Genomic DNA, 56,196 nt, shown 5'->3' with positions numbered 1-56,196 from the left:
GCGACAGGTTCGAACGACTGACTCAGGACCAGCGTCTCCATGACACGGAGCCTCGTGGGTTGTGCCGGAAGCGGGAGTCGAACCCGCAACCTCCAGGCTCTGGACCTGGTGCCTCTGCCAATTGGGCTACTCCGGCGTGGGTAGTGGGTAAACGAGCAAGCCGCCAGGGAATCGAACCCTGCATGCCTGGATTTGGAGTTCAAGCTGCTCCCAAAGCGCGGCCTATGATGAACTGCTCCCCAGGAGGGATTCGAACCCTCGACCCCGCGGTTAACAGCCGCGTGCTCTGCCAGTTGAGCTACCGGGGAATGAGATACCTCCGGAGGGAGTCGAACCCTCGCCACCCGCTTAAGAGGCGGGTGCTCTACCGATGAGCTACGGAGGCGTGGTGTCTGGGTGGCAGGATTTGAACCTGCGGCCTCACGGATCCGAACCGTGCGCTCTGGCCAGACTGAGCTACACCCAGATAATGAAGTTGGCTGTGATTCGGGGCACTGGGAGTCGAACCCAGCGGGGCCGGAATGACAAAAGGCCAGGTCCCCTGATGGGAGCCCGGCCTCCGCGTTGCTTGGCACGCCGGTGACGGCGCGCGAGCTTCAGCAGGGTCCGGGCGGATGGCCACCAATCTGGTCACATCCCGCGAGGTACTTCGAGTCGAAGCTTTCGAGGGAGCAGGAGGCGGCGTCGAGCTGGGGCCAGAGATTGTTGCGCTTCATCGGGTTCGTCCGCATCGTCATGGTCGCCGCTCCTTTCAGCGGGACTCTACGGCGGGTGATTTTCGTTCCTGACAAGTCTCAATTATTTGAGCCTCACGGCTGCGCTTCATGTGCGAGTGGTGGGTGGCGGCCCCTGATCGTGTCCCTCCCATCGACGCCCGCGACCCACGCCATCACTCAGGGCGCGGCCAGATAACGCTTCTTGAGGACGCTGTAGATCGCCGACTTCGCGACCTTCTCGCCGGTCATCGTGAGGAACTGCCTCATGAACTCGGTGAGGTGAGCCTGCCCCGATTCCGTGGCGCTCCCGCACTTTGTGTGCTCTCCCTCAGAAGAGCAGGCAGACGCAGCAGGGCGCCATTGGAGGCAATCGCCCCGGGGGCTCGGGTTTCGAGCCGGACTCTCTCTCCAGTCTTTGACGACGGACAGGCTCGCGCCCTCGGAGTCCTCGCACCTGAACAGCACATCTCGTGAACCCGCCCTGTTCCACGCGCCACCCAAAGTGCGGGAGCGCGACGAAATCGGGGCAAGCCCAGTGTGGGGCTACGCCTTCGAGGTCGGCAGACACCTTCAGGAGGGCCGAGAGCCGTCGACCGAGGAAGCCGAGCTGGTCACGACAGTCTGCGCTGCGGTCGTCACGTACCTCGTGAAGAAGCACGACGCTGGGGGCCGCCCGTGACGAAGTCGACTGATAGCGGCGTGCGGATGAAGCGAGCAGCCGGAGGCTGTGGCCCAGTGCGTGCTCTTGGCGCACCCCTGGGTGCGCGATGGCGACGATTCGGGGTGCTCACCAGCTTCGGGTCCAACTGTTCGACGGGCTCACCTACACCCATGACGCGCCGACCTCTGTGCCTACGCCACGAGCAGGCTACCGCGTTTCATTCCTGTGGGTCGGGCGCGCAGCCCGGTGGATAGCTGTTCGGAAATGTCGGGACTTTTGTGGCGTCAAAACCCCCGACATTTCCGAACAGCGAGCGACGGGAGTGACTCCGGCCCCCCGCCGCGAGGGGGCCCCTGGGGTGGCTGCGGGGTCCGTTCAGCATGAAGTCCGGCACGGAGGTGATTGCATGGCATCCGCGCGCGCGCCGTGCGCTGACGAGGTGCCCCGCGCGCATGCACTCCCACGCGAACCGCTCCATCTTGCTGTCGCTCCTCCTGCCCTGCCTGGCGCTCGCGCAGCCCATGGACGACACGCCGCGGAGGACACGCCCACTGCGGCGGCGCCGTCGCTCAGTTCATCTGCGCTGCGCGAAGAGGGCACGCCCAAGGGCGAGTTGCTCCTCTACCAAGCCGAGGACGGGCGCGCGCGCATCGAGTGCCGCTTGAAGGACGAGTCGGTCTGGCTCACGCAGGCGCTCATGGCCCAGCTCTTCGACATCGGCGTCGGGATTGTGAACCACCACCTGAAGGAGATTTTCGCCGAGGGGGAGCTGGCGCCGGAGGCAACTATTCGACGCCATTGAATAGTTCGAACCGAGGGGCAACGTACCGTCGCGCGCGAGATCGAGCACTATAACCTCGAGGTGAGCCTCGCCGTCGGCTTCCGCGTCCGGAGTCATCGCGGCACTCAATTCCGCAAGTGGGCCAACGCTCGTCTGTCGGAGTACCTGGTCAAGGGCTTATGGGCCTGCAAACGACGCGGCCGGGAGGCGTGGTCCGCAAGGCCGACGCCGCGATCTCGAAGAACTACCTGACCGAGCCCGAGCTGCAGGTCCTCCATCGCATCGTGAACCTCTACATCGAGTTCGCCGAGCTGCAGGCGCTCGAGCGGAAGCCGATGACGACGCGCGACTGGGTCGACAAGCTCGGCTGAAGTCGCGAAGGCGAAGGTCGAGCGCGAGTACGAGCGCTACCAGGCGCTCCAGGACGCGAAACCGCGCATGATCGACGCCGCCTTCGAGGCGACAGCGAAGCAGCTCAAGAAGTCTGCCCAGACGCGCGGGAAGAAGGGGCGCGGCAAGTTGCTGTACCCTCGCGCTCCTGCTTCGCGGACGGCGCGCCAGGGCGCCCTTTGTCCGCGGGCCGCGCCAAGCGTCCCATCTCGCGCTCTGGGCACGTCACGAGCCAACGTGGGCGCCCTGGGGTGGCGGCCGGCCACGGGCTTGGCAGGCCGCCTTGGGGCGCTCGGGAGGTTCATGGGCGCTTGCTGAAGGGCTCCCTGCCTGCGCGTGTCCTTGCGGCCGACGTGCGTGAAGGGCCCTGGTGCCCCCGGTGCCGTCTTCGGCCCATTGGAGTGGACCGGGCGCGACACGGTGGCGCGACGAAGTATCGCAGCAGCGGGAGAGGTGGAGGCGCTGCGCGGGCGCGTGCAGGCGTGTCACTGGGCCAGGACCGAACTCAGGTTCACCAGCGAATCACGGCGGGTGCCGTGCTTCACGAAGTCCTGAATGGCGCGGGCCAGTGTCGCGGAGAGCAACCCCAGCAAGGGAAGGTGTGCGCCTCCTTCGCAGGTGGCCTGGCCCTGGGCATCCTCGGCATCCGGGGTGAAGCGCTCATCCCAGCGAACCAGTCCGAAGGTGCCGTCCGCGCTCACTGCCCCGTGGACCAGCGGCTTTCCCGCCTGGCGCGCGTAGTCGATGAGCACCTGCCGACTGTTCTGGTTGTCCATGCCGTCCACCAGCAGGTCCGCGCCACCGCAGAGCGCCTCAGCGTTGTCTCGGGTGAGCCGCACGCCGTGGGACTCCGCCTTCACCCCGTGCAGGTTGAGGAGTTGGAGCTTGAGCGCCTCGGCCTTGTTCTTTCCGACGGAGGGCTTCACGTAGGCCTGGGCGAACAGGTTCTTGGACTCGACCCGGTCGAAGTCGACGAAGACCAGGGTGGCCTCCAGGTTGCGGCACAGCACCGCAGCGGTGGAGCCAATGGCGCCCACGCCACAGAAGAGGATGCGCATGGCGGAGCCTCACCGGGACCCGAAGGGGACCTTGGGGCGCAGGTAGATGCGCTCCTCACCGCGCGCGCCCCGGAACCGGTCCACGACGAAGTGGGCGAACGCATCGTCGCGAAGCTGGCTCAGGTGGAGGCCGGGCACTCCGCCGGAACGAACCAGCTCCGTCGCGATGCGGCGGATGTCGGTGTCGGGCACGGGGCCGTCCAGCTCCACCGGTACGTCCGCGGACATGCCGTCATAGGTGATGTTGAGCGTGGCCATCGTCGTGTGCGCCTCCTCGCGCGCCCGGCGGAGCGCGAGGGTGCGCCCGGTGGGGCTCACGCCGGGACGGCGATGGGGGCGGGCTCCTGACGATACCGGCCCGCGGCGTTGCCAGCCCGGGCCCGGCTCCCCCCCCTCCAGGAAGCCGGGCTGCCGGAGCGGACACCTACCGCGGCTCGCTGCTGCTGACGACGGCGGGCTTGGGCAGGAAGTCCTTGAGCTGCACGACGGGAAGCCCCGGGAGCGCGGTGATGAAGCCCGAGTACGCCATCAGGTTGGGCGAGCACCAGCCCGGGTTGGACACCGTGTTCTCGGTGGCGTTGGTGAACACCGCGTTGGCGACCGCCTCGGGCTTCGCCGTGGGGTTCACCTCGAGGAACAGCGCGGCCAGCCCCGTCACGTGCGGAGTGGCCATGGAGGTGCCGCTCAGCTCCCGGCTCTCCCGGTCGCCGTAGTGCCAGGAGGACTGGATTTTGTTCCCCGGCGCGAAGACGTCCACGCAGTCACCCCAGTTGGAGAAGGTGGCGCGCTTGTCCTTGTTGTCGGTGGCGGCCACGGTGATGGCCTCCGGCGCGCGGGCAGGGGAGTGCTTACAGGCGTCACTGTCTTCGTTGCCCGCGGCGACGACGTAGGTGACCCCCGCGGCGATGGAGCGGCGGACCGCGTCGTCGAGCGCCGGGTCCACGTCACTGCCCAGACTCATGTTCGCGACGGCGGGCGAGACGTGGTTCCGGGTCACCCAGTCGATGCCCTCGATGACGCCAGAGGTGGCGCCGGAGCCGTCACAGCCCAGCACGCGGACGGAATGGACAATCGCGTTGCGGGCCAGGCCGTAGGAGGCGCCCGCCGCGGTGCCCGCGACGTGGGTCCCGTGGCCGTTGCAGTCATTGCCCCGCATGCTGTCGCCAATGGCGTCGTAGCCGATGGAGGCCCGGCCACCGAACTCCCGGTGCGAGAAGCGCACACCGGTGTCCAGGATGTAGATGTGCACGCCCTGGCCCGTCGCGGTGAAGGTGTAGACCTTGTCCAGCGGGAGCTTGCGTTGGTCCATCCGGTCGATGCCCCACGTGGGGCCCTGCTGGCTCTCGGCGATTTTGACCACGCCATTCTCCTGCACGTAGTCCACTGCGGGGTCGTTCGCCATGGCCCGCGCCTGGGCTTCAGTCATCTTCGCCGCGAAACCACGCAACGCATTCTCATACATCGCGAATGCGGTGCCACCGTAAGCCGTGGTGAGGCCCGTCGTGGCCTGCTGGACCTCGACCTGTTCCAGGCTTTGGGCGGGTGACTTCAGGACGACAATGTATTCACCCGGAATCTTCTTTCGGACGGTGATGAACTTGCCGGGCTGCTTCTGGCCCAGCATGGGCCTGCTGGCCGTGCGGTCCTTGCAGGGCACCTGCCGCGATGCGCACGCCCCCATCAGCAACATCATGCCCACGGAGACGAACAGCTTCAGTGTGTGTCGATTCATGTTTTACCCTGAGGAATTGGTTGTGATGGGTAAAACTGGTGTACATCAAAAACGGCTTATTCTTGAATCAACCCGGAGGGATGAGACTGCGGTCCGTGATTGAACACGCCATGGCGCTCCAAGGCGCGATGTCTGGCCATGCCCTACCACGGACGAATGGTGGTTCCCCATCCGTACAAGGCGGCTTCCAGTGGACGTTTCCCAGGTCGCGACAGGATGTCGTTGATGCCCATCTCTCGTGCCGCGTTCACCAGGTGGGCATGCCACGCGACATGCGTGCCGGACAGTCGCGTCGCGGCGATGGCCAGCGCGCTCGCGCCCACGGAGTAGCCGCCAAGGGCGAGCGGACCACTGGCGGAGTCCTCCTGCCTCTTCACGCCGCGAGGCCACTCCCGGCAGGCGGCCAGCGGCAGGAGCGCGCCCGCGGGTCGAGCGCAGTAATCGCGCACCAGGGTGGTGGTGAAGGATTCCGCGGCGGGGTGCGCGGCCATGGCGAGGAAGGCGCCCGTCCACGCGAGCGTGGTGGCCCGTTGCGTACGCTCCACGGCGCGTCCCTTCGCGTCGACCCGGGTGGGGAAGCCCGAGGGCAGGGCGGACAGTTCCACTAGTCGCGCGATGAGCCGCTCTGCCGCGGCCTCGGAGGGGGCATGGCCTCGCAGCCGGGCATGGAGCAGCAGGGCCGCGGCGGCCGGGGCACTGTCACACGGCCAGATGGAGGTGCTGAAGCTGGGCAGCAGCAGTTGGTGTTCGAGCGCCGCCACGACCTGGTTGGCCAGGGCATCGAAGAGCGCCGTGGACGCGGCGTCCTGCATGCCCGCGCGTTCGATGCCCGCGAGCATCAGCAGCACATAGCCTCGGTAGAGGATGCTCCGTGGCAGGGCATGGCCCAGGACGAAGTCCGCCCCACCGCGCATGAAGGGGGCCCGGGCCCGTCCCAGCGCGTCTCCGAGGAGCGCATGGAGTCTTCGTCGCGTGTCCGGCAGGGGATGGCCGTCCAGCGCCGCCTGAACGAGGATGAAGGACAGGTGGCCATCGCAGAGGAGCTGTGACTCGATGAAGCGGCGCTTCGCATCGCCGAGCAACTTTGGTGCGCACCCCTTGCCGAGGATGCGCTGCTCCAGTGCGTCCAGCGCGGATGCGGAGCGCTGCCCGTTTCCCTTCGATGTGGAGGGAGGCCGCGGCGGTGCGGAGTCGTTGCCCACCGGACCCTCCGCGCTTGTGCTGGTGGCCAGGCCTGCACAGAGCGCCAGGAGGGGAAGGCCTGTCCGGCGGAAGCGGGCGAGGGTGTTTCGTGGCATGCGCGGGGAGCTGAGCACGCACGCGCCCGGCTGATGCCACCCGGTGGGCTCGCCGGTCGTCAGGGCCGGCTCAGCGGTTCCTTCTCGCGCGTGGGGCGTCGCGGGCTCCAGGGGCGGCACGGCCCGTTCACCAGTCCACGCTGAGGGGACGTCGTGGGTTGCCCTTGAAGTCAGGCCCTTCAAATTGGCAGTGGAGGTTGCGCGTGCATGGAGCTTCAGCCCGAGGTGGGCAGGTGGGACGTCACGCCTTCGGAGGCGGTGGAGTTGCAGCGCCGGCTGCGTGAGCAACTGGTGCTCCGGCCGCCCCCCGGGCTGAAGGTGGAGCGCATCGCGGGCGCGGACATCTCCACGGAGAAGGGGAATGACACGGGCTTTGGCGGGCTCGTCGTCCTGGACGTGGAGACCTTGGCGCCGGTGGCACAGGCTGGGGCAGCGGTGACGTTGCACTTTCCCTACGTGCCGGGCCTGCTGTCCTTCCGCGAGCTGCCCATCATCGCCGCTGCCTGGGAGCGGCTCACGGTGCGCCCCGATGTGGTCATCTTCGATGGACACGGCACCGCCCACCCCCGGCGCATGGGGATTGCGTGTCACGGGGGGCTGCTGTTCGAAGTGCCCTCCATCGGCTGCGCCAAGTCCCTGCTGGTGGGGACGCACGGGCCGCTGGGCGCGGCGAGAGGCTCCACCGCGCCCCTCATGCACAAAGGCGAGGTCGTGGGCATGGCGGTGCGCACGCGCAAGGGCGTGCAGCCCGTCTACGTGTCCCCGGGCCACCTGATGGACCTCCCCACGGCGGTGGAGTGGGTACTCAAGGTGAGCCCGAAGTACCGCGAGCCGGAGACCACACGGCATGCGCACCGGCTGGTCAACGCGCTCCGTCGCGCGGACGGAGAGGCCGCCGAGCTGGAGTAGGTCCCCGGCCTCTGAGTTTGACCGCCGTCCCAACCGCCTCTATGTCCGCGGGTGGCTCCAGTGCTGGGGCCTCACGGAACGGCGGTCCGGGCGTCTGTCTCCCTGGCCGCCCTTTCCCGCCAGCCCGTACTGGCGGTAGCACCCCAGGCTGCGAAGAGGGGCTGGGCCAGGGCGGGAGATGTCATTGGGAGCGCCAATGCGGAGGTTGTCGTCACCTTGGAGTGAGCTGGCGTCGCATTACGCCGTGGTGGTGGTGGGCTCGGGGTACGGCGGGGCCATCTCCGCCAGCCGGTTGGCGCGCGCGGGCCAGCAGGTCTGTGTCCTGGAGCGAGGCCGGGAGCTCCTGCCCGGTGACTACCCGCGCACGGACGCCGAGTTCATGTCGGAGTTCCAGGTTCACTTCGACCCCGAGGCCGCCGCCGACGTGGGCAGTCCGACGGCCCTGTTCGAGCTCCACCGGGGCGGGGACGTCTCCGTCGTCACGGGCTGCGGCCTGGGCGGGACGTCGCTCATCAACGCCAACGTGGCCATGCGGCCAGACCCTCGCGTGTTCCTGGACGCGCGTTGGCCGGACGCGTTCCGCGCCGACGTGGACGGCTTGCTGGAGGACGGCTTCGCCTGGGCCGAGCACATGCTGCGGCCGTTGCCCTATCCGGAGTCCGCGCCGCCGCTGGCCACGTTGTCGGCGCTGGCGAAATCGGCGGAGAAGCTGGGCGGCACCTTTCGCCGGCCGCCCCTGGCCGTCACCTTCGAGGAGGGCGTCAACGCCGCGGGGGTGCGTCAGGGCGCTTGCACGTTGTGCGGTGACTGCATGACGGGCTGCAACTTCGGCGCGAAGAACTCCGTGCTGATGAACTACCTGCCGGACGCGCACCGCCATGGGGCGAAGCTCTTCACCGAGGTGGGCGTTCGCTACCTGGCGCGCGAGGGTGCCCGGTGGCGCGTGTATTACCGGCCGATGAACGCCGGCCGCGAGCGCTTCGATGCGCCAGACCTGTGGTTGACCGCCGACCGCGTCATCCTCGCGGCGGGGACCATGGGCACCGCGGAGCTCCTGCTGCGCTCGAAGGCGCTGGGGCTGTCCCTCTCTGGACGTCTGGGCCAGCGCTTCAGCAACAACGGGGACGTGATGGCCTTTGGCTACAACACGGACGTCCCGGTCCACGGCGTGGGCCTGGGAGAGGCGCCCTCCGCGGGGCGCGAGCCCGTGGGCCCCACCATCAGCGGCATCATCGACGACCGGGCCACGCTGCGGCAGGAAGACGGGATGATCATCGAGAACGGCGCGATTCCCGCCGCGCTCGCGCGTCCCGTGACGGCGCTGCTCGCCGCGGCGTCAGCCATCGCCGGGCAGGACACGGACCGGGGCGTCATCGGCCGCGTCGGGGAGCTGGCGCGCATCGCGGACAGCGCCGTGCGAGGGCCGTACCACGGGGCCATGCGCAACACGCAGACGTTCCTCGTGATGTCCCATGATGACGGCGCGGGCGAGCTGCGCCTGTCGGGCGACCGGGTCCGCGTCCACTGGCCGGAAGCAGGGCGGCAGGCCGTCTTCACGCGGGTGGACGAACGCCTGCGCCGCGCCACGGAGGCGCTGGGCGGAACCTTCGTGCGCAACCCGCTCTGGAACAAGCTCACCGGCCACGAGCTGCTGTGCACCCATCCGCTGGGCGGGTGCGCCATGGGCGAGCGCGCGGAAGACGGCGTGGTGGACCACGAGGGCCGCGTCTTCGCGGGAGCCGAGGGCACGGAGGTCCACGAGGGCCTCTACGTCAGCGACGGCTCCGTGATTCCGAGGCCGCTGGGCATCAACCCGCTGCTCACCATCTCCGCAGTGGCCGAGCGCACCGTGGCGCTGATGGCCCGGCGGCACGGCTGGAGCGTGGACTACTCGCCGGTTCCGGAGGCCCCGGGGCCTCGGCCCGCGCAGCCCCTGGCCGTTCAGTTCACCGAGACGATGTACGGCTACATCTCCGCGGGCGCCGACGAGGACTTCCTGCGAGCTGGGGACCCCGCGCGCCGGGAGACGTCGCCCTTCCGCTTCATCGTCACGGTGGACTCACGGGACCTGGAGGAGACACTCTCGCATCCGCTGCATCCCATGCAGTTGTCGGGCTGTGTGGTGGCGCCCGTGCTGTCCTCCCGTCCGATGACGGTGGAGCAGGGCGTGCTGCACCTGATGACCCACGATGGCGCTCGTCCTGGCGGTCGGCGGATGCGCTATCAGCTCCCGCTGGTCTCCGAGTCCGGCGAGCGCTTCTTCGTTGACGGCTACAAGGACGTCCACGACGACGAGGGTCCGGACCTGTGGGTGGACACCACGCGGCTCCTGGTGTCCATCTACCGTGGCGAGGACGCCTCGGGGCCCTGCATCGCCCGGGGCTACCTGCGGCTCAACGCCAAGGACTTCGCCGTGCAGCTCTCCACCCTGCGGGTGCTCCATGCCCAGGGCACGGTGCAGCGGCTGGCCGCGCTCGCCCGCTTCGGACGGTTCTTCTTCGGGGAGCTCTTCGAGACATACGTGCGCGGCAAGGCCGCGTAGCGAGCAGGGAGGCGGCGGCACGGCCTTCGTGCCGCTTCGTCGTGCTCCTGCTGGATGGCGTGGGCACCGTGAGGCGCACACGCCATTTCATGAAGGAAGGACAGCCCATGCCCGATGACCGTGAGCAGGGAAAGGGCGCTCCGCAGGGCAGCGAGCGTCAGACCAGCCGCCGGGATACGCCCATCGAGGTCCGCAGGAGGTTGCGGCACGAGTCACGCACGAGCCAGACGTACTCGGCCTTCATCAAGCACCTGTGCGAGCGAGGCGGCATGTCGCCCGCCGTGGCCGAAAAGGCCGCGGTGTCCGTCCTCTGCGCCCTGGAGCAGCGAATCCTCAGTGAGGAGGCAAGCGACCTGGAGGACCAGCTTCCTCGCAAGCTGACCCTGCTGCTGCACCGCTGTGAGAAGCACGAGGAAGAGCTGCCTCCCAAGTTCCACCGCGAGCACCTCCTGCGTCGGGTCGGGGAGGACCTGAGCCTTCATCCAGATGCGGTGGAGCCGGTGGTACGCGCGGTGATGGATGCCGTCCGCCATCAGATATCCGAAGGGGAGTCCGAGGACGTCATGGGCCAGCTCCCGTCGGACATCCGCGACCTCTGGACGCGCACCGTCTGAAGGCTCACGCGAGGCCGCTGGGGGTATGGCGGATGCCGGAGGCGCTGCGCAGCGCCTCCGCCCACCAGGGCTCGGCCGCCACCAGGACGTCCCGGCCTCGCTGCCGCGCCACCATGCCCTCGGGCGCCACGACGGAGAAGCGCAGGGGCTTGCCGAGCGCGGAGGTGAGCGCGGCCATGGTGCTCTCATCCTCGGCGGAGAAGCCGAGCGGACCGTCGGGGTGGCTGTGCGCCACCTCTTCGAGGACGTCACGCAGCCGCCAGATGGCTTCCCAGCGGGCGCGTGAGTCAGGCAGTTGATTCGGGCTGTCGGACGCGTCGCACCACAGCACCTCGCCGCCGTGGCCGATGAGCAGGCAGACCTCTCGTGTGGACATGGCCGTCTCCTCAGGCATGTCGGGTTACCACCAGGACATCCGTTTCAATGGCCTCGCGGATGACGGACGGCAGGCTCTCCAGCGTGACATCCCCGTCCGCGCCGTCCAGGCAGATGCCCGCGTCCAGGACCTGGAGCGAGTCCGCCGCGACGATGGAGACGAAGCGCTCCCCCATGAAGGCATACGTCACCTCCAGCCGTTGACCCGCCAGCCGCCGCAGGTCCAGTGGACGCGCGCCCGCGTTCAACAGCGCCTGCTGTGCGCGCTGCATGCCATCCTCCCGCGCATTCCCGCGGACGCCCCGCGTCTCCAGACGGGCGATGCGCCGCTGGGCTCCCGCGAGCAGCTCCGCGGACCGGGTTCGTCGCTCGGCGTCCTCCCGCTCCTGCCGTGTCCGCGCCGCCTGGGCCTCACGTTCGTCGTGCAGACGGCGCAGGCATTCTTCCGCCGGAACGCGGCCGCCCTCCGCCACCGCGAGGATCCGTCCGCGGACCTCGGCGGGTGCGAAGCGGATGCCCACGTCGCGCGAGACACGCTCCAGCAGGGTGTAGCCAAACGCGGCCCGCAGGGGGGCACTCACGCCCCGAATGTGGGCGAGGGAGTGGTTCTGCTCCAGGGCGAGGCGTGCCGCGCCCTCCGCTTCGCTTTCGAAGTCCACGCCCTCGAAGAGCAGGGAGCCGTCAAACCATCGACGCGCGCTCATGGGCGCCAGGCGCGGCGGCTCCTCCTCCGGCATCAACTCCAGGGGCTCCGCCACGGCGCCCTCGCGCACCAGCCGGCGTCCCCAGGCATGGCCCCGCACGCGCGGCAGCGCCTCCAGGCACTCGGGCTCGGAGGGCTCACGCGGCGTGGCGTCTCGTCCCTTCACCTCGAAGCGCCACCACCCCGGGGTGACGGGGGTGGTGACACGGAGGCGTCGCGAGGCGGAGTCCACGGTGCCGCCGCCCAGATACGGCAGCACCACCGACTCCACCTTCCCGAGGAACTTCCGGTAGTCCACGACGCCTCCTCCTTCCTCACCGCGTTGGCCTCACGCCACCTTCAGCAGCGGCGTGCGCATCACCCGCTCCACCCAGCCGGACTGGGCGGTTCCATGCACTGTGGGCGCATCCAGCAGCGCCTTGAGCACCCGGGTGACCTGGTACGGGTCCTCGAACTGGTCCACGTTCACCTCGCTGAAGGGCACTCGCAGCTGCGCGGCGCAGGTTCGGACCGTCGAGCCCCGCGCATGTGCCACCGACACCATCAGGGCCATCGCCGACACCGGGATGCGGAGGTCACGGAATGCCCGGGCGAACTGGTCGCCTGCCTCTCCGGCCTCGTCTCCCACCACGATGACCACCAGCTTCGCGTCCTCCGGCACGCGAACGCCGTCACGGTGCAGCGCGTACAGCGCGGATGCGTGCGCCGTTCCACCCGACGCCCGCAGCCCCGCCAGCATGTGTTGGACGGCGATGCGGCTGGCGGCCTTCGGACGCAGCACCGTGCCCAGGGTGTCGAACGCGGCGATGTGCAGCTTGTCCATCGGGAAGCCCGCGAGGATGCGCGACAGCGCCTCCTTCGAGCTCTCGATGGCTCCCTCCATGGAGCCCGACTTGTCGATGAGGAACATCACCCGCACGTCGGTCTCCGCCGTCGCCTCCGCCACCGCCTGTCGTGCCGCGTTGTCGCTGGCCTCCTCCAGCTTGCGCCGCAGCACCTCGCCGCGGACGTTCTTCGCGATGTTCAGCGCCCGCTGGTCGGTGGCCGTGTGCACCGCCTTCTCCCAGCGCGCGCGGATGGCCGGGTCCTCCAGCAGGCCCAGCTCCTCGAGCGTGGGCGTCATCAGCCGCAAGTCCCTGTCCGACAGCGAGGGCAGCAGCGCCGCCATGATGGCCGGCGTGAGGCCCACGTCCTTCGGCAGCCGGCCCACGACCTCCTTGTAGGAGAGGCGCTCCAGGTCGATCCACTCGCAGATCTCCGCCTCCGACAGGCCGTCGAAGCGCTCGCGCTTGACCAGCGTCAGCCCGTTCAGGCCCACCTCGCGGTGGCCCTGCGCGGACTGCTTCTGCTTCCAGCCAAGCACCTCGAAGAAGCCCTGCGCGCGCGGCTTGTAACCCGCCTTGCGCGCCAGCTTCTTCAGCGTCTCCTTGTAGCCCGCCTTCACCAGCCCCTGGAGCATGGGCATGTTGGCCTCACGCGCCGCCAGCCACTTCGACGCCACGCGCTTCCAGCGGCCCAGCGGCGCCTTTCGGGACGCCGGGTCACCAAAGCCCGCCTCGCGGTTGAGTCGGGCAATCTCCGGATGCTCCAGCAGCTCCGCCACGCGCAGCACCGCCTTGGGCGTGAGCATGCGCGTCGACTTGCGCTCGTAGTGGAGCACCATCGCCTCGCCAATGGCGCGCCAGTCGTCGTCGTGGAAGGCCACGCCGCCCTGTTCGTCGCGCACGGGCTGGCCCGCGTGCTCCTGCACCAGCATGAGCGCGCACGTCGCGACCTTGAGGTCGCGCCAGTCCGTCTGGGTCAGCGCGTACGACGCGAAGTGCGCCATCAGCTCCGCGTTGAGCCGGTAGATGTCCAGGAGCTGCCGGTAGAGCTTCACCGCGGCGGGGACGAAGAGCCCCGGCTTCACCGGACGCCCCTTCTCACGCTGGAACGGCGTGGCGTGCGCCGCCGCGTACCAGGTGCCATTCACCTCCAGGCCAGGCCGGTTGTGCCACAGGTGGGCGGAGCCTCCGAGCACCAGGTCCAGGAGCCGCTCGGCGGGACCGCGCTGCGACTCGGGCAGCAGCGCATTCGGGTTCTGCGTCTGGGTCGTCATGGTGTCCCCTTGGGACGTGCCGCGGGTCAGGCGCGGGGCGGACCACTCGCGACGAGGCGAGCGGAGTGCACCGCGCGTGGACGCACGGGTGCCTTGCGCGTCAGCGAAGGCGGCCCGTGCGAAGTGAGGATGGGGGAGGAAAGGGTGCGCCCGAGTGACGAGGCCACTCTTGGATTAACGGTCCCAGTGCTCTACCGCTGAGCTACGGAGCCACGAATGGCTCCGGCGGGATTCGAACCCGCGACACCTGTATGGCGTGTTGGACCCCGTCGGCCGGGCGCGAAATTGATTACGAGAAGACAGACACGTCGCCGTGGACCGCAATCCGGGCCACGGCCTTGCCGCCCCGGTATGTGCTCCGGGCCGGCACCGAGACGAACTCCCAGGTCGGGAGCACCACCGCCGTCAGGGAGTGTCCGTAGACGCACCCGGTGTCGATACCCACCGCGTGCTCGGTGACGAGCGGCGCGTCGAAGACGGTGTGCCCGAAGATGACCCGCTCCGGGCCCTTCCAGTGGTGCGTCCAGAAGTTCCAGCCTTCAGGCGCCTTGGACGGCCAGTAGCTCTTGGTCGCCGGAGGCCGGATGCACTGGGCATGGAGCAGGTGGTACGGGTCCTGTTTCTCGACGGGCAGGTCCGGGAGCATTCCGGCATGCACCACGATGGCGTTGTGCTCCGGCAGCCGCAGGTAGTGAGGCAGCCGGGCCATCCAGTCGTAGTGCCCGGGTTCGAGCACCCGGCGCGTCTCAAGGTGGTCGGGGAGCAGCCGCTCGTCCGCCCGGTGGCGCTGCTGGAGGTGCTTCTCCTCGTGGTTGCCGAGGATGGCCTCGTGCCGCATGGCCAGCTCCACGCACTCGCGGCGCTTCGGGCCGCGGTCCACCAGGTCACCCGCGAAGATGATCCGGTCGCTGGAGGTCGCGCCCACCTTGTCGAGCAGCTCCACGGCTTCGTCGTAGCAGCCGTGAAGGTCTCCGATGACGATGGTGCGGCGGGACATGACGCGAATCCTCAAGAAGGGAAAGGGTGAGCGCCCGAGTGAAGAAGCCAGTTGGCTGATTCCAAGATCAGTGACGGACCATCCGTCGTCACATGCCTGTGGGGCATGTGTGTGGATTCGAACCACGGCTTGTAGGGCCGCTTCGGCTGGGCGCTCGAAAGCGATGGGGGCGAAGACGCGGGCCCTCGCTGTTCCTGACAGGGGGATTTTCCGGGTCCGATTTCCGAACGGCCGCTCTATAAATCCCGTCAGGAACGCCACGCGGCTTTCGTCCGACTTCGCGGGTGCCAATTGTCCGGTGATTCCGCCGGGTTGGCGCTCCCTGCTTGTCTCGGAGGCTGCCTGCGGATGCCAACGTGGTACCTTGCCGCGCCACATCCCCGTAACCCAACATCCCGGGGCGTCTTCCCCGGCGCAGCCCCCAGGTCCTCCCGGTGTACGAGCAGCTCACGGATGATGAATTGTTCGCGGAGGTGGCCCGCCGCCGCGCGACTGGCGAGCCTGTTGGCGGCCCGCTCGGAGCGTTGGTGCAGCGGTGGGCCCGGCCCTCGCGGTACGTCATCAGCAAGATTCAGGCGAGCTACGGCCGTGGTTCCCCAGCGGACGCGGACGAGCTCTTCCAGGACGCGGTCGGGAAGTTCATCGACCGGGGTCTGGACCAGTTCCGCGGCGTGTCGGAGCAGATGCCCGGCCGGAGCGCGTCTCCCAAGACGTTCTTCCTGCGCATCGTCAAGCACGTGGCCATCGACTTCTACCGGAAGCACCGCGAGGAGCTCGCGGCGCCTCCGTCGGACCCCGATGACGCCATGGAAGAGCCACCCTCCGAGGTGGCTCGCGCCGTCGAGCTCGGGAAGCGGCGTGAAGAGCGCGCCGAAGCCCAGGAGCTGTATTGGGCGGCATTTGCCCGCCTCCAGCAGGAGCACCCGAAGGAAGCTTCGGCTTGGGACCTGTACCACCACGAAGACGTCGAGGATCACGAAGAATGTGCCCGGCGCCTGAGCATCACCGTGGTGAACAGCTACAAGCGCGTCAGCCGGGCGCAGGCCTACCTCAAGCTCTACCTGCTGGACCTTCATCGCGAGTCGCATGGGGAGGAAGCGTGAGCCGCCTCCTTCCCCGCCACACCCGGGGTACCCAGGAGGAATGAACCCATGATTGTTGGAGATACGCTGTCCCGCTATTCCGCCCGCCGCTCGCAGCTCCTGTCGGGCACGGCTTCTCCCGGTGAAGTGCTCGAGGCGGCGGGTGACCTGCTGCGCCGGCGCTCCCGGTTGGAGACCGAAGGTGTGGACGCCGCCCTGCGGGGCCTGGGTCGACCTCAGGTGGAAGCCTGGTTGAAGTCGCAGAAACCGCAGTCGCTGCAGCCGGTGCTGCTGAGGGCCGCGGAAGAAGCCGTCGAGGTGGCGCTCGACGGCGGTGAAGAGGCGGACATGTGGCGAGCCTCCGCGCTGGAGGGACTCTCCGCCCGGGACAGGGTCGCCTCCGCCGCACACGGCCTGGCCGTCTGGGAGGGCCTTCACGGGGCCCTCGACGGCGAGTCCGCGCAGCTTCGAGACCGCTTTCTCGCCGCGCTCCAGGGCCTGGACTCAGCACTCCGTCCCCGAGCACGTTGGTTCATCCCACTCAATCCGCAGCGTCGGCAGGAGCGCGACCTCCTCGAGCCCGCCGAGCAGGACGCCGCCTGGTGGTTCTCCGCGCGCGCTGGCTGCGACGACCTGGTCGCCACCTGGACGGCCAATCCCCAGACGCTGACGGCCCACCTTCAGGAATGCGACGCGTGCCGCGCGGACATGGCGGATGCCGCCCCTGTGGACATGCCCCCCCGCCGGCACCTCACCGCGGACGACCTCTGGCGCCTCGACATGGGGCAGCTGTCCGAGGACGAGCGGACCCGGCTGGATGCGCACACGGCGCGCTGTGGTGAGTGTGCCCAGGCCGTGTTGGCGCTGGACGAGGGCGAGGCGGCCATCGAAGAGGCGCTGGACCTGGAGGAGGACGGGGCGGTGGCCCGCTCCGCGCGCACCTCGCGCGCGCCTGTCTCCCACCGCGCTCATGCCGCCCGCCTGCCGGAGCAGCGCGAGGTGCTGGATGAGCGCCGCGACTTTCGCGTGGTGCTGGTGCGTGAGCGTCAGCGCGTGCGCCTGCTGGTGCAGCCCCTGTCCGGGCGGACGGTGACGGCGGCGGTGTTCCTGAGTCCCGGCCGTCCCGCGCTCAAGCCGGCCCATGGGCCGGAGGGCATTGCCTTTGATTTGACGTCCGCGTCGTCCACCGGCGCGCGCTCTGCCCACCTGTCCGTGCAGGCGGGGAGCGAAACCCTGGAGCGCGACTTCTCCTTCTGACGGGAGGTCCTTTGTCCCACGCCGGGGCCCGTGGTCTAGGGCCCTCCGCGCTCAGGGCGACATGGGAACCGCGGTCCGCTCCGTGTCGAGCGCCTGACGGCTGCGCACGGGGGGCTGCGGGATGGGAAGGCTCCCCGCCGGCAACGTGGGGCTGAAGCCATTCGCCAGAAGGGACATCACGAGCTGCGCGCTGGGTGGACGGGTGCCCAGCGCCGCGCCGCAGACGTCCAGTTGGTCCAGTACCCGGGGTCCTTCGGTGCGCTGGTAGCGGTTGCACGTGGTGTCCACCTGAGGGTCCAGGTGCCTCGCCAGCTCGCGCGTGTTGCGGCCCCAGCGCATGGTGAGCCTCTCCGGCGTGAGCTGGATGTTGACGGGCTCCTCACCCCACGTCCCCTCGACGAGGGTGCTCCGTCCGCCGGCCTTCAGCTTCAGGTCGAGCGCGCGCTGCCCCAGGGTGCCCGTCACCGCGATGCCATGCTCGTACACCTCTTCGCCGAGGATGCTCACCCAGACGCCGTCCTTGCGCCGGGTGTACGGCTTGTCCGCGGCGACGCGGCCGTGGTTGAACCAGACGTCGCCCACGCGGCCCAGGGGCAGTGGGTCGTTCTTCGCCACCGGCGCGGGTGTGTCGTCCTCCAGGCCCGCGGGGCCGGCCGCGGCCACCACCGGCCGCGAGCCCAGCAGGTCCGTCACCGGCACGGACGCGTCGACGACCTCGAAGCGGACGCCGTCCAACCATGCCTGGCCCGTGCCGCTGATGATGAGGCCGGCCATGATGGTGGTGGCTTCCTTCGGGACGTCCAGCACCACGTCGTAGCGCTTGCAGCCCGCGGTGCCCACCAGCGCGCGCGACTGCATGTTGTCGAAGGCCAGGGGCTGCTTCGGGTCGGGCCCTTCCACGCGCATCCACAGGCCCGCCCAGCCCTCCACGTCCTTGATGCGCAGCGCGCCGGAGAAGCGCAGCCGCTTGCCCCGGAAGTCGTGCGCGCCGAAGGCTTGCATGAAGGTGCCGTAGCCATTCTCGTCCGGCGACAGCGAGCGGAGGTAGGCGCTGCGGTTGCCTTCGCACGTGGCGCGGCTGTCCACGCCGGCCTCGTAGCGCTTGGGGGCGCTCTCCGTCACATACCAGCCGACTGGCAGCTTCTGGGCGCCTTCCGACGGCTGCGCACCCGCCCCGGTGGAGGCCAGCGCGAGCAGCAGGGCGGCGAGTTTCTTCCGGAAGTCCATGACGGGAATCCTCACAGCGATACGGGGCGGCGCGCGCTCAGCGCGCCCTCGGGGAGGCCGGTGCGGGCCTCGTAGCGCGGGACTTCACCCGTGCCCCAGGGATATTGGACGAGCAGCCCACGCTCCTCGGCCGCCTGGGTGCAGGACGCCTGCGTGGCCAGGTCCGGGCACGCCACGACGATGGCCTGTGGTTCGGCGACCTCCCTCTCCAACCCCACCGAGGGCGGCTCGACGTGAAGGGCCCGTGTGTTGGGTGATGCGGGCGGTTGCCGTCCGCCGGGCAGCACGACGAAGGCCCACGCCGCCGCCGCGGCCAGTGCGGCCCCGGCCAGGCCCGCCGTGAGACGCCGAGTCTCCCAGCGGGCCGGGCGGATGACCTGGACGGCGGGCGCGTGGGTGCTGGCGACTTCGTGGAGCTGCTCCGACAGCAGGGCTTCTTCCTGGAGCAGGCGGGCGCACGGCTCACATTCCAACGTGTGCGCCTCGAGGCTCGCGGCCTTCTCCGGTGCCAGCGCCCCCAGGATGTACTGCTCCGCGGCGTCGCGGGTGAGGTGGGGCTTAAGCATGGGTTTCCTCCTCGAGCGCGGTGCGCAGCTTCTTGCGGACCTCGCACAGGATCTGCCGCACGCGCTGGACCGACAGGCCAACGCGCGAGGCGACTTCAGCATGGGGGAGTTCCTGGCCGTCACAGGCCAGGAGGAAGACGTTTCGTGCGCTGGGGGACACCTGCGCCAGCGCGGCATGGGCGCGGGAGAGCTGCTCCTCGGACAGCAGGCGCCGCTCCGCGGACACCGAAGGGTCCACCGGGTGGTGGCGCTCCGGCAGTTCATCCACCGCCCCGGCAATGGACTCGCGACGGGTCCGTCGTGCGTCGTCCGCGGCCAGGAAGGCCGCCTGGGTGAGGGCGAGGTTGGGCAGGCGCAGCTCCGTCAGCAGCCCGCGCTGCTGTTGCTGGATGAGCCGTGCCCAGGTCTCCTGGGCCAGCTCTTGCGCCCGGTCCACCCGGACGCCACGTGCGAGCAGCGATACCACGACCCGCCGGTGATGGCGTGCAACCAGCGCGTCCCAGGCCGCCCGGTCCCCCGTCAGGGCGCGCCGCGCGAGGAGGGCTTCGTCCCCCCCGGGCGCCGTCGCCTCGGCCGGCTCGTCGGCTTCCTGTGACAATCGCAGCGTCGTCATCCGCAGGCCCTGCACGGCTGCACTCATGCCGTCTTCCCGTCGCTCAGAGGCGTCCGGGGAGCACGCCTGCTCCCCAGTGCCCCCAGAACGTGTGTCCGGCGCGGACATATCGACGGGGGCTGGGGAGATGTGGGGCGGAGTGGGCAAGGGTCAAATGACGGCGGGGCTGTCTCCCGCCGGCCAGCGGAGGTTGGAGAGCTTCACCACGCCCTGGCAGCGGCCGCACACCCGGCCTTCCCCGTCGTACACCCGGGCGGTGGCGAAGAGGAGGGACACCGTCTGGCTGTCGATTTCGGACTCCACGCGGAGGCTGGCGCCGGTGACGGCGCGCTCGAAGCTCATGGAGAGCTGCACGGTGGCGCAGCGCCGGCCCGGGTCCACCAGGGCGCCGGTGCAGCCCACGGCATAGTCGAAGAGGGCGGCGAGGATGCCGCCGTTGACGGCGCTGGCGCTGCCGGCGCCGCCCCGGTGTTCGGGGCGCAGCTCGGGGATGGTGACGACCACCTTCCGTCCCTCCGGGAAGCTGAGCTGCGCGCCGAAGAGGCGCAGGGTGAGGCTCTGGGAGAACTGCTCGGCGTAACGGTCCAGGTCGGCCTGGGAAGGCCTCGAAGGGGCGCCGGACGTGGAGTCGGACATGGAGGCGCACCATTATATAAGCCCGCCGCATGCTTGGGGGGCCGGGCGGCCGGGCGGGGACCGAGGAAGGGCGCCCATTGGTGGGGGAAAGACGTTAGAAGCATGGGCTGCCTCCCGAATGTCTCCCGCGAACCCACACGAATCCGCCCTCCTCGAAGACCTCAATGCGCCTCAGCGCGAGGCCGTGTTGCATGGTGACGGCCCCCTGCTCGTCCTGTCAGGGGCCGGCAGCGGCAAGACGCGCGTCATCACCCGGCGCGTGGCGTACCTGGTGAAGGTCCACGACGTCTACCCGTGGCGCATCCTGGCCGTCACCTTCACCAACAAGGCGGCGCGGGAGATGCGCGAGCGCCTGGTGCAACTGCTGGGGGCCCAGGCGAACGAGCTGGTGGTGAGCACCTTCCACTCGGCGGCGGCGCAGATTCTCCGTCGCGAGGCGGAGCACGTGGGGCTCACCCGCTCCTTCGTCATCTATGACGATTCGGACCAGCTCAACGTGGTGAAGCGGGCCATGCGCGAGGCGGGCATCGAGTCCATGCAGCCGCGCGAAATCCTCCACCGCATCGACCAGGAGAAGAACGCGGCCCGGCTGCCGGAGCACATGCAGGTCGCGCCCGGCGACGAGCGGGGCCAGCTGGTGCGCAAGGTGTACGCGGCCTACCAGGAGCGGCTGCGCGCGGCCAACGCGGTGGACTTCGGAGACCTGCTGCTCCTGCTGGTGACGTTGTTCCGCACCCGGCCGGACGTGCTGGAGAACTACCGGCGCCGCTTCAACCACGTGCTGGTGGATGAGTTCCAGGACACCAACCCGGTGCAGTACGCGCTGCTGAAGCAGCTGGCGCCGCCCCCTTCCGCCAACCTGGTGGTGGTGGGTGACGATGACCAGTCCATCTACCGGTGGCGTGGCGCGGACGTGGACAACATCCTCGGCTTCCCGCGGCAGTACCCCGGCGCGAAGGTGGTGAAGCTGGAGCAGAACTACCGCTCCGACCAGAACATCCTGGACGCGGCGCACGAGGTCATCCGGAAGAACTCGCGGCGCATGGAGAAGAAGCTCTGGTCCGAGCGCCAGCGGGGCCAGACGCTCAACCTGATGCTCAACCGCGATGAGCGGGCCGAGGGGCAGGAGGTGGCGCGGCAGATTCTGGCGCTCCAGCGGGAGGGCTTCATCAAGCTCTCCAGCATGGCGGTGTTCTACCGCGCCAATGCGCAGAGCCGCGTGCTGGAAGAGGCGCTGCGCCTGGCGCGCGTCCCGTACACGCTGGTGAGCGGGCGCAGCTTCTATGACCGGGCGGAAGTGCGGGATGCCTCCGCGTACCTGCGGCTGATGGTGAACCCGCGCTCGGACGCGGACCTGCTGCGCATCATCAACATCCCGGCGCGTGGCATTGGCGACACCACGGTGGAGCGGGTGACGGACTTCGCCAACACGCGCGGCGTGAGCCTCTACGAGGCCTTGTCCCAGCCGGAGCAGATTCCCGCGCTCAATAGCGCCGCGGTGAAGCGGCTCAAGGGCTTCCGCAACCTGCTGGAGTCGCTGACGGCCTTCGCCCAGACGAACGAGGAGGCGGCCGGCGCGGTGGACCAGATGCTGCGCGAGACGAAGCTGGTGGAGACGCTGCACGCCGAGGGCAGCGACGAGTCGCAGACGCGCGCGGAGAACCTCCGCGAGTTCCTGGGCGCGGCGCAGGAGTTCGACCTGAACCGGGCCGCCGCGGCGGTGGCGGCCTCGGCGAATCCTCCCCGCGAAGTCCCTCCCGAGGTGGACGCGGCTCCGCTGACGGCCGACGTGCCGGCGCTGCAGGCCTTCCTGGAGCAGATTTCGTTGGTGGGCGAGGCGGACGCGGAGGTGGGCGACGGCCGGGTGGCGCTGATGACGCTGCACGCGGCCAAGGGCCTGGAGTTCGACGCCGTCTTTCTCACGGGCATGGAGGAGAACGTCTTCCCGCACTCGCGCGCGGTGAAGTCGGAGTCCACGTTCCTGAACGAGGTCGCCTCGACGGAGGGGGAGCCCTCGGAGGAGATGGCCGAGGAGCGGCGCCTCTGCTACGTGGGCTTCACTCGGGCGCGAAAGCGGCTCTTCGTGAGCCTGGCGCAGTGCCGCTCACTATTTGGTGAGCTGCGCTACAACGCGCCCAGCCGCTTCCTGCGGGACGTGCCTCCTGCGCTGTTCGGCATCAGCGAGCAGGAGGTCCCCGAAGCACCCAAGCCCATGGTGCCCTCGACACCGCGCAAGCGGACCTGGGACGAGGACGACGGCCCACGCATCGACCGCTCGTACTCGCAGGCGTCGGACATGGACGGCGTGGGCGGGGACGTGCGGGGCATGCGCGTGCGCCACGAGCAGTTCGGCGTGGGCCGCGTGGTGTCCGCGGACGGCAACGGCCCCAACGCGAAGGTGACGGTGGAGTTCGGCGGAGGCGTGGGCCTCAAACGCATCATCGCCCGCTTCCTGATACCGGGCTGAGAAGGGGTCACCCGAGTGGACAAGCCGGTTCGTCTGGAGACTTGTCAGCTTGGAGGCTGATGCCTTCGACCACTTGGCTACCCCTCCACATTGCGGAGGGGGCTGGATTCGAACCAGCGAAGTCCTGAAGGGCGTGTGGGGCCTGTCCGGCCGGGTGTGGTGAGAGCGACGAAACAAAGCCCGCGCGCCTGACAGGGCGAACGTGCGAGTGGCAGAGTCCAGCGCGTGAGACTCGCCCCGCTGACCTGGTGCCTCCTGCTGGTGTGGTGTGGCTTCGGCTGTTCGCGAAGCTTCTCCTCGCAGGACCTCGGTGTGCAGTACGAGCCGCCCTCGGGCATGGGCCTGCGCTCGGTGGAGGCCGGGCCCCCTGCGCTGGCCCGCTTTGACGGGGGCTTGGAGCTGCGCTCGGTGCGCGGCGCGGCGCCCGCCCTGGATTCGGGCCCGGAGGCCGTGCTGGGGGCGGCGGGGTTGAAGGTGCCCGGTAAGCTGCTCCAGGACACGGAGGGCACGCTCCCGGCGGGGCCCGTGGCGCGTTACGAATTCTCACAGACGGGCGGCGCGCGCACGCTGGTGTACTTCGTTCCCAGGAAGGACGGCTTCGTGCTCGTCTCCTTCTCCGCGCCCGAGCGTGACTATGGCGCGCTGTCCGCCCGCGTGGAGCGCTCGCTGTCGACGCTGCGGGCGTGGTGAGGGCCGCAGCCGTGGCTCAAGGCTCAAGGCTCAATCTTGCGCAGCCGCCACGACAGCACGCGGCCATCCAGGCCCAGGACGATGACCTGGTCGCCCAGCACCACGGGGCGGGTGCGCAGCGGCGTATCCGCGCGGACCGAGAAGGCCTGTGCCCAGGTCGCCGTGTTCAACGCGATGAGCCGTCCCTGACGCCCGCTGGTGGGCACCAGCAGCAGGTCCTCCCGCACCGGCGTCACCTCCGAGACGAGCGGGTCGGGCAGCATGATGCGCTTCACCTCCTTGCCGTCCGAAGGGGACAGGCCGACGAGCGCGGAGGCTTCCCCAGCCGTGCCGACCCACACCGTTCCCAGCGCAATGGAGGGGGCGCTGCTCAGGGCCTTCGAGGGAGCCTGTTCCCACAGGGAGGTGCCGTCCCCGAGCCGCAGCGCCAGGACGCGGCCCTGGCGGGTGCTCACGTAGAGCGTGTCCTGCCACAACGTCATCCCCAGCACGTCCCGGACGTCCCGCTGCCAGCGCTTCGCCCCATCCTGGGTGGCCAGGGCCATCAGCCCGGCGTCACCGAGCGCCACCACCAACAAGCCGTCCTGGAGCACCGGCACGGGAAAGCCGCGGGGCGCGGCCGTTGGCTCGGGCTTTCCGGGTGGGGGGCGCTCCCAGTCCGTCTTTCCCGTGTCCGTGAAGAGGGAGCGGACGGCTCCATCCGGCGCGACGAGGAAGACGAATTTTCCCTCCGCATCCGCCACGGGTGCGGTAAGGACGGGGGGCTCTCCGGTGAGGCGCCACTGCACCGCGCCATCCGCGAGGGTCAGCCGGACCAGGTCTCCGCCCACGGTCCCGGCGATGACGCTGTCTCCCAGCAGCGCGGGGCGTGTGGCCACCTCCCTGTCCAGGGCGGCTCGCCAGGCGACCCGGCCGCTCCGCTCCAGGCGGACGACGGCGCCCGCCTCATTGGCGGTGAGGACGCCGTCCTTCAGGGCCACCAGGCCGGCGCGGGACGAGGCGTCCGTGGAATAGCGGAAGGCGCTCGTCGCGGGCTCCCGGCACCCCATGGCGGCCACCAGTGTCAGCGCCAGGGCGGGCAGCAAGGGCGTGCATGGACAGGCGCGAGACGACATGGTTTGGAGGATGGCGCAAGGAAGGAACTTGGACCATGCCTACCATTCGTGATGACGAGATTCCCAGCGCCACCGGCATTCCCTCGTCCGCCCGGCGGACGGACTTCGTGCCGCCACCCACCCTGGCGGTGACGGAAGAGCTGCTGCGCGCGCTGCCCAAGACGGACCTCCACTGCCACCTGGATGGGTCCATGCGCCTGAAGACCATCCTGGAGCTGGCCGAGCAGCAGAAAATCAAGCTGCTCGCCGACACCGAGGACGGGCTGGCCAAGGCCATCCACATGGGCGAGGTGTGCGAGAGCCTGGAGGAGTACCTCGTCGCCTTCGACGTGACGCTCTCCGTGCTCCAGACGGCCGACGCCCTCTACCGCGCCGCCTACGAGCTGGCCGTGGACGCCGCCGCGGAGAACGTGCGCTGGCTGGAGGTCCGCTACTCGCCCGCGCTGCACCTGCAGAAGGGCCTGAAGATGACCACGGTCATCGACTCGGTGCTGGAGGGACTGCGCGCCGCGAAGAAGGAGACGGGCATCAAGTGCGGCGTCATCGTCTGCGGCATCCGCCACATCAACCCGCAGACGTCCATGCGGCTGGCGGAGCTGGCGGTGGCCTACAAGAACCGCGGCGTCATCGGCTTCGACCTGGCGGGCGCGGAGGCGAGCTTCCCGGCGAAGGACCACCGGGACGCCTTCCAGCTCATCCTCAAGAACAACGTCAACTGCACCGCGCACGCGGGCGAGGCCTACGGCCCCGAGTCCATCTCCCAGGCCATCCACAACCTGGGCGCGCACCGAATCGGCCACGGCACGCGGCTGCGCGAGGACGGGGACCTGCTCAACTACGTCAACGACCACCGGATTCCGTTGGAGGTATGCCCCACCTCCAACGTGCAGACGGGCGCCGTGACGAGCCTGGCGGCGCACCCGCTGAAGTTCTACTTCGACTACGGCCTGCGGGTGACCATCAACACGGACAACCGCCTCATCACCGACACCACGGTGACCAAGGAGCTGTGGACGGCGCACTCCGAGCTGGGCCTGTCACTGGAGGACCTGGCCACCATCCTCGTCTCCGGCTTCAAGAGCGCCTTCCTCCCGTTCCGGGAGAAGCAGGACATGCTGCGGGCGGTGAACGAGGAGATCGCCCAGACGCTGGCGGCCTTCGACCAGAAGCGGCACCTGATGAAGCAGCCTGCTTGATGACGTGACGTCCCGCGTCCTGGCCCCTGCGAGGTGCAGTCGCCTCGCGGGGCCGGCGCTGGCCGTGAGGAGGTGGCACGTGGACCTGGAGCTGGGTGGCAAGGTGGTGCTGGTGACGGGTGGCTCGGAAGGGCTGGGGGCCGCGGTGGCCCGGCGGCTCGTCCGGGAGGGCGCGAAGGTGGCGCTCTGTGCCCGCGGGGCGGAGCGGTTGGAGGCCACCGCCGCGGCCCTGCGCGCCGAGGGTGGAGACGTGCTCACCGTCCAGGCCGACGTGTCGCGTGCATGGGAAGTGGAGCACTTCGTGGATGCCGCCCACGCGCGCTTCGGGCGCATCGACGGGCTGGTGAACAACGCGGGCACCGCGGCGGGCCGGCCCTTCGCCTCGGTGAGTGACGCGGAGTGGGAGGCGGACCTCCAGCTCAAGGTCTTCGCGGCGATTCGCGCCTCGCGGCAGGCGCTGCCCTTCCTGAAGGAGTCGGGGAGCGGCGCCATCGTCAACGTGCTGGCCATCGCGGCGAAGACGCCGGGCGCCAACTCCACGCCGTCGTCGGTGTCTCGCGCGGCGGGGCTCGCGTTGACGAAGGCGCTGTCCAAGGAGCTGGGCCCTCACGCCATCCGGGTGAACGCGGTGCTGGTGGGCATCATCGAAAGTGGCCAGTGGGCGCGCCGTGCCAAGGAAGTGGGCAAGCCCGTGGAGTCCTTCCAGCAGGAGATGGCGCGTCACGCCGGGATTCCGCTGGGCCGGGTGGGGAAGGCGGAGGAGTTCGCGGACACCGTGGCCTTCCTGCTGTCGCCCCGCGGTGGCTACATCACCGGCGCGGCCATCAACGTGGATGGGGGCCTGTCCGCGGCCGTTTGATGTCCCTTCGTCAGGAACGGGCCGGGTGCCCGTGTGTGGACGGTGAAGACGGCTTCGCGCCGTCTGGCGACCGCGGCTGCTGACCCCGGGTCCCTCATCTCTCCGTCACGTCCCCCTGGCAGGTCCGCGCTCGGACCCCGGGGCATTCCTGAGTTGGGTCATGCAGCCGAAACTGAACCGGCTTCTCCGGGCGCTCGCCCGCGAGGGGCTCGAGGTGGCCTATGACGGCCGCCTCTATTCCGTCCGCCTCCTGGGTGACGCCCACGCGCCGCCCGCCGAGGTCCTCCTCCCACCGGACCTGCCCGTGGAGGGCAAGGCCTTCCAGCAACTCGCCCAGCTCGCGGCCCTGAGACACCCCGGGGGCGGCGAGGTGCTGCGGGTACGCGCCACGCCCGACTTCCACCCGGGAGACTCCGGGGTGGCCATTGGCTCGGTGCTCCACACGCGCGGGCTGGTGGTGCCTGGCGCCATTGGCACCGACATCAACTGCGGCATGCGGCTGCACGTCGCGAACATCTCCGTGGAGGACTTCCTGGCGAAGCGGTCGGCCTTCGTCGAGCGGATGAAGGGCCACTACTTCTACGGCACGCGCGACGTCACCATGGGCTCGCGGGCCTCCGAGGCGCTGCTGCGCGACGGCGTGCAGGGGTGGCTCCTGGAGACAATGGAGCAGCCGCTGGGGTGCGCGGGCCGGGCCGACCTGGCGCAGCTCGACGCGGAGGTGTCGCGCATCCACCTGGGCGGCGGGCTGAAGGGCCATCCGCGCTGGGCGCCCGAGTCCTTCACGCGCGAAGGCCTGGTGCGCGACGCGGGGCTGGCCACCATTGGCGGCGGCAACCACTTCGTGGAGGTGCAGCGCGTGGAGGCCGTGGAGGACCGGGCGCGGGCGTGGGACTGGGGTGTGCGCGAGGGACAGCTCGCCTTCATGATTCACTCCGGCAGCCGGGACGTGGGCAAGCACGTGGGCGTGGCCTGGCAGGACCGCGCGCGGCAGGCGTGGCCCGCGGGCACGCCGCTCCCGGCCAGCGGCATCCTCCCCTTGAGCGACACGCGGCTCGTCACTGAATACCTGGAGGCGGAGGCGACGGCGGCCAACTACGCCTTCCTCAATCGCCTGCTGCTGGCGGAGTTGCTGCGCCAGACGCTCCGGGAGCTCTTCGGGGACGTGGAGGCGCCGCTCGTCTACGACGTGCCGCACAACCTGACGCTGCCCTACGAGGGCGGCTGGCTGGCTCGAAAGGGGGCGTGCCCGGCGGGGGCGGAGCAGCCCGTCATCATCCCCGGCTCCATGGGCGCCACGTCCTTCCTCATGGTGGGGTGTGGGGATGCGCGGGCGCTGGAGTCCGCGTCGCATGGGGCAGGGCGCGCGCGCTCCCGCTTCTCCCTGTCGCGGGGCGGCGCGGACCAGAGCGAGGCCGCCCTGGGGTTGACGGGCGTGGACTGCATCGCCCTTCGCGCGGAGCGCCGCGTCGAGGAAGCGCCCGTGGCGTACAAGCCCATCCGTCCGGTGGTGGAGGCCCAGGTGGAGGCCGGCATCATCCGGGAGGTGGCCCGGCTCTCCCCCCTGCTCACCTTCAAGGCCTGAGCGGGGAGGGAAGGGGGCACGTCATTTCACTTGGCGCGCTCCCCTGTCTCCGAGTGGAATGGCCGCGCGGCGGGCCCACTGCCCGCACGGCAGCTCACGCGGCATCGAGGGGAACTGGGGACCATGGAGAACACCTACGGAACGATGAACTCGCCCGGCGGCGCGGGCGCGAAGGAGGCCGTGTCGCTGCCGGCCATCCTGCTGATGGTCCTGTCCGGCATCACCGTGCTGCTGGGGCTCGTCAACGTGCTCCAGGCCTTTGGCGGAGCGGACCCCGCCGTCGCGGAGATGCTCAACAACCCCGACCTGCCCGAAGGCGCCCGGGAGGTGCTGGCGGCGACGTCGACCACGGGCGGCAAGCTGCTGCTCGCGCTGCCCACGCTGGTGCTCAACGGCATCGTCTTCTTCGGCGCGCTGAAGATGAAGAACCTGCAGAGCTACGGGCTGGCGATGGCCGCCGCCATCATCTCCGTCATCCCCTGCTGTGGCCCCTGCGCCTGTCTGGGCATCCCCGTGGGCATCTGGGCCCTGGTGGTGCTCAACAAGCCCGAGGTGAAGGCGGCCTTCACCTAGCCGCGGCGCCAGGCCGGCCACCGCCCCAGGGCCGTGGCCGGCCGCTGCTTCTGCATCCGCACGCACGCCAACTGGACGTCCACCGTGAGGGGACGACGGGCGGAGTGGACGGAGGCATAGCCGTGGCGCTGGTAGAAGTGTTCGGCGTTCAGGCTGGCATCCAGCCCCAGCAGCGCCGCGCCGCCTCGCCAGACGGCGGACTCCAGGGCCGACAGCAGGGCAGGGCCCACGCCATGGCCCGCCTCGTCCGGCACCACGTACAGCGCCTCCAGCTCACCCAGCGCCGCGTCCACCTGGCCGAAGCCCACCGCGCGCCGGCCGCGCTCCGCCACCAGCACCGTGCGCGGACGCTCCGGTCGCAGGTAGCCCTCCGGTTTCAAGAGCCGCACCCAGGTGAGCACCTCGTGCGGCGCGTACGCGCGCGGGCACAGGGCTTCCACGGCCAGGGTGTGGATTCGCCACAGCGTGCGGCGGTCTGACTCCTTCGCGGGCCTCAGGAGGAGTCCGTCCGCGCCCATGGCCGCCTCAGGTCACCTTCATGCCCTTGGGAATCACCACGACGCCCCCGGGCGTGACGTGGAAGCGCCGCCGGTCCTCCACCGGGTCGAACCCGATGGTCATCCCCGGCGGAATCTCCACGTTCTTGTCGATGATGGCCCGGCGGATGCGGCAGCGCCGGCCGATGGTGACGTTCTCGAACAGGAGCGAGTCCTCCACCTCCGAGTACGAGTTGACGCGCACCTTCGGCGACAGCACCGAGCGCCGCACGCTGCCGCCGGAGATGATGCAGCCCTCCGCCACCAGCGTGTCCATGGCGTGGCCCACGCGGTGGTTCTGCTCGTCCGCGAAGACGAACTTCGCCGGCGGGTAGTTGTTGGGCTGGGTGTGGATGGGCCAGCGGTCGTTGTAGAGGTTGAACGTCGGGTCCACGTCCACCAGGTCCATGTTGGACTGGTAGTAGACGTCGATGTTCCCCACGTCCCGCCAGTAGCCGCGCTCCTTGGCCTCCTGGCCGGGGACCTCGTTCTGGGCGAAGTCGTACACGTACACCGGCGCGCGCTTGTACAGCTCGCTGATGATGGACTTGCCGAAGTCGTGCGCGCTCGCCTCGTTCGCCGCGTCCCGCACGACCTCCTGCACCAGCACGTCGGTGGAGAAGAGGTAGTTGCCCATGGAGGCCAGGCACATCTTCGGGTTGCCCGGCATGGGCGGCGGGTCCTTGGGCTTCTCCAGGAACTGCAGCATCCGCCCGTCCGGCCCCACGTCGATGATGCCGAACTCGCGTCCCTGCTCAATCGGGACGGGAATCGCAGCCACGGTGCACGCGGCCTTCTTCGCGCAGTGGAAGTCCAGCATCTGCCGCGTGTCCATCCGGTACACGTGGTCCGCGCCGAAGACGAAGATGTAGTCCGGCTCCTCGTCGGTGATGATGTTGAGGTTCTGGTAGATGGCGTCCGCGCTGCCCTTGTACCAGTCCACCCCGGTGCGCATCTGCGCGGGCACGGGCTCCACGTAGTGGCCCAGGAACGCCGTCATCCGCCAGGCGCGGGACAGGTGGTTGTTGAGCGAGTCGCTCTTGTACTGCGTCAACACCTTCATCCGGTACACGCCGGAGTTGGCGAAGTTCGAGAGGACGAAATCGATGATGCGGTAGCGGCCGCCGAAGGGGACAGCGGGCTTCGCGCGCTCGCGCGTCAGGGGCTCCAGGCGCGTGCCTGCGCCTCCAGCCAGAATCATCGCCAGGACTTTGGACATAGGTGTGCCGGACGTTAGCCGTCCCCGGAAGGCCGGCAAGGGCACGTGTGCCTGCCTGCCAGCCATCGTTGAGTGCCGAACCGCCTCTTCAGGTGTCCTGACCGGCGCTGGACGTCCCGACGCCTCGGGTCGCCGCGCCTGGCCGCGGCCCCCGGCCGCATGTGGGAGAAACGCCGCCAAGGGCCGAAGAACCGGCCCCGGCTGCGTTGCATGGCGTCTGCCGAGGCTATCGTGCTAGCCTCGTTTCCGATGGCCGGCGACGAAACCCGCGTCACGAAGATCTCAACGCTCAACGTGCATGCCGACCGCAGCACGGAGTGTTGTCTCGTGCAGATTCACGGCCCGGAGCTCGGCAAGAAGTACCTCATCGAGGATGCCGAACTCACCATCGGGCGGGATCAGCACAACCACATCGTGGTGGACCTGGACAACGTGTCCCGCCGCCACGCCCGGATTCTGGGGCGTGGAGGGAAGATGCTCGTTGAAGACCTGGGCTCCACCAACGGCACCTTCCTCAATGACCAGGAAGTGCTTCAGGCCTCGCCGCTGCGCAGCGGGGACCTGGTCAAGGTCGGAGGCTCCATCTTCAAGTTCCTCGATGGCGACAACATCGAGACCCAGTACCACGAGACCATCTACACGCTGACCATCGCGGACGGCCTCACCGGCATCAACAACAAGAGGTACTTCCTGGAGTACCTCGAGAAGGAGATGGGCCGGTCCTCGCGTTATCAGCGCACCCTCACGCTGATGATGTTCGACATCGACCACTTCAAGCAGATCAACGACGTCCACGGCCACCTCGCCGGGGACTACGTGCTGCGGGAACTGGCCCAGTCCATCAAGCGCCTGGTGCGCCGCGAGCAGTGCTTCGCCCGCTACGGCGGCGAGGAGTTCGCCGTCGTCCTCCCCGAGGACGGTCTGGACAAGGCGCGCCTGTTCGCGGAGAAGATTCGCCGGCTCATCGCGGAGAAGTCCTTCGTCTACGACGAGAAGGAAATCCCCGTCACCATCTCCATTGGCGTGGCCGAGCAGACGTCGGACATGCTGGAGCCCACGCACTTCATCAAGGTGGCGGACGCGAACCTGTACAAGGCGAAGAAGTCGGGCCGGAACCGCGTGGTGGGCTAGGCCGTGGCCACCAGCGCAAGCGAGGCGGGTCCGTCCTTCCTCTCGCGGTTGGTGCTCGTGCTCCTGGGCTGCGTCTTTCTCGGCGCGGCCTGGGTGTGGAGCCACCGCTCGGAGCCCTGGGCCGCGCGCCTGGTGGACAACGCCCAGCGCACGGTGGGCTTGCCGCGGCGGTAGCGGTGAAGAGGCGGGAGTCCGGTCCCCGGAAGCTCCCGCCGCGAGCCTCGCTCAGGTGTTCTCGCGCAGCTCCGCCAGCCGACCCTTGGTGCCCGGCAGGCTCTGGGGCGGCATCTTCCCGTAGATGTGCCGCACCGTCTCGGAGAGCGTCTCCTGGAGGTCGCGCGCGCGGAAGCCGAGCTCGGCCTCCGCCTTGGACGCGTCCAGCCAGAACCAGTGCTCGCCGATGTCGATTTCCTGCGGGTCCAGCGTCGGCGTGGTGCCGCGCACCTTGGCCCAGCGCTCCAGCAGCTTCCCGCCGAGCACGTTGACCTTGGAGGGCAGCGTCAGCTTCGGCGCGGGCACGCCGGACAGGCGCTCCAGCCGCTGGAAGAAGTCCTTCATGGACAGATTCACGCCCATGAGGTGACGGCCGTACACCTCGCCCCGGGTGAGCGCCTGGACGAAGGCGTCCGCCGCGTCGCGTGCGTCCACGAAGGAGATGCCGCCGCCCGGCATGGCCGGGAGCTCGCGGTTGAGGAACTTCACCACCGTCCACGTGGAGGACAGCCGGTCATCCCCGGGCCCCATCAGAAGGCTGGGGTTGAGCACCACCAGGGGGATGTCGTGCTTGCGGCAGTACGCGAGCGCCAGCTTCTCCTCGTAGATTTTCGACAGGTAGTAGGGCCACTGGCCCACCACCGTAATCGGATAGTCGGCGCGCTCGTCGTGGACCTGCGCCTCCTTCGACACCGCGATGGTGCCGGAGGTGGAGGCCAGCACCACGCGCTTCACGCCGGCCTCGCGCACGTCCCGCAGCAGCTCGCGGGTGCTGTCCACGTGCAGCTCGAACATCTTCCGCGCGTCCTTCGGCTGGAAGGAGACGAGCCCCGCCAGGTGGTAGACGGCGTCCACGCCCTCCAGCGCTCGGCGCACCGCGTCCCGGTCCTTCAAGTCACCGGGGACGTACTCCGTGCCCGCATAGGGCGCGCCCGAAGGCCGCGAGCGGCCGATGAGCCGCACCGCGTGGCCCGCCGCCACCAGCCTGGGCACCAGGTGCGTGCCCAGAAAGCCCGTGCCTCCCGTCACCAGCAGCTTCACGAGTCCTTCCCTTCCGTGGACGTGGACGCGCGGGGAGTGGCCCCGGCCCCAGGCGGGTCCACGCGCTCCAGGCTCAACACCCGACCGTCGCGCAGCGCCCGCATCGAGTCCTCGGCGATGCGCGTGACGTAGCGGTAGCCCTCCGAGCGCGCCATGCCCTGCACCCGCGTGCGCAGGTCCGCGTGGCCCAGCACCGGACCGATGTTCACCCGCAGGGGCGTCTTCGTCTTGGGCAGCACGCTGCCCTTGGGCAGCGCGTCGAAGGCGCCGCCGATGTACAGCGGCAGCACGTCCATGTTGAAGGTGAGCGCCAGGTAGCCCAGCGTGGACTTGAACTCCATCAGCTCGCCGGTGGTAGAGCGCGTGCCCTCTGGGAAGATGAGGACGTTGAAGCCCTGCCGCAGCGCCTCGCCCGCCATGCGCAGCGACTCGCGCAGCGAGCCCTGCCGTTCAATGGGCACCAGGTTGGTGAAGTTCTCGAACCAGGCGCGCTTGAGCGGCGTGTTGAAGAAGTAGTCGCGCGCCGCCAGGGACACCAGCCGCTCGCCCTGGTCACCCAGCGCCGTGCGGACCAGGCCCGCGTCCAGGTGGCTGGAGTGGTTGGCGATGACGATGAAGTTGCGGTTGCGCGGGATGAAGGGCTTGCCCGTCACCTTCACGTCGAACACGCCGCCGTAGAGCACCTTCTGCCCGAAGGACATCAGCTGCCGGCCCACGTCCGCCACCACGTCGGGCACCGGAATCTCCACCTCTTCCGCGCGCGCGTTCTCCTTGGAGATTTCCTTCGCCCGCGTCTCCACCGAGGGGCGCTTGCCGGAGGACGCCACCACCTTGCGCAGGTCCTCCACCGTCTGGACCTGCGTCAGGTCCTCCACGGCGGGCAGCGGCACGCCGGCCGCCTCCAGCGCGGAGGACAGCTCGGTGAGCATCAGCGAGTCGAAGCCGAGGTCCCCGCTGAGCAGCGCGTCCGGGCGCACGTCGGACACCGGCCTGTGGCTGACCTCCGCGATGAGCGGGAAGAGCCAGTCCGCGACGCCGCCCGTGGAGGGGTGGGCCGCCTTCTCGCGCGCCTTGCTGGCGCTGGCGGCCATGCGCTCCTGGCGCTTGAGCTCCTCCACCACCTGCTTGCGCTTCACGCTGCGCTTGGCGGTGCGGGGCAGCTCGCCGTCCCACAGGCGCAGCACCTTCACGCGCCGGTAGAAGGGCATGCCCGCGCTCACCTTACGGAAGTGCTCCTCCAACTCGCGGCGCACCTCCTCGCGTGGGCGGTTCGCGTAGTCGGGCACGCACAGGCACGCCACCTTCTCGCCGCCCGCGTCATCGGGCAGGCCGACGATGGACAGCTCCTGGATGTGCGCGTGGTCCTGGTACAGCTCCTCCAACTCGTCCGGGTAGATGTTCTTCCCGTTGTGGTCGATGATGACGTCCTTCGCGCGGCCCACCAGGTACAGGTGGCCCTCCGCGTCCAGGCGCCCCAAATCACCCGTGTGGAGCCAGCCGTCCTTGAGCACCGCCTCGGTGGCCTCGCGGTCGCCGAAGTAGCCGGGCATGACGTTGGGGCCCTTGGCCAGGACCTCACCCAGCCCGTCGTTGTCCGGGTTGAGGATGCGCAGCTCGATGCCGGGCAGCGCGCGGCCCACCGTTCCAGGCTGGCGCTTGTTGCCGGGCTTCGTCACCGCCAGCACCGGCGCGGCCTCCGTCAGGCCGTAGCCCTCCGTGATGTTGAAGCCCAACTCGTGGAAGGCCTTGTGCACGTCGTCCGGCAGCGCCGAGCCGCCCGACACGATGACCTTGATGCGCCCGCCGAACTTGCGGTGCACCGGCCAGAACAGCAGCTTGCCCAGGTTGATGTTGTTGCGGTTGCGCAGCTCGCCGTGGGTGGCCATCAGCGCCTTGAGCGCCTGTTCAATGAACGGCGGGCGGCTGGCGAACTCCTGCGTAATCTTGCGGTGCAGGAGCTGCCACAGCGCCGGCACGCCCACCATGGCGGTGATGCGGCCCGTCTCGAAGACCTCGCCCAGCCGGTCCGACGTCAGCTCGTCGATGTACGTGATTTCCGCCCCGCGCCAGAACGGGGTGAGGAAGCCGGCGGCGAACTCGAAGGTGTGGTGCAGCGGCAGCACGGACAGCACACCGTCGCCCACGCCGATGTCGAAGGTCCCCGCCAGCTTCGCCACCAGCGCGGCGAAGTTCCGGTGGGTGAGCATGACGCCCTTGGGCGTGCCCGTGGTGCCGGAGGTGAAGATGATGCTGGCCAGGTCGTCCGCCGCGGCGGACTTGCGCACCGGCCCGATGCGGTCCGGGTGCGCCGGGTCGCCCGTCATCGCCTCCGCGAGGCTGGCCACGGTGACGCCTTCACCCAGCGCGGCGAACAGGCCCGGGAAGTCCCGGGCCGCGTCCTCGGAGACGAGGCACGCGCGCGCCTCCGCACGGCGGGCGATGTTGACCAGCTCCGCCTCGCTCAAGCCCGGGTCCACCGGGACGACGGTGGCGCCCGCGCGCAGGATGCCGAAGTAGGTGATGCCCCACTCGGGCCGGTTCTCCGACACCAGCAGCACGCGGTCACCGTGCTTGATGCCCGCGGCCAGCAGGAAGCTGCCCACGCGCGCGGCGTAGCGGTGCACCTCGCCGTAGGTGAAGCGCTCTTCCTTCTCGCCCGCCACCATGCGGAAGGCCACGCGGTGCCGGTACGCGTGCACCGTGGCTTCCATCAGCTCCAGCAGGTCGCGGTGCGCGGGGATGACGGTGCGCTTCTCGCGCTCCGACTCCATGCCCGGGAACACCCACTTCTCCAGGCCGGGGAGGTGCGTCCCCAGGAAGTACTCGCGCCAGTCGATGTGCTCCGGGTCCCAGGGCACCTTCAGCCGGTCCGCGGGCGCCATGCGCGCGTAGACGGAGCGCGTGTTGTCGCAGCGGAAGACGTAGCGGTTCTCGTAGAGGAAGGGGAGGAACAGCTCCGTCAGGGCCATGATGCCCTGGGCGTTGTCGTCCACCTCGTCCAGCGACACCTTCGCCTTGTCCAGCATGGCCTGGACGGCCGGAGCGCCCCACGCGGGGCGCACCTCGTCGATGGCCTTCTTCAGGAAGCGCGCGCCGCGCAGCAGCATGGGCGCGCTGAACAGCTCGAACTCCCTCTTGCTGACCGGCTGCGGCTCGACGCGCGAGCGCAGCTTGTTCATCAGCGCGTTGCCGGACTCGCGGTTGCGGTAGTAGCGCCGCCGGTACAGGCCCACCAGCTCCACGGAGCGGCCGGCGTAGAAGGGATTCTCATCGCCGGAGGCGAGCTGGTAGATGCGCCGCTCCTCCACGTCCATGGCGTGCGCGGTGATGCCGATGGTGGCGCCCGCCACCTGGTCCACCGGGATGATGTCCAGGATGGTGTTTTCGCCCGCGGGGATGCCGCCGGGGCCCTTGATGCCCGCGAAGGCCAGGGGCGCGGAGGTGGTGAAGCCCTCGTTCCAGCCGGGGAAGGGGAAGTGCCGCGCGCTCTCCACGATGGAGGGCCGGACGATGGAGTAGCGCAGGCCCGGCGTGGCCGCGAGCACCTGCTCGCCCAGGGACTTGGTGTACGTGTACGTGTTGGGCCAGCCCCAGTGGGCGGCGCGCTCCATGCCGGCGCGCACCAGCTCGCCGCTGAGCCACAGCTTGCGCTCGCGGCCCACCGCCAGCCGCAGCGTCTTCTCGTCGTTGGGGTCGCGGCCTTCTTCCTCCAGCCGGTCCAGCGCCTTCTTGCGGAAGGTGGACGTGAGGGCCCGGTCATCCGCCTGCTCGCGCAGCCGCGCGACGATGCGCGCCGCGTCCTGCAGCTCCTGCTCCAGGCTGAAGTCGCGGCCGTCCATCTCCTCCCGCTTGGGGAAGTAGCCGCGGACCTCCTCGTCCTCGAAGACGAGCCCGCTGCGGTTGCCGGCCACGAAGGCCGTGGACATGTGAATCAGCGGGACGGACCAGCGCAGCGCCAGCGCCGCGGCGAACTTCAGGCCGTGGGTGTTGACGTTGAGGCCCACCTCCAGCGACGGGTTGAAGGACACCAGCCCCGCGCAGTTGATGAACGCGTGCACCTTGCCGGTGAGCGCCTCCACCTGGGGCTCCTCCAGGCCCATCCACGGGTCGGTGATGTCGCCGTCCAGCACCTCCACCTTCTGGCGGATGAAGGCCAGCGCGCCTTCCTCCCCCAGGGTGTCGCGCAGCGGCTGGAAGGGCTCGCTGGTGGCCACCTTGTCGAAGAAGCGGCGCTCGGCGGACGCGGCGCTGCCCTTGCGGACCAGCACGTACACCTTGTCCAGGTCCTGCCCGTAGCGGGTCAGCAGCATGGACAGCGTCACCTTGCCCACGAAGCCGGTGGCGCCCGCGAAGAGCAGGCGCTTGCCGGTGAAGGTCTGGGTGACGTTCAGCTCGGGAAGGGCGGCCATGGGCGTCCTCACTTCACGTCCACCATCACCGTGGGCGCGATGCGCAGCAGGCTGATGGAGGCCGAGCGGCCCATGAACCCGCGGGCCTCTTCAATGGCCTCGGTGAGCGTGTCGGTGCGCTCCCAGCCCATCAAGGCGGGGACGTGGTTGTTCTCCGCGCCCGCGACGATGACCTTGCCCACGTGCTGGCGGCCATTCTCGCCCCAGTACCACATGTAGAAGGGGTGCACGCCGTGGTAGGCGTTGCCCTTGCGGTACAGGTGCACGTAGCTGGGGTTCTCCGCGAACTCGCGCTCGTACTTGTGCTCCAGCTTCATGGAGTCGCGCGTCTCCGGCAGCAGCCGGTGGAAGAACTCGATGTAGCTGGGGTGGTGCTCCGGGTCGAACTCGTCGTAGGCCGGGTGCAGGAGGATGAGCACGCCGCCCTTCTTCACCAGCGGCACGCCGCGGTTCAGGTTGTAGAAGTAGCCCAGCCCCATCACCTGCACCAGCAGCGGGTTGAGGATGGAGTTGACGCTGTACGGGGAGATGAACGGGATGGGGAAGATGACGATGTCGCTCTGCCCCTCCACCGGCACCACGTACTGCTTGTAGCTCGTCTCCAGCGTCTTCTGGTGCGTGGGCTCCGTCGCGCCGGCATAGACGCCCGTGACGTCGTAGGGTGCGGGGATGGAGTTGAGCACCTTGCGCGCGGCGGCGCGCGGCACCTTGGACAGCGCGAAGCGCATGGCCTGGAACTTCAGCCGGTCCGCCTCCGTGTAGTCCTCTTCCTTCTTCGCCAGGAAGTCGGTGGGGCCGCCGAACATGCGGTTGTTCAGCGCCGTCTCGATGTGGAAGACCTTCAGGTGCTTGTCGATGTTGCGCCCGATGCGCTCGTTGCTCTTGTAGAGCGCGCTCGTCTTCGGCTCCATGTAGCTGTCGGAGGCGCGGATGGTCTTCGGGTTGTGGTGGTGGCGCAGCGACGCGTAGTTGGACACGCCGGTGCCCATGGACTTGTGCCCGCCGTTCATGGGCACGAAGTTCACATTCACGTAGACGATGAGGTCGCTCTCCGCCACGCGGCGGTTCACCGACACCTCTTCACCGTGGGACGTGCGCTCCAGCGCGACCATCCCATCCGGGTCCTCGGCGTCGTGGTTGTAGTAGCGGTCCGGGTAGTAGGCGTCGAAGATCTTTTCGCCCACCATGCGCTTCATCTCGCCTTCCGTCATCCGGCGGTGCAGGGCGTTGGCGATGATGAGGTGCACGTCGTCCACGCCGCTGTCGGCGGCCAGCTCCAGGACGATTTCCAGGATGGTCTGCCGCACGTCCGGCGTCACCATGGGCGGCAGCGGCACGCTGATGTCGTCGATGACGCACGTCAGGCGCATGCCCGGCTTGAGCAGCGCGTGCAGCGGCTCCATGCCCTCCGGGTGGTTGATGGCGTAGCGGATGGCGGCCTTGACGTTGGGCACGCCGGCCAGGGGCGGGCGCGGGAAGATGACGCGCGTGCCGACCGGCAAATCCTCTTGCAGGAAGTTCTCACCGTGGAACAGCACGCGCGGGGGGCTGCCCTTCTCGGTAATGACGACCTGGCTTTCCTCGTCGTACAGCTTCTGGAGCGTCTTGAACGGGCGCATGGCGTGGGGGCTCTTACTTGAGGTCGAGGATGGGCCAGTTGTAGGCGCGCGCGATGGAGCGCAGCCGCAGGTCCGGGTTCACCGCGGTGGGACGGCCCACCACCGCGAGCATCGCGTAGTCAGAGGCGCTGTCGGAGTAGCCGTGGCACTTGTCCAGCGACAGGCCTTCCTTGGTGCAGTAGGCGCGGATGGCGTTCGCCTTGTTCGCGCCTTCGATGATGGGCGGAATCACCTTGCCCGTCGCCTTGCCGCCCACGAACTGCATCTTGTTGGCGATCAGGTCGTCGGCGCCCAGGTGGCGCGCCAGCGGGCGCATGGTGAAGTCCAGCGCGCCGGTGACGAGGACAATCTTGCAGCCGCTGCGGCGGGCCTGGTCGATGAGGTCCTGCGTCTGCTCGAAGAGGGCGGGCTGCAGCACGTCCTCGAACATGTCCTCGGCGATGGTGACCAGGCGGTCTTCGCTCAGGCCCGCGTAGTAGCGGTAGAAGAACTCGTTGAACGTCTTGCGGTCCACCGCGTCCATGACACCGAAGAGCGGCACGCTGAGGGCGGTGCTCAGGGTCCGCCCCGCGATGCCCAGGACGGAGCCGCGGTTCATCGCGTAGTACGCGTAGACGTGGACGACGTTCGTCTTCACGAGCGTCCCGTCGACATCGAAGAAGGCGGCTTTCGAGGGCATGGGGCTGCGGGCTTCCTGACACTTCGAGGGGGGGGAGGTCAACGATGCCGGGAGTCTGGCGCGCCTCCTGGCGGCTCGGGGAAGAAGGGCTATAGCCAGCCCTGCTCCTGGTACCACCGCACGCTGCGACGGATGGAGTTCGCCAGGTCACGCCGGGGGTGAAAGCCCAGCAGCCGCTCGGCCTTGGCCCCGGAGCACGTCCAGGCAGGCGCCAGGAGCTGCTTCGCCAGCTTCCGGCTCAAGGCCAGCTTGCGGCCCGTCACCTGAGACACCCCGTCCGCCGCCGTGGCCAGGGCCTGGAGCACCGCGGGGGGGACGCGCACCGTGCGGGGCGTGAGTCCCAGGGCTTGCGCACCCAGGTCCTGCACCTTTTCCAATGACAGGGGCTCGCCGGGGCCCGCGCAGAAGAAGGCCTCGCCAACCGCCGCGGGGTGGGTGGCCTGCAGCAAGAGGACGTCCACCACGTCCTCCACGTCCACCATGGTCAGCGGGCGGGGGCCGCCGGACAGCTCCAGCCGGATGCCGCGCTGGGCCATCTTGAAGAAGGGGAGGTTCTCCCGGTCCCCGGGCCCCAGGATGCGCGGCGGCCGGGACACCGTGACGGGCAGCCGGTCTCCATAGGAGAAGGCGATGCGCTCGGCCTCCGCCTTGCTCTCCCCGTACCATTCGTGGGGGTGGAAGGCGTCTTCCTCCACGTGCGGGCGGGTGGGCGTGGACGGACCGCAGGCGGCCAGCGAGCCCGTGAGCACCAGCCGGGGGCGGTGGCCCGCGGCCACGATGGCCTCACACAGGTGGCGGGTGCCCTCCGCGTTGACGCGCATGAAGTCGTCTCGTGTCGCGCCGCGGCGAGCGCCCGCGAGGTGGAAGACGACGTCCTGCCCCGTCACCGCGGCGGCCAGCGTGGAGGGCACCGTCACGTCGCCGTCCACCCGCGTGTACGTCACCCCCGCGAGCCCCGAGGCGTCACCTCCCGGGCGCAACAGGCATGTGACGCTGTCTCCGCGCGCGGCCAGGGCCTTGGCCAGCCACGTCCCCAGGAAGCCGCCTGCACCAGTGATGAGGGCTCTCATGAAGGGGTTTCATCCAAAAAAACACACCACGACCGCAAGGAGAATCCGGCAGCCGTTCGACTGCTGATCCACGCCGACAACGGTTTCCCCCAGGGCCCCAAGCGCTCCGGAGCCTGATTTTCGGGCTCCGGACGCGTTCCGAAGCGCGGGCGCGCGAGGGGGCCGAACGCGCCGGAGGCTGATTCTCGGGCTCCAGCCGCGTTCCCCGAGGGGCGCTCAGAGGGAAAAACGCAGGAGAGGGCTGTTTTTCGGGCCTGGGCGTGCTACTTCTACGCCGCATCGGCTGTCGCTTCACATAAGCAAAGCCGTACAACGTCCCCTTCGGAGGGGAGGAGACTCAAGACGAATGGCCGCCAAGAAAGCTGCTGCGAAGAAGGCTCCCGCCGCGAAGAAGGCTCCCGCCGCGAAGAAGCGCACGCCGAACGCGTCGTTCATGAAGGAGATGACGCCGTCTGCCGCGCTCGCTGAGATCGTCGGCGCGAAGCCGCTGCCGCGCACCGAGGTTGTCAAGAAGCTCTGGGCCTACATCAAGAAGCAGGGCCTGCAGGACGCGAAGAACAAGCGGCAGATCAACGCCGACGACAAGCTCAAGCCCATCTTTGGTGGCAAGAAGAGCGTCACCATGTTCGAGATGACGGCGCTGGTGAACAAGCAGCTGAGCTGAGCATTGGCCGGGGTCTCCCGGCGGCCGTACTCGGGGCTCGCCGCGACAAGCGGCGGGCCCTTTGCATTTCCAGGGGTTGGCGTGTCGGCGCGGAGCGTTGGATAGAGGGCGGACGCGTTTCTGTGTGCTGGCGGTCGGCGCGCGGGCGGCCTACCTCTGGGCCCCATGTTGCTCGACGCCTTGGAAGAAGAAGGGTCCGCCTCGAATGGGGCGGGTGGCGCCACGATGACGGCGGAGTCCCTGGCCGAAGGGCTCTACGCCCGCGTCCAGGCGGAGCTGGATTCGCGTCCGCACACGCCCCTGTCCACGTACCGCGTGCAGCTCCACCAGGGCTTCACCTTCGAGGACGCGCGGCAGGTGGTGCCGTACCTGGCCCGCCTTGGGGTGAGTGACCTCTATGCCTCCCCCTACCTGAAGGCCACGCCCGGGAGCACGCACGGCTACGACTGCGTGGACCACCAACAATTGAACCCCGAGGTCGGAACGCCCGAAGCGCACGCGGCGCTCTGCGCGGCGCTGCGTGCGCGGGGCATGGGGCAGGTGCTGGACGTGGTGCCCAATCACATGGGCATCGAGCGGGACAACCGCCTGTGGTTCGACGTGCTGGAGAACGGCCCGTCCTCCGTCTACGCGAAGTTCTTCGACATCGACTGGGCGCCGGTGAAGGAGGAGCTGCGCGACAGGGTGCTGCTGCCGATTCTGGGGGACCAGTACGGCATCGTCCTGGAGCGCGGGGAGCTGAAGCTGTCCTTCCGCGAGGGCGCCTTCTTCCTTCATTACTACGAGCACCTGCTGCCGGTGGCGCCGCGTCAGTACGCCCGCATCCTGCGCCATGGCCTGGAGCGGCTGGAGTCGCGGCTGGGGGGGGAGCACCCCGGCATGCAGGAGTTCCTGTCCATCCTCACCGCCATCGACTACCTGCCCTCGCGCACGGAGGTGGAGCGGCCGAAGGTGGTGGAGCGCCACCGGGAGAAGGAGGTCATCAAGCGCCGGCTGGCCGCGGTGACGGCGGAGTTCCCGGAGATGCTGGCCTACATCGAGGACAACGTCCGCGTCTTCAATGGCGAGCCGGGCAACCCGCGCTCGTATGACTTGCTGGACTCGGTGCTGACGGCGTGCAGCTACCGGCTGGCGCACTGGCGGGTGGCGGGCGAGGAGATCAACTACCGGCGCTTCTTCGACATCAACGGCCTGGCCGCGCTGCGCGAGGAGGACCCGGACGTCTTCCAGGAGGCGCACGCGCTCATCTTCCGCTGGCTGCGCGAGGGGCTCGTCACGGGGCTGCGCATCGACCACCCGGATGGCCTCTTCGACCCGACCGCCTACTTCCTGGACCTGCAGGAGGCGTACTTCGTGGAGCGGGCCCACGCGCTGTTCCTCCAGACGCATGCGGAGGATGACACGCGCTGGCCGGCGGTGGAGTCCAGCTTGCGCGAGCGTTGGCGCGCGGAGGTGACGCAGCAGCCGGACAGCCCGCTGCGCAAGGCGCTGTACGTGGTGGTGGAGAAGATTCAGGGCGGCCGTGAGCGCATGCCCGAATCCTGGGCCGTGCACGGCACCACGGGCTACCGCTACGCCAACGCGGTGAGCGGCCTGTTCGTCCAGCCGGACGCGGAGAAGGCGCTGACGGAGACGTACGAGCGCTTCGTGGGAGGGCAGGCGGACTTCGCCGAGCTCGTCTACCAGAAGAAGCTGCTCATCATGCGCGTGTCCATGGCCAGCGAAATCAACGTGCTGGCGCACGAGCTCAACCGCATCTCGGAGATGAACCGGCGCACGCGCGACTTCACGCTCAACTCGCTGCGGCGGGCCCTGGTGGAGTTCATCGCCCTGTTCCCCGTGTACCGCACCTACGTGGACGGCTGGCGCCCGGAGCTGGACGGGCGGGACGTGCAGTACATCGAGTGGACCATCCAGCGCGCCAAGGTGCGCAACGCCACCACCAACGCGTCCATCTTCGACTTCCTGCGCGACGTCCTCCTGCGCCGCTACCCGGAGCACACCGACGCGCGCGAGCGGGCGGACATGCTGCGCTTCGCCATGAAGCTGCAGCAGGTGACGGGGCCCGTCATGGCCAAGGGCCTGGAGGACACCGTCTTCTACATCTACAACCGGCTGGTGAGCCTCAACGAGGTGGGCGGCGAGCCGGAGCGCTTCGGCGTCCACGCCAACACCTTCCACCTGCGCAACCAGGAGCGCGCGGAGCGGTGGCCGGCCAGCCAGCTCACCTCCAGCACCCATGACACCAAGCGCAGCGAGGACGTGCGCGCGCGCATCAACGTGCTGACCGAGCTTCCGGAGGAGTGGCGAAAGCGGGTGAGGAAGTGGGCCCGCCAGACGGAGAAGGCGGTGTCCCAGCTGCCGTCCGGCCCGGCGCCCACGGCCAATGACATGTACCTCTTCTTCCAGACGGTGGTGGGGGCGTGGCCCATGGGCGACGCCCACTCCGCGGAGGCGCTGGCGGACTTCCAGCGCCGGGTGCGCGAGTACATGGGCAAGGCCATCAAGGAGGCCAAGGTCCGCACCTCGTGGACCAACCCCGACAGCGCCTATGACGACGCGGTGGCGCGCTACGTGGACGCCTGCTTCGACCCGAAGGTGACGGGCACCTTCCTGGCGGACGCGCGGGACTTCAAGCGCTCCATCGAGCGCGCGGGCCAGCACAACGCGCTGGGGCAGCTGCTGCTGAAGCTGGCCTCGCCCGGGGTGGTGGACACCTACCAGGGCTGCGAGCTGTGGGACTTGTCGCTGGTGGACCCGGACAACCGGCGGCCGGTGGACTTCGCGCTGCGCGCGCGGCTGCTGGAGGCGCTGGACGCCGAGGCGGAGCGGGACCGGGCCGCGCTGAGCGGGCGGCTGGCGGCGAACCTCGAGGACGGTCAGGTGAAGCTCTACGTCCTGACGGAGGCCCTGCGGCTGCGCCAGCGGCAGGCGGCCCTCTTCCGGGAGGGCGGCTACCGGGCGCTCGAGCTGACCGGCGCCCGGGCGAAGGCGGCGGTGGGCTTCGCCCGCGAGCACGGCGACGCGGTGGTGGTGGCCTGCGCGCCGCGTTACACCCTGTCCGCCCTGCAGGCCCCCGAAGGGCTGGCGGGCGCTTACGGCAGCACGTTCCTGGACCTTCCGGAGGCATATGCGGGCATGATGTTCCGCGAAGTGTTCACCGGACGTCAGGTGCGCCCCGAGCGTGGACCGGGGGGCGCGGTGCTGCCCCTGGGGCCGCTCCTGGCGGCATTCCCGGTGATTCTGCTGGAGAGGAGCGCCGGATGAGGAGGGCCGAGGTGCTTCCAGGGAAGCCGTATCCCCTGGGCGCCACGTTCGATGGGCACGGGGTCAACTTCGCCGTATTCAGTGAGCACGCCAAGAGGGTCGAGGTCTGTCTCTTCGACCCGGAGGACCCCGCGAAGGAGACGCGCCGCTTTCCCCTGCTGGAGAACACCCACCAGGTGTGGCACGGCTACGTGCCTGGAGTGGCCGCCGGGGCCCTCTACGGGCTGCGCGTGCACGGGCCCTACGAGCCGAAGAAGGGGCTGCGCTTCAACCCCCACAAGCTGCTGGTGGACCCATATGCCCGGGCCATCCACGGCCAGGTGGACTACGAGGCCCCCATCTACGCCTACACGCCGGGCGCCAAGGAGGACGACCTCGCGCTCGACACGCGCGATGACGCGGCCGCCGTGCCCAAGGGCGTGGTGCTGGGCGCGGACACCTTCGACTGGGAGGGGGACGCTCCGCCCCGCGTGCCGTGGCACGACACGCTCATCTACGAAGTCCACGTGAAGGGCTTCACCAGGCTGCACCCGCGCGTCCCGGAGGCGCAGCGGGGCACCTACGCGGGGCTGGCCCACCCGGCCAGCATCGAACACCTGAAGAAGGTGGGCGTCACCGCGGTGGAACTGCTGCCCATCCAGCACATCGTCGACGAGCCCTTCCTCATCCAGCGCGAGAAGGTCAATTACTGGGGCTACAACACCCTGGGGTACTTCGCGCCGGACGCGCGCTACAGCGGCTCGGGGTCGCTGGGCGGGCAGGTGGACGAGTTCAAGCACATGGTGAAGCAGCTGCACCGCGCTGGCATCGAGGTGCTGCTCGACGTCGTCTACAACCACACCTGCGAAGGCAACCACCTGGGCCCCACGCTGTCCTTCAAGGGCGTGGACAACGTGGCGTATTACCGGCTCACGGAGAAGGACCCGCGCTACTACCTGGACTTCACCGGGTGCGGGAACTCGTGGAACGCCACGCACCCGTACGCGCTGAAGCTCATCGCCGACTCCCTGCGCTACTGGGTGGAGGAGCTGCACGTGGACGGGTTCCGCTTCGACCTGGCCACCACGCTGGGGAGGGACCGGCACGGCTACGACACCCGCGCCGCCTTCTTCCAAATCATCCACCAGGACCCGGTGCTCAGCCGGGTGAAGCTCATCTCCGAGCCCTGGGACGTGGGCGACTTCGGCTACCAGGTGGGCAACTTCCCGGTGCTGTGGAGCGAGTGGAACGGCAAGTACCGCGACACCATCCGCCGCTACTGGAAGGGCGATGACCGGCAGGCGGCGGAGATTGGCTACCGCCTCACCGGCAGCTCGGACCTGTTCTCGCTGTCCGGCCGCAAGCCCGCCGCGAGCGTGAACTTCGTCACCGCGCACGACGGCTTCACGCTGCACGACCTCGTCACGTACAACGACAAGCACAACGAGGCGAACGGCGAGGAGAACCGCGACGGCGCCAACGACAACCACTCCTGGAACTGCGGGGTGGAGGGCGAGACGGCGGACCCGAAAATCAACGCCCTGCGCGAACAGCAGAAGCGCAACTTCCTGGCCACGCTCTTCCTGTCCCAGGGCGTGCCCATGCTGGTGGCCGGCGACGAGATGGGCCGCACGCAGAAGGGCAACAACAACGCCTACTGCCAGGACAACGCGCTGTCGTGGGTGGACTGGGAGCTGAATGACACGCAGCGCGCGCTGCTGGACTTCACCTGCGCCCTGACGAAGCTGCGGCGCGAACAGCCGGTGCTGCACAAGCGGCGCTTCTTCCGCGGCGCCCATATGTGGGACAGCGAGCTGAAGGACCTGGCGTGGTTCCGGCCCGACGGCAAGGAGATGCGCAAGGACGACTGGGAGAAGCCCTACGTGCGCTCCCTGGGATTCCTGCTGGGCGGTGACGCCATCGCCGCGCCGGACGACGAAGGAAACCGGATTGTGGGGGACACCATCCTGGTGCTGATGAACGCCCACCACGAGCCCATCACCTTCATGCTGCCCGCCGTCGAATGGGGCGCGGACTGGGAGCTGGTGGTGGACACCGCGTTGGCGGGGGAGTCGCCGCGCACGCACACGCCGGCGGGGGGCACCGTGCAGGTGGCGGGCCGCTCCCTGGCGGTGCTGCGCCGCCCGGCCACGGAATAGCCCTCCGAGTGGCCGCGAGGGGCCCGCTGGACGAAAGCAGGAGGTCCAGCGGGTTGCACGCGGGGGTCGACGCCCGGGCATCCCGCCGGTAGGGTGCGCCCCGCCGTCCCCTGCAACAGGATTGCTCCGTGAACACGCAAGTCGCGCTCTGGGTGGGTTTCAACGTCTTCGTCCTCGCGATGCTCGCGATGGACCTCGGGCTGTTCCACCGCAAGGACCACGCGGTGACGCCGAAGGAGGCGGGCCTCTGGACGCTGGTGTGGATTACCCTCAGCCTGATTTTCTGCGCGGGCATCTGGCACTACCAGGGGCCCACCGTGGGGCTTCAGTGGTTGACGGCGTACGTGGTGGAGTACGCGCTCTCCGTCGACAACCTCTTCGTCTTCCTGATGGTGTTCAGCTACTTCCGGGTGGCGCCCGAGCACCAGCACCGGGTGCTCTTCTGGGGCATCCTGGGCGCCTTCGTCATGCGCGCCGGCCTCATCATCGCCGGCACGGCGCTGGTGAAGCAGTTCCACTGGCTCATCTACCTGTTCGGCGCGTTCCTCGTCTTCACCGCGGTGAAGATGCTGGTGTCCAAGGACGAGGAGATTGATCCGGAGCAGAAGGGCATCGTGAAGTTCGCGCGCCGGGTGCTGCCGGTGGCGCGGCTGGGGGACGGCAGCCGCTTCCGGGTGACGGAGGACGGCCGGCGCAAGTTCACGCCGCTGTTCATCGTGCTGCTGGTGGTGGAGGCCACGGACCTGCTCTTCGCGCTGGACTCCATCCCCGCGGTGCTGGGCATCAGCCAGGACGCCTTCATCATCTACACGTCCAACGTGTGTGCGATTCTGGGCCTGCGCTCGCTGTTCTTCGTCGTGTCCAGCTTGATGGACAAGTTCCACTTCCTGAAGGTGGGCCTGAGCGCGATTCTTGGCTTCGTGGGCGTGAAGATGCTCATCACCTTCTTCGACATCCACGTCCCCATCGGCATCTCCCTGGGCGTGATTGCCGGCATCCTGGTGGCGTCCATCATCGCCTCGCTGGTGTGGCCGAAGCAGCCGGAGCCCGGACAGGACCGCGAGAGCGCCAAGACGTAGGCGGGGCGCCGGGCCGCCAACCCGGCGTTTTCCTTGCAAGTGGCCGCCGTTACCGCCAAATCTGGGGGCATGTCCTCCAGCGCCACCACTGACGGCATCCGCATCACCGTGAAGCCCGCCTACTGGCCGGAGCGCAGCGCTCCAGAGTCCGGGCAGTTCGCCTTCATGTACACGGTGGAGATCGCCAACGAAGGCGATGCGCCGGCGCAGCTCAAGGCGCGGCATTGGGTCATCACCGATGCCACGGGCAAGGTGGAAGAGGTGAAGGGCGAGGGCGTGGTGGGCCGCCAGCCCCACCTGGGGCCTGGAGAGCGGTTCGAGTACACGAGCTGGGCCATGCTGCGCACGCCCTTCGGCACCATGCGCGGCACCTATGACATGGCGCGGCCGGACGGCACGCACTTCGAAGCGCGCATCGCCGAGTTCGCGCTCACCCTCCCCAACTCCCTGCACTGATGCCAACATCCACCTCGAAGCGAGGGCTGCTGCTCGTCAACCTGGGGACGCCGGATGCGCCTCAGGCGGGGCCGGTGCGTCGCTACCTGCGCGAGTTCCTCAGCGACCCGCGCGTCATCGACATCCACCCGCTGGGCCGCTGGGCGCTGCTCAACCTCATCATCCTCCCGGTGCGTCCGGCGAAGAGCGCGGAGGCGTACCGCAAAATCTGGATGAAGGAGGGCTCGCCGCTGCTGGTGCACAGCCAGGCGCTGGCGGCCCAGGTGGCCGAGCGGCTGGCGGGGGAGTACGAGGTGGCGCTGGCCATGCGGTATGGCTCGCCCTCCATCCCCGACGGCGTCGCGGCGCTCAAGGCGCGCGGCGTGTCGGAGTTCACCGTGCTGCCGCTGTACCCGCAGGAGGCCGCGTCCTCCACCGCGTCCTCGCTGGCGCGCACCTACGAGGTGCTGGCCCAGTCCTGGGACGTGCCCTTCGTGCGCGCGGTGCCGGCCTTCTTCGAGCACCCGGGCTTCCTGGACGCCTTCACCGCCGTGGCGCGGCCGGTGATTGACGACGCGCGCGCCGACTACGTCCTCTTCAGCTTCCACGGCCTGCCGGAGCGGCACATGCGCAAGAGCGACCCCACGGGGACGCACTGCCTGTCCACCGCCTCGTGCTGCGACGCCATGACGGACGCCAACCGCCACTGCTACCGCGCGCAGAGCTACGCGACGGCGCGGGGGCTGGCCCAGCGGCTGGGACTGCCGGCGGGCGGGTGGAGCGTGGCCTTCCAGTCCCGGCTGGGCCGCACGCCGTGGGTGAAGCCGTACACGGACGTGGTGTTGCCAGAGCTGGCGAAGCAGGGCGTGAAGCGCCTGGCGGTGATGTGCCCGGCCTTCGTGGCGGACTGCCTGGAGACGCTGGAGGAGATTGGCCTCCGCGCGCGGGAGCAGTTCCTGGAGGCGGGAGGGGAGTCGCTGACGCTGGTCCCCTCCCTCAACGCCCACCCGGCCTGGGTGGACGCCGTGGTGCGTATGGTGCGCGAGTCGGACGGCCCGCCTACTGCTGTGGCTGGGCCGTCGGAGTCGGCGCCGACTCCACCGCGGTGAGGCGCAGCTTCAGGGCGCCGGTGGGCACCTGGAGCGCGGCGGTGGGGAAGCCCCCCTTCGTCACCGAGGAGACGGTGCCTTCCCAGGAGCGCCACCGCCCGGCCTTCACCAGGAACTCGCCGCGGCCGGTGATGCGCACCTCGGCGCTGGAGCTGGACTCGGGCGTGGCCCGGGGCCGGGGGCGCTCGGAGTCGTCCGCCTCCGCGTCCTCCTCCGCGGCGCGCGCGGGCGAGGTGGGGGGCGCGTCCTTCGCGAGGACCGTGCCGGCCAGCTTCTCGGAGATGTCGTACTCCAGCGTGGCCACCTGCTCGCCCCCGTCGGCGGGCGTCAGGCTGGCGAGCTTCACGCGGTTGCTCCGCTCGGGCTGGCCGGCCTGGAACTGGGGCCCCAGCGCCTCCACGCGGATGAGCTCGGTGCCGAGCGACCACGCGTCACCGGGGCCGACTGGATCTCTGGGCAGCTCCAGCACCAGGGTGGCGGTGTTGCGGGTGGCGCCCTGCAGGCCGTCGAGCACGAAGCCTCGCTCGCTCAGCGTGGCCGTGTCCGCGTCGGCGTTGCCGCCCACGGGGACGACGCGGAGGCGGTAGTCACCCGAGTCGGTCCGCTCCATGAAGTAGGTGACGGGGCCGGGAAGGGCCGCGGCGACGGGCGCGGGCTTCTCCTTGCCCTTGCCCCTGGCGCTCTTGGGGCGCGTGTTCTCATCGGTGCTGGCGGACGCGCCGCCGGTGCGCTCGATGTCGAGCCGGTACGACGTGGGCGCGCCTTGGGCAATCTTCCACCGGAGGACCACCTTGGAGGGGTCCACGGGCGGCTCCGCGGCGGCAGCGGGGGCGGCCTCCGCGGGAGGCGGAGCGTCCTTCATCCCCGGCGGGCGGGGAATGGGCTCCATCTTCCCACGGGGCTCCTCCTTGCACGCGGTCAGTGACAGGGCGACGACCAGACCAAACACGCTTTGCTTCACGCGGGGACGCTCCTTGGCAGCCTTGGTGGGATATCGAAGCAGGCGAGGTCATTCAAGTACGTCACCCGGCCGCTTCGAGGATGACTGGGCGAGCGACACGTCGACCTGCGTCTTGACGCGTCCGGCGAAGTCTGGGCCCGGCTCGAAGTCTCTTGAGGAGCGGCGCCTTGCAGGGCGACCCGCCGTCTTGCGTCCTCGCGTCACGGGGCCGCTTGCGTTTCGTGCGTGCTTTGCGAAGAAGCGGGGGCCATGTCCGAGCCGCTCGAGAAGCCCGTGACTCCCTTGTTCGATACGAGCCGTGACGCGCTGGCGTGGCTGCGGGAGCAGGGGCTCGAGCACCTGTCGCGGCTGAGCCTGGCGGTGCTGATGCCGCTGGTGGAGGCGGCGTGGCTGCCCCAGGCGCGTCCCGTGCTCGCCCGCCGCAGGCTCGTGGAGCTGCTGAGCACGGACTTGCTGGCGCGTTGGTTGACGGAGGCGATGCCGGCACCCCGGATGAAGGAGCTGCTGCCCACGCTCGCCTGGCGCTTCGTGGAGGCGGAGCGGCTGGGCGCGGAGGCGTCACGGGCTTCGCTCGAGGAGCGGCTCGCGCCGCCCGCCGAGTCCCGCACGCACCGCGTCCATGGCCTGCTGCTGGCGCTGCGCGCGCGCGTTCCGATGTCCGTCGCGCCCCGGCCGATGCACGCGCTGGTGCCGGACTTGATGCAGTTCGACGCGCCGCTCCCGGGCTTCCGGCTCCGTGAGACGCGCATCTCCGAGTTGCCGGTGGGGGCGCAGGCGGGCTTCATCCTCCCCGAGGCCCGGCTGATTTTCGCGCCCACCGAGGTGACGGGGGACTGCTCCTGTGGCGCGACGTTCTGCGTCCACCTGCTGGCGGCCATCGACACGGCGCTGCTGTGGCTGCGGCAGCCGTGGACGGAGACGTTTGGCGAGGAGTTGGAGGAGCTGGTCCGTCCCGGCTGGGAGCGCGCGCTGCGGGCGCTGGAGCGGGCCGTCGACGACAGTCCCGGTGGGCCCGGAGGTGGCGAGGTCTCCTGGCGGCTGGACGTCATCAACGGGTACGGCGTGGAGCTCGCGGCCTACGTACACAAGCGCAACAAGAAGGGCCAGCGCAGCACGGGCGCGAAGGTGAGCCGGCGCAAGCTGCTGCAGGACCATGGCTCGCAGTTGTCGGCGGCGGACGCGCGCCTGGCGGCGTTGCTGCCGGAGTCGGAGGCCCCCGCGTCGCGCGCGCTGCTCTTCGAGTTGGTGGGGCATCCCCGCATCCACCTGGATGAGAACCCGGACCTGCTGGTGCGCATCGAGCGCGCGAAGGTCGGGCTCGTCGCCGAGGACCGGGACGGCGTGGTCATCGTGAGCGCGGGCGTGGATGGCGCGATGCTGCCCACGGCGATGCTGGAGCGGGTGCGCAGGGCGCAGCCGGAGGAGGGGCTCTACGTCTGGGATGACAGCCAGCGGGTGCTCACGGTGTTGGACGCGGGGCCCGAGGTCCGCGCCCTGATGACGGCGCTGAACCGCCACGGCAATGCGTTTCCGCCGGAGAGCCACGTCGCGCTGCTGGACCAGTTGTCGAAGCTGTCCTTGCGCGTGCCGGTGGCGCTGCCTCGGAGCGTCCTGGGGGAGTCGGTGCCGCTGCGCTACGCGCCCGTGGTGCGCATGGAGGCGCATGCGAGCGGGGCGGTCCGTGTGGAGCTGCGCACGCGCCCGTTGCCGGACAGCCCCGCGTTCATTCCGGGCGAGGGGGCGCGCGACGTCCACCTCCGGCGGGGGACGGGGGCCGTGCACGCGGTGCGTGACTTCGTTCAGGAGCGCGACGCGGCGGAGCTGCTTCAGGCCCGGTTGCCGCTCGACACTGCGGAGCCCGAGGAGCTGCCCTTCACCTTCCGCTTCACCAGCGCGCAGGGCGGCCTCGCGGTGCTCTCGGCCTGCGTGGAGCTGGAGCCGAAGCCGGAGCTGGAGTGGGTGGGGGCGCCGGTGCGGCTGTTCCATGCCGCCGCGCCTCCGGCGCTGAAGGTCATCCTGGAGCGGAAGCGGGACTGGTTTGGCGTGCTGGGTGGGCTCGCGGTGGAGGGCGAGCGGGTGGAGCTGGCGCGGCTGCTCGATGCGGCGCGGCGGAAGGAGCGCTTCGTCCAGGTGGACGCGACGTCCTATGTGGAGATTGAAGGGGCGCTGCGGGAGCACCTGGAGCGGCTGGCGGACCACGCGCATGCCACGCGCCATGGCCTGGAGGTGGGGCCTTCCGCGGTGGAGACGCTCACGGCGCTCCAGGACGCGGGCGCCGAGGTGGAGGCGGACAAGACGTGGCAGTCGCTGGTGGAGCGCATCTTCGCGGCGAAGGAGCTGAGGCCGCGGGTGCCCACGGGGTTGAAGACGGCGCTGCGGGACTACCAGTTGGAGGGCTTCCGCTGGCTGACGCGGCTGGCGTCGTGGGGCGCGGGTGGAGTGCTCGCGGATGACATGGGGTTGGGCAAGACGGTGCAGGCGCTGACGGTGCTCCTGGACCGGAGCAAGCTGGGGCCCGCGCTGGTGCTGGCGCCGACGTCGGTGGCCTTCAACTGGGTGGACGAGGCGAAGCGCTTCGCGCCGTCGCTGCGGATGACGCTGTTCTCGGAGGCGACGGACCGTGGGCGGACGTTGGAGCGGCTGGGGCCCAAGGACGTGCTGGTGCTGAGCTATGGCCTGCTCACGCGGGACATCGAGCGGCTGTCGAAGCTGCGCTTCTCCACCATCATCTTCGACGAAGCGCAGACGTTGAAGAACGCGACGACGCACCGCTTCCGCGCGGCGCGGGCGCTCCAGGGGGACTTCAAGTTCGCGCTGTCGGGCACGCCGCTGGAGAACCACCTGGGCGAGCTGTGGAGCCTCTTCGCCGTCGTCTTCTCAGGGCTGCTCGGGAGCTGGGAGGCGTTTCGCTCGCGCTTCGCCGCGCCGATTGAGCGAGGCGTGGACCCGACGGCCGCGCCCGCGCTGGCTCGGGTGCTCCAGCCCTTCCTGCTGCGCCGGACGAAGGCGCAGGTGGAGGCGCAGCTCCCGCCTCGGACGGACATCCGGGTGCCCATCGTCCTCTCGTCGGAGGAGTGGGCGCTCTACGAGGACGCGCGGCTGGCGGCGCTGTCTGATTTGGAGACGCGCAAGCCGAAGATGAAGGAGCAGGAGCGGCGCATCGAGGTTCTGGCGGCGCTCACGCGGCTGCGGCTCCTGTCCTCACATCCGCGGCTGTATGACGCGGGGTCGAAGCTGGAGTCGGCCAAGCTGGAGCGGTTCATGGAGCTTGTGCGGGAGCTCCGCGCGGAGGGGCATCGCGCGCTGGTGTTCAGCCAGTTCACCTCCCACCTGGCGCTGGTGCGCGAGGTGCTGGACGCGGAGGGGATTGATTACGAATACCTGGATGGACAGACGCCCGCGGGGGCTCGGGCGGAGCGGGTGCGCGCGTTCCAGGAGGGAGACGTGCCGCTGTTCCTGATTTCGCTCAAGGCCGGTGGCTTCGGGCTGAATCTCACGGCGGCGACCACGGTGATTCACCTGGACCCGTGGTGGAACCCCGCCGTGGAGGACCAGGCCTCCGACCGCGCGCACCGGATTGGGCAGGAGCGGCCGGTGACGGTGTACCGCCTGGTGACGCGGGGGACCATCGAGGAGCAGATGCTGTCGCTGCACGAGCACAAGCGCGCGTTGGTAGCGGGGGTGCTGGAAGGGAAGGACGCGGCGGGACGGCTGTCGACGCAGGAGTTGCTGGGGCTGCTGTCCCAGCGGCTGGCTTCGCCTGGGGAGGAGGAGGGGCCTCGGACGAGGCACTGAGCCTGGGGAACGGGAAGTCAAACCATCGCGGAACAATGACAGCGCAGCTCCTTCGCGCCTCCCGGTGTCACGAATGCGGTACACCGGGGGCTCCGCTTGGGTCTGAAAAGGTTACTTCGGGGCGGGAACGTATTGGGGATGCCCGGAAAGCGCTGTCATTGATAGGCCATTGACCGTGTCCGGGTCCGGACGCGAATGGGACCGCTCAATCATATAAATCCCGAACGCCCCAAACTGTGGGTGCGCGTAGATCGTTCCGTCTTCGTTTGCCCCCGTGCCCGAGTCATCCCAGCTCGCAGCAGGTAGCTCCACCTGGACGAAGAAACTGCTGTCTATCAACTGGCACAGCTGCACGGCATCCGGCTGGGTAGCGTCGTCATCGTTGGCACTATAGGAACCGATGCCCCCTGGAACCGTGCTGCCATCCTTCTTGATCAGCAGCGGCCAGAATCCCGCATAGTCCTGTGACTGGCCCGAGCCGTGATCATTATAGACCTGCTGGAAGGTATCCGGAGGCTTCAAGGGCGAAGCGCCTGCCGCGACGTAGATGACATAGTCTGGCGGTGTCATCGGCTGGGGATAGAAATCCGAGACCATGGCCAGGTCGCTGAGCGGGACGTAGTTGGAGGGAACGCCCGGAGGCAGCGCCTGGCATTTGAAGATGTACACCGTGTTCTGGTACTTGCTGGAGCGAGCGCTCCAGGTGCATGGGGTCGAATTGGCGTCGTAGGGGACGAAGAGCATCATGTACGGCGGATGCACGATTTCGCTCATCTTCTGTGTCCTTCCGGCAGACGTGCGTGAAGGGCCCTGGTGCCCCCCGGTACCGTCCTCGGCCCATTGGAGTGGACCGGGAGAGACACGGTGGCGAGAGGCAGTATCGCAGCGGAGGAGTTGGAGGCGTTGCGCGGGCGTGTGCAGCAGTGGCGGCTGACGCGTACCCAGCAGGGACGGATGCCAGAGGCGCTGTGGAGGGCGGCGGTTTCGGCGGCGCAGCGCTACGGGGTGTCCCATGTCGCGCGCGCGTTGGGGGTGGGCTATGCCGCGCTGAAGGCCCGGACGTCGGCGGCGCCCCCGCCGAGGCGTCAGGCGGGCGCGGCGGCCAGGCCGGACGGCTTCGTCGAGGTGAGCGCCGCGCAACTGCTGGCACCCGTCCCCGCCTCCAGCCTCGTCATTGAGTACGTGGCCCGGGAGGGCGGACGGCTGACACTCACCGTGCCCGCTTCGTGCCAGGGCTTCGACGTGCTGGCCCTGGTGGCCGCGCTGCGGGGCCCATGATTCAAATCACTCCTCAAATGAGAGTGCTGGTGGCCATTGAGCCGGTGGATTTCCGCCGGGGCGTTGATGGGCTGGCGCAGCAGTGCCGTGCGGCCCTCGCGGAAAACCCTTTCAGCGGAACGGTATTCGTCTTCCGCAACCGGCAGCGGACGGCGGTGAAGTTACTCGTCTACGACGGGCAGGGCTTCTGGCTGTGTCACAAGCGCCTTTCCCAGGGGCGGTTTCGCTGGTGGCCCACGGCGAGTGAGGCGGCTGCCCCGCTGCGCGCCCACGAGTTGCAGGTGCTGCTGTGCGCGGGCGACGCTTCGGCCACGCAGGCCGCCCCTGAGTGGCGCAAGGTGGGCACGTAGGCCGCGTCGCCCTCCAGGGGAGCGAGCCCGGACGCCCATGCCCTCTGGGCAGGCCTGCGCGCCAGGAACATGTTGTAGCGGGCAATGGGCAAGACGAAGCGCCAGCCAAGGCAGGTGGACCCGGCGCGGCTGGCAGTCATTGTCGAGCGGACGCGAGGGGCCCTCAGCCAGGAGGACTTCGCCACGCTGAAGGCCGCCATGGACACGCTGGCCTTCGTGACGGCGGAGCTGCAGGCGAAGGGGACGAGCGTGGAGCGGCTGCGCAGGCTTCTCTTCGGCGCCCCCACGGAGAAGACGGACGCGGTGCTGCGCAAGGCGGGGCAGCCGGCTGGGCGTGCCCAGCGTCAGGAGGAAAAGAAGGCCCCAGCCCCGGGGCACGGACGCACCGCGGCGGCGGCCTACACGGGCGCCAGCCGGGAGGAGGTGGCGCACGCCTCGCTGCACGGTGGGGACGTGTGCCAGG

General features: G+C 69.4%; 50 protein-coding genes and 4 tRNA genes (1 of these 54 only partly in view). 26 read left to right on the top strand and 28 right to left on the bottom strand.

The features are described from left to right. The 6 genes from HV824_RS11100 to HV824_RS11075 all read right to left on the bottom strand — a co-directional run. On the bottom strand, positions 1 to 41 hold the start of the coding sequence (locus tag HV824_RS11100) for an HNH endonuclease (RefSeq protein ID WP_176416372.1). The gene continues 502 nt to the left of window position 1, outside the view; 41 of the gene's 543 nt are visible here — the first part of the coding sequence; its start codon is at positions 39 to 41; the stop codon falls past the left edge of the window. A 21-nt stretch (positions 42 to 62) separates the two neighbouring features. Continuing rightward, positions 63 to 136: transfer RNA gene (locus HV824_RS11095), tRNA-Leu, on the bottom strand. Between the two features lie 99 nt (positions 137 to 235). After that, a tRNA-Asn gene (locus HV824_RS11090) sits at positions 236 to 308 on the bottom strand. A 6-nt stretch (positions 309 to 314) separates the two neighbouring features. Beyond that, positions 315 to 385, bottom strand: a tRNA-Lys gene (locus HV824_RS11085). A 6-nt stretch (positions 386 to 391) separates the two neighbouring features. After that, positions 392 to 466, bottom strand: a tRNA-Pro gene (locus HV824_RS11080). 130 nt (positions 467 to 596) lie between these two features. Beyond that, positions 597 to 737 carry a hypothetical protein gene (locus HV824_RS11075; RefSeq protein ID WP_176423229.1) on the bottom strand — a complete coding sequence of 47 codons (141 nt, stop codon included), beginning with the start codon at positions 735 to 737 and terminating at the stop codon, positions 597 to 599. Between the two features lie 1,046 nt (positions 738 to 1,783). Between HV824_RS11075 and HV824_RS36880 the strand changes: the two genes are divergently transcribed. Genes HV824_RS36880 through rhuM (HV824_RS36870) form a run of 3 tightly spaced genes read left to right on the top strand, consistent with a single transcriptional unit; the run spans position 1,784 to position 2,529 of the window. After that, the gene (locus HV824_RS36880; RefSeq protein ID WP_217917299.1) at positions 1,784 to 2,179 is read left to right on the top strand and encodes a hypothetical protein; all 396 of its coding nucleotides are present in this window, start codon (positions 1,784 to 1,786) and stop codon (positions 2,177 to 2,179) included. 60 nt (positions 2,180 to 2,239) lie between these two features. Next, positions 2,240 to 2,410 carry a RhuM family protein gene (gene rhuM / locus HV824_RS38200; RefSeq protein WP_368738046.1) on the top strand — a complete coding sequence of 57 codons (171 nt, stop codon included), beginning with the start codon at positions 2,240 to 2,242 and terminating at the stop codon, positions 2,408 to 2,410. Beyond that, complete coding sequence (gene rhuM / locus HV824_RS36870; protein WP_217917298.1) at positions 2,338 to 2,529, top strand: RhuM family protein; 192 nt, start codon at positions 2,338 to 2,340, stop codon at positions 2,527 to 2,529. Before rhuM (HV824_RS38200) ends, rhuM (HV824_RS36870) begins: the two co-directional genes overlap by 73 nt. Positions 2,530 to 3,033: 504 nt before the next feature. Here the strand turns inward: rhuM (HV824_RS36870) and HV824_RS11065 are convergent. The 4 genes from HV824_RS11065 to HV824_RS11050 all read right to left on the bottom strand — a co-directional run bounded on the left by HV824_RS11065 (position 3,034) and on the right by HV824_RS11050 (position 6,540). Continuing rightward, entirely contained in the window at positions 3,034 to 3,606 is a 573-nt protein-coding gene (locus HV824_RS11065) for a ThiF family adenylyltransferase (protein WP_176423228.1), read from the bottom strand. A gap of 9 nt (positions 3,607 to 3,615) precedes the next feature. After that, positions 3,616 to 3,864, bottom strand: a complete 249-nt coding sequence (locus HV824_RS11060; RefSeq protein WP_176423227.1) for a hypothetical protein — start codon at positions 3,862 to 3,864, stop codon at positions 3,616 to 3,618. Positions 3,865 to 4,030: 166 nt separating this feature from the next. Then, positions 4,031 to 5,338: a S8 family peptidase gene (locus tag HV824_RS11055; protein WP_176416376.1), complete on the bottom strand. Its 1,308-nt coding sequence runs from the start codon at positions 5,336 to 5,338 to the stop codon at positions 4,031 to 4,033. Between the two features lie 143 nt (positions 5,339 to 5,481). Then, positions 5,482 to 6,540 (bottom strand): hypothetical protein, encoded by a 1,059-nt coding sequence (locus HV824_RS11050; protein ID WP_368670866.1) that lies wholly within the window; start codon positions 6,538 to 6,540, stop codon positions 5,482 to 5,484. A 303-nt stretch (positions 6,541 to 6,843) separates the two neighbouring features. Between HV824_RS11050 and nfi the strand changes: the two genes are divergently transcribed. From nfi to HV824_RS11035, 3 genes are all read left to right on the top strand, one after another. Further along, positions 6,844 to 7,545, top strand: coding sequence for a deoxyribonuclease V (nfi, locus tag HV824_RS11045; protein ID WP_176416377.1), 702 nt, complete (start codon positions 6,844 to 6,846; stop codon positions 7,543 to 7,545). Between the two features lie 196 nt (positions 7,546 to 7,741). Further along, complete coding sequence (locus HV824_RS11040) at positions 7,742 to 10,087, top strand: GMC oxidoreductase (protein WP_176416378.1); 2,346 nt, start codon at positions 7,742 to 7,744, stop codon at positions 10,085 to 10,087. Between the two features lie 107 nt (positions 10,088 to 10,194). After that, positions 10,195 to 10,701, top strand: a complete 507-nt coding sequence (locus tag HV824_RS11035; protein WP_176416379.1) for a DUF2267 domain-containing protein — start codon at positions 10,195 to 10,197, stop codon at positions 10,699 to 10,701. Positions 10,702 to 10,705: 4 nt separating this feature from the next. Here HV824_RS11035 and HV824_RS11030 read toward each other — a convergent pair whose 3' ends face one another. The 4 genes from HV824_RS11030 to HV824_RS11015 all read right to left on the bottom strand — a co-directional run bounded on the left by HV824_RS11030 (position 10,706) and on the right by HV824_RS11015 (position 14,874). Next, the gene (locus HV824_RS11030) at positions 10,706 to 11,077 is read right to left on the bottom strand and encodes a Mov34/MPN/PAD-1 family protein (RefSeq protein WP_255207939.1); all 372 of its coding nucleotides are present in this window, start codon (positions 11,075 to 11,077) and stop codon (positions 10,706 to 10,708) included. Positions 11,078 to 11,087: 10 nt separating this feature from the next. After that, entirely contained in the window at positions 11,088 to 12,077 is a 990-nt protein-coding gene (locus HV824_RS11025) for a hypothetical protein (protein WP_176416381.1), read from the bottom strand. A 30-nt stretch (positions 12,078 to 12,107) separates the two neighbouring features. Then, a complete protein-coding gene (locus tag HV824_RS11020) occupies positions 12,108 to 13,877 on the bottom strand; it encodes a VWA domain-containing protein (RefSeq protein ID WP_176416382.1) in 1,770 nt (589 codons plus the stop codon). 289 nt (positions 13,878 to 14,166) lie between these two features. Then, entirely contained in the window at positions 14,167 to 14,874 is a 708-nt protein-coding gene (locus HV824_RS11015) for a metallophosphoesterase (protein ID WP_176416383.1), read from the bottom strand. Between the two features lie 434 nt (positions 14,875 to 15,308). On the opposite strand from HV824_RS11015, the gene HV824_RS11010 reads away from it, so the two are divergent. Together HV824_RS11010 and HV824_RS11005 are read left to right on the top strand one after the other, a co-directional pair. Next, entirely contained in the window at positions 15,309 to 15,977 is a 669-nt protein-coding gene (locus HV824_RS11010) for an RNA polymerase sigma factor (protein WP_176416384.1), read from the top strand. Positions 15,978 to 16,025: 48 nt separating this feature from the next. Then, on the top strand, positions 16,026 to 17,213 hold the full coding sequence (locus tag HV824_RS11005) for a hypothetical protein (protein ID WP_176423226.1): 1,188 nt from the start codon (positions 16,026 to 16,028) through the stop codon (positions 17,211 to 17,213). Between the two features lie 51 nt (positions 17,214 to 17,264). On the opposite strand, the gene HV824_RS11000 is transcribed toward HV824_RS11005, so the two are convergent. The 4 genes from HV824_RS11000 to HV824_RS10985 all read right to left on the bottom strand — a co-directional run bounded on the left by HV824_RS11000 (position 17,265) and on the right by HV824_RS10985 (position 20,255). Next, the gene (locus HV824_RS11000) at positions 17,265 to 18,440 is read right to left on the bottom strand and encodes an AraC family transcriptional regulator (RefSeq protein WP_176416386.1); all 1,176 of its coding nucleotides are present in this window, start codon (positions 18,438 to 18,440) and stop codon (positions 17,265 to 17,267) included. An 11-nt stretch (positions 18,441 to 18,451) separates the two neighbouring features. Then, positions 18,452 to 19,006, bottom strand: coding sequence for a zf-HC2 domain-containing protein (locus HV824_RS10995; RefSeq protein WP_176416387.1), 555 nt, complete (start codon positions 19,004 to 19,006; stop codon positions 18,452 to 18,454). After that, on the bottom strand, positions 18,999 to 19,634 hold the full coding sequence (locus tag HV824_RS10990; protein WP_176416476.1) for a sigma-70 family RNA polymerase sigma factor: 636 nt from the start codon (positions 19,632 to 19,634) through the stop codon (positions 18,999 to 19,001). Before HV824_RS10990 ends, HV824_RS10995 begins: the two co-directional genes overlap by 8 nt. Positions 19,635 to 19,769: 135 nt before the next feature. After that, positions 19,770 to 20,255, bottom strand: coding sequence for a PaaI family thioesterase (locus HV824_RS10985; protein ID WP_176423225.1), 486 nt, complete (start codon positions 20,253 to 20,255; stop codon positions 19,770 to 19,772). Between the two features lie 118 nt (positions 20,256 to 20,373). Here HV824_RS10985 and HV824_RS10980 point away from each other — a divergent pair, with 118 nt between their 5' ends. Together HV824_RS10980 and HV824_RS10975 are read left to right on the top strand one after the other, a co-directional pair. After that, the gene (locus HV824_RS10980) at positions 20,374 to 22,722 is read left to right on the top strand and encodes an ATP-dependent helicase (protein WP_176423224.1); all 2,349 of its coding nucleotides are present in this window, start codon (positions 20,374 to 20,376) and stop codon (positions 22,720 to 22,722) included. A 225-nt stretch (positions 22,723 to 22,947) separates the two neighbouring features. Continuing rightward, the gene (locus tag HV824_RS10975; protein ID WP_176423223.1) at positions 22,948 to 23,412 is read left to right on the top strand and encodes a hypothetical protein; all 465 of its coding nucleotides are present in this window, start codon (positions 22,948 to 22,950) and stop codon (positions 23,410 to 23,412) included. A gap of 23 nt (positions 23,413 to 23,435) precedes the next feature. Here the strand turns inward: HV824_RS10975 and HV824_RS10970 are convergent, their stop codons facing one another. Beyond that, positions 23,436 to 24,527, bottom strand: coding sequence for a PQQ-binding-like beta-propeller repeat protein (locus HV824_RS10970; protein WP_176416391.1), 1,092 nt, complete (start codon positions 24,525 to 24,527; stop codon positions 23,436 to 23,438). Between the two features lie 35 nt (positions 24,528 to 24,562). Between HV824_RS10970 and add the strand changes: the two genes are divergently transcribed. From add to HV824_RS10950, 4 genes are all read left to right on the top strand, one after another. Further along, entirely contained in the window at positions 24,563 to 25,723 is a 1,161-nt protein-coding gene (gene add / locus HV824_RS10965; RefSeq protein ID WP_176416392.1) for an adenosine deaminase, read from the top strand. 79 nt (positions 25,724 to 25,802) lie between these two features. Continuing rightward, a complete protein-coding gene (locus tag HV824_RS10960; RefSeq protein WP_176416393.1) occupies positions 25,803 to 26,582 on the top strand; it encodes an SDR family oxidoreductase in 780 nt (259 codons plus the stop codon). A gap of 160 nt (positions 26,583 to 26,742) precedes the next feature. Then, positions 26,743 to 28,167: an RtcB family protein gene (locus tag HV824_RS10955; protein ID WP_176423222.1), complete on the top strand. Its 1,425-nt coding sequence runs from the start codon at positions 26,743 to 26,745 to the stop codon at positions 28,165 to 28,167. A gap of 123 nt (positions 28,168 to 28,290) precedes the next feature. Further along, positions 28,291 to 28,740, top strand: coding sequence for a hypothetical protein (locus HV824_RS10950; protein ID WP_255207937.1), 450 nt, complete (start codon positions 28,291 to 28,293; stop codon positions 28,738 to 28,740). Here HV824_RS10950 and HV824_RS10945 read toward each other — a convergent pair. Both HV824_RS10945 and glgC read right to left on the bottom strand, forming a co-directional pair. Next, complete coding sequence (locus tag HV824_RS10945; protein ID WP_176423221.1) at positions 28,737 to 29,258, bottom strand: GNAT family N-acetyltransferase; 522 nt, start codon at positions 29,256 to 29,258, stop codon at positions 28,737 to 28,739. The two genes, HV824_RS10950 and HV824_RS10945, sit on opposite strands and share 4 nt — an antisense overlap. Before the next feature lie 7 nt (positions 29,259 to 29,265). Beyond that, complete coding sequence (glgC, locus tag HV824_RS10940; RefSeq protein ID WP_176416397.1) at positions 29,266 to 30,495, bottom strand: glucose-1-phosphate adenylyltransferase; 1,230 nt, start codon at positions 30,493 to 30,495, stop codon at positions 29,266 to 29,268. Between the two features lie 249 nt (positions 30,496 to 30,744). Here glgC and HV824_RS10935 point away from each other — a divergent pair, with 249 nt between their 5' ends. Next, on the top strand, positions 30,745 to 31,626 hold the full coding sequence (locus HV824_RS10935; RefSeq protein ID WP_176416398.1) for a GGDEF domain-containing protein: 882 nt from the start codon (positions 30,745 to 30,747) through the stop codon (positions 31,624 to 31,626). Between the two features lie 3 nt (positions 31,627 to 31,629). Further along, on the top strand, positions 31,630 to 31,800 hold the full coding sequence (locus HV824_RS10930) for a hypothetical protein (RefSeq protein WP_176416399.1): 171 nt from the start codon (positions 31,630 to 31,632) through the stop codon (positions 31,798 to 31,800). Positions 31,801 to 31,851: 51 nt separating this feature from the next. On the opposite strand, the gene HV824_RS10925 is transcribed toward HV824_RS10930, so the two are convergent. From HV824_RS10925 to HV824_RS10905, 5 genes are all read right to left on the bottom strand, one after another. Beyond that, positions 31,852 to 32,880, bottom strand: coding sequence for an NAD-dependent epimerase/dehydratase family protein (locus HV824_RS10925; protein ID WP_176416400.1), 1,029 nt, complete (start codon positions 32,878 to 32,880; stop codon positions 31,852 to 31,854). Next, the gene (locus HV824_RS10920; RefSeq protein WP_176423220.1) at positions 32,877 to 37,289 is read right to left on the bottom strand and encodes an AMP-binding protein; all 4,413 of its coding nucleotides are present in this window, start codon (positions 37,287 to 37,289) and stop codon (positions 32,877 to 32,879) included. The genes HV824_RS10925 and HV824_RS10920 overlap by 4 nt, the downstream gene beginning before the upstream one ends. 8 nt (positions 37,290 to 37,297) lie before the next feature. Continuing rightward, positions 37,298 to 38,908 carry a lactate racemase domain-containing protein gene (locus HV824_RS10915; protein ID WP_163778151.1) on the bottom strand — a complete coding sequence of 537 codons (1,611 nt, stop codon included), beginning with the start codon at positions 38,906 to 38,908 and terminating at the stop codon, positions 37,298 to 37,300. Between the two features lie 13 nt (positions 38,909 to 38,921). Beyond that, positions 38,922 to 39,587 (bottom strand): HAD family phosphatase, encoded by a 666-nt coding sequence (locus tag HV824_RS10910; protein WP_176416402.1) that lies wholly within the window; start codon positions 39,585 to 39,587, stop codon positions 38,922 to 38,924. Between the two features lie 89 nt (positions 39,588 to 39,676). Continuing rightward, positions 39,677 to 40,657, bottom strand: a complete 981-nt coding sequence (locus HV824_RS10905) for an NAD(P)-dependent oxidoreductase (RefSeq protein WP_176423219.1) — start codon at positions 40,655 to 40,657, stop codon at positions 39,677 to 39,679. A gap of 346 nt (positions 40,658 to 41,003) precedes the next feature. Between HV824_RS10905 and HV824_RS10900 the strand changes: the two genes are divergently transcribed. The 6 genes from HV824_RS10900 to hemH all read left to right on the top strand — a co-directional run bounded on the left by HV824_RS10900 (position 41,004) and on the right by hemH (position 49,349). Continuing rightward, positions 41,004 to 41,321: an SWIB/MDM2 domain-containing protein gene (locus HV824_RS10900; RefSeq protein WP_011551643.1), complete on the top strand. Its 318-nt coding sequence runs from the start codon at positions 41,004 to 41,006 to the stop codon at positions 41,319 to 41,321. Positions 41,322 to 41,546: 225 nt separating this feature from the next. Continuing rightward, positions 41,547 to 44,588 (top strand): malto-oligosyltrehalose synthase, encoded by a 3,042-nt coding sequence (gene treY / locus HV824_RS10895; protein ID WP_255207936.1) that lies wholly within the window; start codon positions 41,547 to 41,549, stop codon positions 44,586 to 44,588. After that, positions 44,585 to 46,726, top strand: coding sequence for a glycogen debranching protein GlgX (glgX, locus tag HV824_RS10890; protein ID WP_176423218.1), 2,142 nt, complete (start codon positions 44,585 to 44,587; stop codon positions 46,724 to 46,726). The genes treY and glgX overlap by 4 nt, the downstream gene beginning before the upstream one ends. A gap of 128 nt (positions 46,727 to 46,854) precedes the next feature. Further along, positions 46,855 to 47,805 (top strand): TerC family protein, encoded by a 951-nt coding sequence (locus HV824_RS10885; protein WP_176416406.1) that lies wholly within the window; start codon positions 46,855 to 46,857, stop codon positions 47,803 to 47,805. 69 nt (positions 47,806 to 47,874) lie between these two features. Further along, entirely contained in the window at positions 47,875 to 48,261 is a 387-nt protein-coding gene (gene apaG / locus HV824_RS10880) for a Co2+/Mg2+ efflux protein ApaG (RefSeq protein WP_176416407.1), read from the top strand. Further along, positions 48,261 to 49,349: a ferrochelatase gene (gene hemH, locus HV824_RS10875; protein ID WP_176423217.1), complete on the top strand. Its 1,089-nt coding sequence runs from the start codon at positions 48,261 to 48,263 to the stop codon at positions 49,347 to 49,349. Before apaG ends, hemH begins: the two co-directional genes overlap by 1 nt. Here hemH and HV824_RS10870 read toward each other — a convergent pair. Then, a complete protein-coding gene (locus HV824_RS10870) occupies positions 49,300 to 50,310 on the bottom strand; it encodes a hypothetical protein (RefSeq protein WP_176423216.1) in 1,011 nt (336 codons plus the stop codon). The two genes, hemH and HV824_RS10870, sit on opposite strands and share 50 nt — an antisense overlap. A 249-nt stretch (positions 50,311 to 50,559) precedes the next feature. Between HV824_RS10870 and HV824_RS10865 the strand changes: the two genes are divergently transcribed. Next, positions 50,560 to 54,105: a DEAD/DEAH box helicase gene (locus HV824_RS10865; protein ID WP_176416410.1), complete on the top strand. Its 3,546-nt coding sequence runs from the start codon at positions 50,560 to 50,562 to the stop codon at positions 54,103 to 54,105. Positions 54,106 to 54,216: 111 nt separating this feature from the next. On the opposite strand, the gene HV824_RS10860 is transcribed toward HV824_RS10865, so the two are convergent. After that, positions 54,217 to 54,879 (bottom strand): hypothetical protein, encoded by a 663-nt coding sequence (locus tag HV824_RS10860; protein ID WP_176423215.1) that lies wholly within the window; start codon positions 54,877 to 54,879, stop codon positions 54,217 to 54,219. A gap of 90 nt (positions 54,880 to 54,969) precedes the next feature. On the opposite strand from HV824_RS10860, the gene HV824_RS10855 reads away from it, so the two are divergent. From HV824_RS10855 to HV824_RS10845, 3 genes are all read left to right on the top strand, one after another. Beyond that, positions 54,970 to 55,383 (top strand): hypothetical protein, encoded by a 414-nt coding sequence (locus HV824_RS10855; RefSeq protein ID WP_368738045.1) that lies wholly within the window; start codon positions 54,970 to 54,972, stop codon positions 55,381 to 55,383. A gap of 29 nt (positions 55,384 to 55,412) precedes the next feature. Then, entirely contained in the window at positions 55,413 to 55,733 is a 321-nt protein-coding gene (gene tnpB / locus HV824_RS10850; RefSeq protein ID WP_161604904.1) for an IS66 family insertion sequence element accessory protein TnpB, read from the top strand. A gap of 84 nt (positions 55,734 to 55,817) precedes the next feature. Further along, positions 55,818 to 56,196: hypothetical protein (locus HV824_RS10845; RefSeq protein ID WP_176423214.1), on the top strand; the 379-nt coding region annotated here is incomplete at its 3' end.

Origin of the sequence: Myxococcus sp. AM009 (assembly GCF_013372605.1) — a bacterium.
GTDB lineage: Bacteria > Myxococcota > Myxococcia > Myxococcales > Myxococcaceae > Myxococcus > Myxococcus vastator.
Note: the sequence above shows the minus strand (reverse complement) of the source record. Positions and strands in the feature narration are given on the sequence as shown.

Coding starts and splice junctions, on each gene's coding strand:
- HV824_RS11030 (WP_255207939.1), bottom strand. CDS start 11,077: ATGTCCACACGAGAGGTCTGCCTGCTCATCGGCCACGGCGGCGAGGTG.
- apaG (WP_176416407.1), top strand. CDS start 47,875: ATGTCCTCCAGCGCCACCACTGACGGCATCCGCATCACCGTGAAGCCC.
- rhuM (WP_217917298.1), top strand. CDS start 2,338: ATGGGCCTGCAAACGACGCGGCCGGGAGGCGTGGTCCGCAAGGCCGAC.
- HV824_RS10935 (WP_176416398.1), top strand. CDS start 30,745: ATGGCCGGCGACGAAACCCGCGTCACGAAGATCTCAACGCTCAACGTG.
- HV824_RS11065 (WP_176423228.1), bottom strand. CDS start 3,606: ATGCGCATCCTCTTCTGTGGCGTGGGCGCCATTGGCTCCACCGCTGCG.
- HV824_RS10860 (WP_176423215.1), bottom strand. CDS start 54,879: ATGAGCGAAATCGTGCATCCGCCGTACATGATGCTCTTCGTCCCCTAC.
- HV824_RS10950 (WP_255207937.1), top strand. CDS start 28,291: ATGGAGAACACCTACGGAACGATGAACTCGCCCGGCGGCGCGGGCGCG.
- HV824_RS10995 (WP_176416387.1), bottom strand. CDS start 19,006: ATGCTTAAGCCCCACCTCACCCGCGACGCCGCGGAGCAGTACATCCTG.
- HV824_RS11035 (WP_176416379.1), top strand. CDS start 10,195: ATGCCCGATGACCGTGAGCAGGGAAAGGGCGCTCCGCAGGGCAGCGAG.
- HV824_RS11015 (WP_176416383.1), bottom strand. CDS start 14,874: ATGTCCCGCCGCACCATCGTCATCGGAGACCTTCACGGCTGCTACGAC.
- glgX (WP_176423218.1), top strand. CDS start 44,585: ATGAGGAGGGCCGAGGTGCTTCCAGGGAAGCCGTATCCCCTGGGCGCC.
- HV824_RS10945 (WP_176423221.1), bottom strand. CDS start 29,258: ATGGGCGCGGACGGACTCCTCCTGAGGCCCGCGAAGGAGTCAGACCGC.
- HV824_RS10970 (WP_176416391.1), bottom strand. CDS start 24,527: ATGTCGTCTCGCGCCTGTCCATGCACGCCCTTGCTGCCCGCCCTGGCG.
- HV824_RS10915 (WP_163778151.1), bottom strand. CDS start 38,908: ATGCGCCCGTTCAAGACGCTCCAGAAGCTGTACGACGAGGAAAGCCAG.
- hemH (WP_176423217.1), top strand. CDS start 48,261: ATGCCAACATCCACCTCGAAGCGAGGGCTGCTGCTCGTCAACCTGGGG.
- HV824_RS10865 (WP_176416410.1), top strand. CDS start 50,560: ATGTCCGAGCCGCTCGAGAAGCCCGTGACTCCCTTGTTCGATACGAGC.
- HV824_RS11060 (WP_176423227.1), bottom strand. CDS start 3,864: ATGGCCACGCTCAACATCACCTATGACGGCATGTCCGCGGACGTACCG.
- HV824_RS11040 (WP_176416378.1), top strand. CDS start 7,742: ATGCGGAGGTTGTCGTCACCTTGGAGTGAGCTGGCGTCGCATTACGCC.
- HV824_RS10900 (WP_011551643.1), top strand. CDS start 41,004: ATGGCCGCCAAGAAAGCTGCTGCGAAGAAGGCTCCCGCCGCGAAGAAG.
- HV824_RS10910 (WP_176416402.1), bottom strand. CDS start 39,587: ATGCCCTCGAAAGCCGCCTTCTTCGATGTCGACGGGACGCTCGTGAAG.
- HV824_RS36880 (WP_217917299.1), top strand. CDS start 1,784: ATGGCATCCGCGCGCGCGCCGTGCGCTGACGAGGTGCCCCGCGCGCAT.
- nfi (WP_176416377.1), top strand. CDS start 6,844: ATGGAGCTTCAGCCCGAGGTGGGCAGGTGGGACGTCACGCCTTCGGAG.
- HV824_RS11000 (WP_176416386.1), bottom strand. CDS start 18,440: ATGGACTTCCGGAAGAAACTCGCCGCCCTGCTGCTCGCGCTGGCCTCC.
- glgC (WP_176416397.1), bottom strand. CDS start 30,495: ATGTCCAAAGTCCTGGCGATGATTCTGGCTGGAGGCGCAGGCACGCGC.
- HV824_RS11055 (WP_176416376.1), bottom strand. CDS start 5,338: ATGAATCGACACACACTGAAGCTGTTCGTCTCCGTGGGCATGATGTTG.
- add (WP_176416392.1), top strand. CDS start 24,563: ATGCCTACCATTCGTGATGACGAGATTCCCAGCGCCACCGGCATTCCC.
- HV824_RS10980 (WP_176423224.1), top strand. CDS start 20,374: ATGTCTCCCGCGAACCCACACGAATCCGCCCTCCTCGAAGACCTCAAT.
- HV824_RS10955 (WP_176423222.1), top strand. CDS start 26,743: ATGCAGCCGAAACTGAACCGGCTTCTCCGGGCGCTCGCCCGCGAGGGG.
- HV824_RS11005 (WP_176423226.1), top strand. CDS start 16,026: ATGATTGTTGGAGATACGCTGTCCCGCTATTCCGCCCGCCGCTCGCAG.
- HV824_RS11075 (WP_176423229.1), bottom strand. CDS start 737: ATGACGATGCGGACGAACCCGATGAAGCGCAACAATCTCTGGCCCCAG.
- treY (WP_255207936.1), top strand. CDS start 41,547: ATGACGGCGGAGTCCCTGGCCGAAGGGCTCTACGCCCGCGTCCAGGCG.
- HV824_RS10920 (WP_176423220.1), bottom strand. CDS start 37,289: ATGGCCGCCCTTCCCGAGCTGAACGTCACCCAGACCTTCACCGGCAAG.
- HV824_RS11020 (WP_176416382.1), bottom strand. CDS start 13,877: ATGACGACCCAGACGCAGAACCCGAATGCGCTGCTGCCCGAGTCGCAG.
- HV824_RS10905 (WP_176423219.1), bottom strand. CDS start 40,657: ATGAGAGCCCTCATCACTGGTGCAGGCGGCTTCCTGGGGACGTGGCTG.
- HV824_RS10985 (WP_176423225.1), bottom strand. CDS start 20,255: ATGTCCGACTCCACGTCCGGCGCCCCTTCGAGGCCTTCCCAGGCCGAC.